At 73.0% G+C, this 46,342-nt stretch carries 48 protein-coding genes and 1 pseudogene (1 of these 49 only partly in view); 24 read left to right on the top strand and 25 right to left on the bottom strand.

What is annotated here, in order from left to right; genetic code table 11:
* Positions 1-148: 148 nt before the first annotated feature.
* Positions 149-724 (bottom strand): Lrp/AsnC family transcriptional regulator, encoded by a 576-nt coding sequence (locus ACIP4Z_RS32930; RefSeq protein ID WP_401314051.1) that lies wholly within the window; start codon positions 722-724, stop codon positions 149-151.
* Positions 725-869: 145 nt separating this feature from the next.
* On the opposite strand from ACIP4Z_RS32930, the gene ACIP4Z_RS32925 reads away from it, so the two are divergent.
* Together ACIP4Z_RS32925 and ACIP4Z_RS32920 are read left to right on the top strand one after the other, a co-directional pair.
* On the top strand, positions 870-2,435 hold the full coding sequence (locus tag ACIP4Z_RS32925; RefSeq protein ID WP_401314049.1) for an FUSC family protein: 1,566 nt from the start codon (positions 870-872) through the stop codon (positions 2,433-2,435).
* Between the two features lie 83 nt (positions 2,436-2,518).
* Complete coding sequence (locus ACIP4Z_RS32920) at positions 2,519-3,565, top strand: beta-propeller fold lactonase family protein (RefSeq protein WP_391050247.1); 1,047 nt, start codon at positions 2,519-2,521, stop codon at positions 3,563-3,565.
* A 117-nt stretch (positions 3,566-3,682) separates the two neighbouring features.
* Here ACIP4Z_RS32920 and ACIP4Z_RS32915 read toward each other — a convergent pair whose 3' ends face one another.
* The 5 genes from ACIP4Z_RS32915 to ACIP4Z_RS32895 form a co-directional block, all read right to left on the bottom strand.
* Positions 3,683-4,570: a hypothetical protein gene (locus tag ACIP4Z_RS32915; protein WP_355343749.1), complete on the bottom strand. Its 888-nt coding sequence runs from the start codon at positions 4,568-4,570 to the stop codon at positions 3,683-3,685.
* Between the two features lie 81 nt (positions 4,571-4,651).
* On the bottom strand, positions 4,652-5,734 hold the full coding sequence (locus ACIP4Z_RS32910) for an N-acetylglucosamine kinase (protein ID WP_401314046.1): 1,083 nt from the start codon (positions 5,732-5,734) through the stop codon (positions 4,652-4,654).
* 3 nt (positions 5,735-5,737) lie between these two features.
* A complete protein-coding gene (locus tag ACIP4Z_RS32905; protein ID WP_401314044.1) occupies positions 5,738-6,574 on the bottom strand; it encodes a phospholipid scramblase-related protein in 837 nt (278 codons plus the stop codon).
* Between the two features lie 25 nt (positions 6,575-6,599).
* Entirely contained in the window at positions 6,600-7,277 is a 678-nt protein-coding gene (locus tag ACIP4Z_RS32900; RefSeq protein ID WP_188280927.1) for a uracil-DNA glycosylase, read from the bottom strand.
* 98 nt (positions 7,278-7,375) lie between these two features.
* Positions 7,376-8,470 carry an NADH:flavin oxidoreductase/NADH oxidase gene (locus ACIP4Z_RS32895; protein WP_401314042.1) on the bottom strand — a complete coding sequence of 365 codons (1,095 nt, stop codon included), beginning with the start codon at positions 8,468-8,470 and terminating at the stop codon, positions 7,376-7,378.
* 138 nt (positions 8,471-8,608) lie between these two features.
* Here ACIP4Z_RS32895 and ACIP4Z_RS32890 point away from each other — a divergent pair, with 138 nt between their 5' ends.
* Positions 8,609-9,028, top strand: a complete 420-nt coding sequence (locus ACIP4Z_RS32890; protein ID WP_401314040.1) for an ArsR/SmtB family transcription factor — start codon at positions 8,609-8,611, stop codon at positions 9,026-9,028.
* A 172-nt stretch (positions 9,029-9,200) separates the two neighbouring features.
* Here ACIP4Z_RS32890 and ACIP4Z_RS32885 read toward each other — a convergent pair whose 3' ends face one another.
* The 6 genes and pseudogenes from ACIP4Z_RS32885 to ACIP4Z_RS32860 all read right to left on the bottom strand — a co-directional run.
* A complete protein-coding gene (locus ACIP4Z_RS32885) occupies positions 9,201-10,574 on the bottom strand; it encodes an FAD-dependent oxidoreductase (protein ID WP_401314038.1) in 1,374 nt (457 codons plus the stop codon).
* Positions 10,575-10,669: 95 nt separating this feature from the next.
* Positions 10,670-11,356 carry a TetR/AcrR family transcriptional regulator gene (locus ACIP4Z_RS32880; protein WP_401314037.1) on the bottom strand — a complete coding sequence of 229 codons (687 nt, stop codon included), beginning with the start codon at positions 11,354-11,356 and terminating at the stop codon, positions 10,670-10,672.
* 227 nt (positions 11,357-11,583) lie between these two features.
* On the bottom strand, positions 11,584-12,288 hold the full coding sequence (locus ACIP4Z_RS32875; RefSeq protein WP_401314035.1) for an HAD family hydrolase: 705 nt from the start codon (positions 12,286-12,288) through the stop codon (positions 11,584-11,586).
* A gap of 23 nt (positions 12,289-12,311) precedes the next feature.
* The gene (locus ACIP4Z_RS32870) at positions 12,312-13,250 is read right to left on the bottom strand and encodes a M56 family metallopeptidase (protein ID WP_355343774.1); all 939 of its coding nucleotides are present in this window, start codon (positions 13,248-13,250) and stop codon (positions 12,312-12,314) included.
* A gap of 81 nt (positions 13,251-13,331) precedes the next feature.
* Positions 13,332-13,943, bottom strand: a complete 612-nt coding sequence (locus ACIP4Z_RS32865) for a DUF5134 domain-containing protein (RefSeq protein ID WP_355343777.1) — start codon at positions 13,941-13,943, stop codon at positions 13,332-13,334.
* 352 nt (positions 13,944-14,295) lie between these two features.
* Positions 14,296-15,180: pseudogene (locus ACIP4Z_RS32860) on the bottom strand (DMT family transporter); the annotation flags it as partial.
* Here ACIP4Z_RS32860 and ACIP4Z_RS32855 point away from each other — a divergent pair.
* Together ACIP4Z_RS32855 and ACIP4Z_RS32850 are read left to right on the top strand one after the other, a co-directional pair.
* A complete protein-coding gene (locus tag ACIP4Z_RS32855) occupies positions 15,179-16,606 on the top strand; it encodes a PLP-dependent aminotransferase family protein (RefSeq protein WP_401314032.1) in 1,428 nt (475 codons plus the stop codon). The pseudogene ACIP4Z_RS32860 and the gene ACIP4Z_RS32855 overlap by 2 nt on opposite strands.
* A 221-nt stretch (positions 16,607-16,827) precedes the next feature.
* Positions 16,828-17,361, top strand: a complete 534-nt coding sequence (locus tag ACIP4Z_RS32850; protein WP_355343786.1) for a GNAT family N-acetyltransferase — start codon at positions 16,828-16,830, stop codon at positions 17,359-17,361.
* A 78-nt stretch (positions 17,362-17,439) separates the two neighbouring features.
* Here the strand turns inward: ACIP4Z_RS32850 and ACIP4Z_RS32845 are convergent, their stop codons facing one another.
* The 4 genes from ACIP4Z_RS32845 to ACIP4Z_RS32830 all read right to left on the bottom strand — a co-directional run bounded on the left by ACIP4Z_RS32845 (position 17,440) and on the right by ACIP4Z_RS32830 (position 20,872).
* Positions 17,440-18,267, bottom strand: coding sequence for an amino acid ABC transporter ATP-binding protein (locus tag ACIP4Z_RS32845; protein ID WP_401314030.1), 828 nt, complete (start codon positions 18,265-18,267; stop codon positions 17,440-17,442).
* Entirely contained in the window at positions 18,264-19,142 is an 879-nt protein-coding gene (locus ACIP4Z_RS32840; protein WP_355343789.1) for an amino acid ABC transporter permease, read from the bottom strand. The genes ACIP4Z_RS32845 and ACIP4Z_RS32840 overlap by 4 nt, the downstream gene beginning before the upstream one ends.
* Complete coding sequence (locus ACIP4Z_RS32835; RefSeq protein ID WP_401314028.1) at positions 19,139-20,059, bottom strand: ABC transporter substrate-binding protein; 921 nt, start codon at positions 20,057-20,059, stop codon at positions 19,139-19,141. Before ACIP4Z_RS32835 ends, ACIP4Z_RS32840 begins: the two co-directional genes overlap by 4 nt.
* Before the next feature lie 141 nt (positions 20,060-20,200).
* Entirely contained in the window at positions 20,201-20,872 is a 672-nt protein-coding gene (locus tag ACIP4Z_RS32830; protein ID WP_355343795.1) for a glycerophosphodiester phosphodiesterase family protein, read from the bottom strand.
* A gap of 234 nt (positions 20,873-21,106) precedes the next feature.
* Here ACIP4Z_RS32830 and ACIP4Z_RS32825 point away from each other — a divergent pair, with 234 nt between their 5' ends.
* The 4 genes from ACIP4Z_RS32825 to ACIP4Z_RS32810 all read left to right on the top strand — a co-directional run bounded on the left by ACIP4Z_RS32825 (position 21,107) and on the right by ACIP4Z_RS32810 (position 25,052).
* Positions 21,107-22,504, top strand: coding sequence for a DUF6421 family protein (locus tag ACIP4Z_RS32825; RefSeq protein WP_355343798.1), 1,398 nt, complete (start codon positions 21,107-21,109; stop codon positions 22,502-22,504).
* Between the two features lie 23 nt (positions 22,505-22,527).
* Entirely contained in the window at positions 22,528-23,286 is a 759-nt protein-coding gene (locus tag ACIP4Z_RS32820) for an SDR family oxidoreductase (protein ID WP_355343801.1), read from the top strand.
* Complete coding sequence (locus ACIP4Z_RS32815) at positions 23,265-24,356, top strand: threonine aldolase family protein (RefSeq protein WP_401314025.1); 1,092 nt, start codon at positions 23,265-23,267, stop codon at positions 24,354-24,356. The genes ACIP4Z_RS32820 and ACIP4Z_RS32815 overlap by 22 nt, the downstream gene beginning before the upstream one ends.
* A 93-nt stretch (positions 24,357-24,449) precedes the next feature.
* On the top strand, positions 24,450-25,052 hold the full coding sequence (locus ACIP4Z_RS32810) for a transglutaminase family protein (protein ID WP_401314023.1): 603 nt from the start codon (positions 24,450-24,452) through the stop codon (positions 25,050-25,052).
* Positions 25,053-25,088: 36 nt separating this feature from the next.
* On the opposite strand, the gene ACIP4Z_RS32805 is transcribed toward ACIP4Z_RS32810, so the two are convergent.
* Positions 25,089-25,835 (bottom strand): lysophospholipid acyltransferase family protein, encoded by a 747-nt coding sequence (locus tag ACIP4Z_RS32805; RefSeq protein WP_355343810.1) that lies wholly within the window; start codon positions 25,833-25,835, stop codon positions 25,089-25,091.
* Between the two features lie 159 nt (positions 25,836-25,994).
* Positions 25,995-26,402, bottom strand: a complete 408-nt coding sequence (locus ACIP4Z_RS32800) for a DUF4395 domain-containing protein (protein ID WP_401314021.1) — start codon at positions 26,400-26,402, stop codon at positions 25,995-25,997.
* Positions 26,403-26,586: 184 nt separating this feature from the next.
* Here ACIP4Z_RS32800 and ACIP4Z_RS32795 point away from each other — a divergent pair, with 184 nt between their 5' ends.
* The 5 genes from ACIP4Z_RS32795 to ACIP4Z_RS32775 all read left to right on the top strand — a co-directional run bounded on the left by ACIP4Z_RS32795 (position 26,587) and on the right by ACIP4Z_RS32775 (position 31,296).
* The gene (locus ACIP4Z_RS32795; RefSeq protein WP_391050214.1) at positions 26,587-27,000 is read left to right on the top strand and encodes a thioredoxin domain-containing protein; all 414 of its coding nucleotides are present in this window, start codon (positions 26,587-26,589) and stop codon (positions 26,998-27,000) included.
* Positions 27,001-27,264: 264 nt separating this feature from the next.
* Positions 27,265-27,804, top strand: a complete 540-nt coding sequence (locus ACIP4Z_RS32790; protein ID WP_401314019.1) for a flavin reductase family protein — start codon at positions 27,265-27,267, stop codon at positions 27,802-27,804.
* A 206-nt stretch (positions 27,805-28,010) separates the two neighbouring features.
* On the top strand, positions 28,011-28,796 hold the full coding sequence (locus tag ACIP4Z_RS32785; protein WP_355343822.1) for an electron transfer flavoprotein subunit beta/FixA family protein: 786 nt from the start codon (positions 28,011-28,013) through the stop codon (positions 28,794-28,796).
* A gap of 99 nt (positions 28,797-28,895) precedes the next feature.
* The gene (locus ACIP4Z_RS32780; RefSeq protein WP_355343825.1) at positions 28,896-29,858 is read left to right on the top strand and encodes an electron transfer flavoprotein subunit alpha/FixB family protein; all 963 of its coding nucleotides are present in this window, start codon (positions 28,896-28,898) and stop codon (positions 29,856-29,858) included.
* Positions 29,859-30,003: 145 nt separating this feature from the next.
* Positions 30,004-31,296, top strand: coding sequence for a DUF6986 family protein (locus tag ACIP4Z_RS32775; protein ID WP_401314017.1), 1,293 nt, complete (start codon positions 30,004-30,006; stop codon positions 31,294-31,296).
* A gap of 91 nt (positions 31,297-31,387) precedes the next feature.
* Here the strand turns inward: ACIP4Z_RS32775 and ACIP4Z_RS32770 are convergent, their stop codons facing one another.
* Positions 31,388-32,377 (bottom strand): LacI family DNA-binding transcriptional regulator, encoded by a 990-nt coding sequence (locus tag ACIP4Z_RS32770; protein ID WP_355343831.1) that lies wholly within the window; start codon positions 32,375-32,377, stop codon positions 31,388-31,390.
* Positions 32,378-32,554: 177 nt separating this feature from the next.
* Between ACIP4Z_RS32770 and ACIP4Z_RS32765 the strand changes: the two genes are divergently transcribed.
* The 5 genes from ACIP4Z_RS32765 to ACIP4Z_RS32745 all read left to right on the top strand — a co-directional run bounded on the left by ACIP4Z_RS32765 (position 32,555) and on the right by ACIP4Z_RS32745 (position 36,208).
* Complete coding sequence (locus tag ACIP4Z_RS32765; RefSeq protein WP_401314014.1) at positions 32,555-33,526, top strand: ROK family protein; 972 nt, start codon at positions 32,555-32,557, stop codon at positions 33,524-33,526.
* A 322-nt stretch (positions 33,527-33,848) separates the two neighbouring features.
* Positions 33,849-34,034: a hypothetical protein gene (locus tag ACIP4Z_RS32760; protein WP_401314012.1), complete on the top strand. Its 186-nt coding sequence runs from the start codon at positions 33,849-33,851 to the stop codon at positions 34,032-34,034.
* Positions 34,035-34,256: 222 nt separating this feature from the next.
* Positions 34,257-34,514 carry a hypothetical protein gene (locus ACIP4Z_RS32755; RefSeq protein ID WP_401314010.1) on the top strand — a complete coding sequence of 86 codons (258 nt, stop codon included), beginning with the start codon at positions 34,257-34,259 and terminating at the stop codon, positions 34,512-34,514.
* Between the two features lie 69 nt (positions 34,515-34,583).
* On the top strand, positions 34,584-34,868 hold the full coding sequence (locus ACIP4Z_RS32750) for a hypothetical protein (protein WP_401314008.1): 285 nt from the start codon (positions 34,584-34,586) through the stop codon (positions 34,866-34,868).
* A gap of 305 nt (positions 34,869-35,173) precedes the next feature.
* A complete protein-coding gene (locus tag ACIP4Z_RS32745) occupies positions 35,174-36,208 on the top strand; it encodes an NUDIX domain-containing protein (RefSeq protein WP_355343837.1) in 1,035 nt (344 codons plus the stop codon).
* Between the two features lie 84 nt (positions 36,209-36,292).
* On the opposite strand, the gene ACIP4Z_RS32740 is transcribed toward ACIP4Z_RS32745, so the two are convergent.
* Entirely contained in the window at positions 36,293-37,666 is a 1,374-nt protein-coding gene (locus ACIP4Z_RS32740; RefSeq protein WP_401314005.1) for a dipeptidase, read from the bottom strand.
* A gap of 159 nt (positions 37,667-37,825) precedes the next feature.
* Here ACIP4Z_RS32740 and ACIP4Z_RS32735 point away from each other — a divergent pair, with 159 nt between their 5' ends.
* Positions 37,826-39,079 (top strand): geranylgeranyl reductase family protein, encoded by a 1,254-nt coding sequence (locus tag ACIP4Z_RS32735; protein WP_355343843.1) that lies wholly within the window; start codon positions 37,826-37,828, stop codon positions 39,077-39,079.
* Between the two features lie 46 nt (positions 39,080-39,125).
* Here the strand turns inward: ACIP4Z_RS32735 and ACIP4Z_RS32730 are convergent, their stop codons facing one another.
* Positions 39,126-39,590: a nitroreductase family deazaflavin-dependent oxidoreductase gene (locus ACIP4Z_RS32730; protein ID WP_401314003.1), complete on the bottom strand. Its 465-nt coding sequence runs from the start codon at positions 39,588-39,590 to the stop codon at positions 39,126-39,128.
* A 150-nt stretch (positions 39,591-39,740) separates the two neighbouring features.
* Between ACIP4Z_RS32730 and ACIP4Z_RS32725 the strand changes: the two genes are divergently transcribed.
* Genes ACIP4Z_RS32725 through ACIP4Z_RS32715 form a run of 3 tightly spaced genes read left to right on the top strand, consistent with a single transcriptional unit; the run spans position 39,741 to position 42,656 of the window.
* A complete protein-coding gene (locus tag ACIP4Z_RS32725) occupies positions 39,741-40,523 on the top strand; it encodes a WHG domain-containing protein (protein ID WP_391050200.1) in 783 nt (260 codons plus the stop codon).
* 58 nt (positions 40,524-40,581) lie between these two features.
* On the top strand, positions 40,582-41,994 hold the full coding sequence (locus ACIP4Z_RS32720) for a sensor histidine kinase (protein ID WP_401314000.1): 1,413 nt from the start codon (positions 40,582-40,584) through the stop codon (positions 41,992-41,994).
* Positions 41,991-42,656, top strand: a complete 666-nt coding sequence (locus tag ACIP4Z_RS32715; RefSeq protein ID WP_391050197.1) for a response regulator — start codon at positions 41,991-41,993, stop codon at positions 42,654-42,656. The genes ACIP4Z_RS32720 and ACIP4Z_RS32715 overlap by 4 nt, the downstream gene beginning before the upstream one ends.
* Here the strand turns inward: ACIP4Z_RS32715 and ACIP4Z_RS32710 are convergent.
* Together ACIP4Z_RS32710 and ACIP4Z_RS32705 are read right to left on the bottom strand one after the other, a co-directional pair.
* Positions 42,617-43,063, bottom strand: coding sequence for a DUF6332 family protein (locus tag ACIP4Z_RS32710; RefSeq protein ID WP_401313998.1), 447 nt, complete (start codon positions 43,061-43,063; stop codon positions 42,617-42,619). The two genes, ACIP4Z_RS32715 and ACIP4Z_RS32710, sit on opposite strands and share 40 nt — an antisense overlap.
* Positions 43,064-43,247: 184 nt before the next feature.
* The gene (locus tag ACIP4Z_RS32705; protein WP_401313996.1) at positions 43,248-44,825 is read right to left on the bottom strand and encodes an MFS transporter; all 1,578 of its coding nucleotides are present in this window, start codon (positions 44,823-44,825) and stop codon (positions 43,248-43,250) included.
* Between the two features lie 87 nt (positions 44,826-44,912).
* Here ACIP4Z_RS32705 and ACIP4Z_RS32700 point away from each other — a divergent pair, with 87 nt between their 5' ends.
* Positions 44,913-45,308: a MarR family transcriptional regulator gene (locus tag ACIP4Z_RS32700; protein WP_355343865.1), complete on the top strand. Its 396-nt coding sequence runs from the start codon at positions 44,913-44,915 to the stop codon at positions 45,306-45,308.
* A gap of 35 nt (positions 45,309-45,343) precedes the next feature.
* Here ACIP4Z_RS32700 and ACIP4Z_RS32695 read toward each other — a convergent pair whose 3' ends face one another.
* A complete protein-coding gene (locus ACIP4Z_RS32695; protein ID WP_401313994.1) occupies positions 45,344-46,114 on the bottom strand; it encodes a maleylpyruvate isomerase family mycothiol-dependent enzyme in 771 nt (256 codons plus the stop codon).
* Positions 46,115-46,176: 62 nt separating this feature from the next.
* Positions 46,177-46,342, bottom strand: the 3' end of a protein-coding gene (locus ACIP4Z_RS32690) for an SCO4225 family membrane protein (RefSeq protein ID WP_401313992.1). The gene runs 248 nt beyond the window's last position; the window shows 166 of its 414 coding nt (coding positions 249-414); the start codon falls outside the window, past its right edge — the gene reads right to left on this strand; the stop codon is at positions 46,177-46,179.

The following is a 46,342-nucleotide window of genomic DNA, read 5'->3' as shown; positions in this document are numbered from 1 at the left end:
CGCCTGCCGCCTGCCGCCTGCCGCCTGCCGCCTGCCGCCTGCCGCCTGCCGCCTGCCGCCTGCCGCCTGCCGCCTGCCGCCTGCCGCCTGCCGCCTGCCGCCTGCGTATCGGGCGCGGTCGCTGGGGGTGTCGCCCGGCGGTGAAGGGCTACCGGGTCGCCCGCTGAGCGCCACCGCCTGATCCGTCGCCCGATCCGGCGCCGGGCCCCGAGGCCCCGGCCGCCCTGCCGCCCGGTCCGCCCTGGCGTCGGGTCGCCGCGCTGCGGCCCACGGCCTCCACCAGCGGCAGCACGCGGTACGGGACCCGCTCGCGCAGGGCGATCTCCGTACGGGTGCGGACCACGCCCGGCAGTTGGATCAGCCGCTGGATGATGTCCTCCAGATGGGCGTTGTCGCGGGCCGCGACCCGGGTGAGCAGATCCCCGCCGCCGGTGATCGAGAGCGCCTCGATGATCTCCGGCACGGCCGCGAGCGCTTCGCCCACGTCGTCCAGGCGCCCCTGCGTCACCTCGATCCGCACGAAGGCCAGCACCGGGTGGCCCAGCGCGGCAGGCGACACGCGTGGTCCCGCCGTGGTGATCACCCCGTCCCGCTCCAGCCGGTCGAGCCGGGCCTGGAGGGTGCCGCGGGCCACGCCGAGTATGCGGGCGTACTCACGGACGCTGGTGCGCGGCTGCTCCAGCAGCAGCCGCAGGATGCGGGTGTCCAGCGCGTCGACGGCCATGGGCCACTGGTCTCCTCATGGTCGATGACAGGGCACTCTCACCGTACCAATGGCACAGCGCCGAGCGACCAGTTTGAGCCACTGCCCGCTCGGGTGCTTTCCTGGTGGTGACGATGGCGTTGCGGTCCTCCGCAACGCCTTTGCCATGTCCGGCGCCGACCGCCGCCGGGCGCCCGTACCGGACAGGGGTGGAACCGCACACGTGAAGAAGTTGTTCGTCGCACCGGATCCGGGCCGCGCGCGGCTGCGCCACGCCTCCCGCGCCGTCCTCGGCATCGCGCTCGCCGTCACCGCGGCGGGCCTGGCCGGATTTCCGCTGCCCGCGATGTGCGGCGGCGGTCTCGCCGCGCTGCTCGCCTTCTTCGTCGTCGCCGACCCCCGCGTCGGCCAGCAGGCGGTCACCACCGCCCTGATGCCCCTGACCGGACTGCCGGTGCTCACGGCCGCGGCCTGGCTGCACCCGTACCCGCTCGCCCGCGACGCCGCCTTCGTCGCCGTCGTCCTCGCCGGGGTCTACGTCCGCCGCTGGGGCGCCCGCGGCCACGCGCTCGGCGTCTTCGGCTTCATGATGTTCTTCATCGCGCAGTTCCTGCACGCCGTCCCGGCCGAACTCCCCGAGCTGTACGCGGCGATCGGCCTCAGCCTCGCCGTCGCCGCCACCGTCCGCTTCGGCCTGTGGTGCTACGAACGCGGCGCCGCTCCCGTACCGGCCATCTCTCTTGTCCAACCGCCCGGTCTGCGCAGGCCGACCACCCGGCAGGCCGTCCAGGCCGCGACCGCCGCGGCCGGAGCCCTCGCGCTCGGCCAGGCACTGTCGGAGGACCGCTGGTACTGGGCGGTCGCCACCTCCTGGTGGATCTTCGTCAACACGGCGTCGCGCGGCGAGACCCTGGTGCGCGGCTTCCGCCGCGTGCTCGGCACCGCGCTCGGCATCGTGGCCGGATTCGCCCTCGCCCTTCCCCTGCACGGCGCCCCCGTACCGTCCGCCGTCCTCGTCGCGGTGTGCGTCTTCGGCATCTTCTACAGCGCGGCCGTCTCCTACTCCTGGATGACCTTCTTCGTCACCGTCATGGCCGGTTCCCTCTACGGGCTGCTCGGCGTCCTGCACCCGGCGCTGCTCCTGCTGCGCCTTGAGGAGACCGGGGCGGGCGCGCTCTGGGCGGCCCTCGCCGTGCTGCTGGTGCTGCCGGTCACCACGCACGCCGCCACCGACGCCTGGATCCAGCGCGCCCTGGAATCCGTACGCGACTTCACCGCGCAGGCCGCCCGGCACCTCGCCGGTGAACCCGGCGCCGACCTGGCAGGACGCGCCGCCGAACTGGACCTGGTACTCGGCCGGGTACGCGCCTGCCTGGCGCCGCTGGTGCACCCGCTGAGCCCCCTGCGGGCCCGCAGAGCGCGGGCCGGTCACGTACTGCGCCTCCTCGACGCCTGCGCCCACCAGGTGCGCGGCCTCGCCGAGGTCGTCGCCCACCCCGAAGCGGGCCACGACGAGCGGCTGTCGGCCGCCTGCCGACGGGTCGAGGACGCCGTGCGCCGCCTGGTCGTACGCGGCGTCGAGGCACCGGAACCGCGGCCGGAAACGCCCCGGGACGGCGCGGGACATCCGCACGCCGAACGCGCGCTCGGCCACCTGCGGGTCCTGGAAACGGCGCTCACCGACCTCGCCGCCCCCCTGCACGCCGACCCCCGGGCGCCGCTCGCCGCCTGACCAGTGGGACCCGGGGGCGACGCGGCCGCCGTCAGGTACTAATCTCAGCCGCCGTACAGACATCAGGCGGAAGAGGTACGGCAGTGGCCGGGCACGTTTACATCGGGTCGTTCACTTCGGCGGGCGGGCGAGGGCTCACCACGGCCGCCGTCGACCCGGACACGGGAGCGCTCACCGCGCTCGGCGACAACGCCGAGGTGCAGAATCCGTCCTTCCTCGCCCTGTCCGACGACGGGCGGACCCTCTACACGGTCGGCGAGACCGAGCCGGAGGGCACCGCCGCCGCGTTCTCGCTCGCGGACCCGGCCGCGCCCCGGCTGCTCGGCGCGCCCGTGCAGGTGCACGGCGGCTGGCCCACCCACCTCGCCGTCCACCGCGGCCACCTGCTCACGGCCAACTACGCGGAGCCCGGCAGCGTCAGCGTCCTGTCCATCGGCGAGGACGGCGCGCTCGGCGGACTGCGCTCACTGCTGGAGCACGAGGGCGACGGCCCCCACCCCGAGCGCCAGACCGGGCCGCACGCCCACGCCGTGCTGACCGACCCCAGCGGACGCTGGGCGGTCAGCGTCGACCTCGGCACCGACTCGGTGCGGGTCTGCGAACTGGACACCGACAGCGGCGAGCTGGAGATCGAGCGCGAGCTGGGACTGCGCTCCGGGATCGGCCCGCGCCACCTCACCTTCCACCCGGCCGGCCACCACGCCTATGTGATGAACGAACTCGACTCCGTCGTCACCGTCTGCCGCTGGGACCCCTCCATCGGCAGCCTGCGCCCGCTCGCCGAGGTCCGCGTGCTCCCCGACGGCACCGAGGGCGAGAACTACCCCTCGGAGCTGGTCGTCTCGCCCGACGGCCGCTTCGCCTGGGCCGCCAACCGCGGCCACAACAGCATCGCGGTGCTCGCCCTGGACGAGACGGGGGAGCGGCTGGAACTGCTCGACACCGTGAGCTGCGGCGGCGACTGGCCGCGCCACCTGACCCTCGACCCGTCGGGCACCCGGCTGTACGCGGCCAACGAGCGCTCCGGCGACGTCACCTGGTTCGACGTCGACCCGGGCACCGGCATCCCCAAGCAGGCCGGTTCGCTGGCGCTGCCCGCCGTGTCCTGCGTGCTCTTCGCCCGGCCCTGACACCGCGGCGGCGGGCTCGCGCGGCCCGCACGACGAGGAAACGGCGCGGGCGGGCGGTCTTGTCGAAGGACCGCCCGCCCGCGCCGTTGTCGTCGCCGTGTCGACGCGCCGCCTCGTTCAGTGCGAGGGCGCGCTCTCCTGCTGCTGCATTGCGATGCCCAGCGCGCCCGCGTAATGCGTGACCACCAGCTTGCCGACCGCCGGGTACGGGCCGAGCGCGTCGGCGCCCGAGCAGCCCGCCTCCGCCGCGGCGGTGTGCAGGAGCTGCGGCGCGATCTCCGGGCCGATCAGGCACGGGGCGAGCGCGAGCCGGCCGGAGCCGGAGGAGCGCAGCTGCTCCGCCGCCCGTGCGATGGAGCCGTCCTCGTCGAGCGCGGCGGCCAGCACCGGCACGGCGAGCCGCGCGGCCAGCAGCAGCCCGGTCACACCCGCGGCCTGCGCCGCCTCCTCGCCGCCGACGGTCGCCAGGATGATCCCGTCGGCCGCGGTCGCCACGGTGAACAGCCGGGCGCGGTCGGCGCGGGCCAGACCCGCCTCGGCGAGCCGGACGTGCAGCGCCTCGGCGAGCAGCGGGTGCGGACCGAGGACGTCGGTCAGCTCCACCTGCGCCTTGGTGTCGGCGATGGCCTGCCGAATCCTGCGCAGCACCGAAGCCTCGGGTCCCGCGAGCAGCGGGACGACGACGGCCGCGGTGTCCTCCCCCGACCGCTCGTCCGCGATGGCGGCCAGGACGCCGCGCAGCGCCGGGAATTCGGTCTCCGCGCCGTCCTCACCGTCGACGAAGCCGATCCGCGGATCGAGTCCCGACAGCTCGGAGCGGGCGATGCTCACGACCTCCTCCGCCAGACTGAGCGCGGCGGCGGTGGGAGTGCCGGGGACGGCCAGAACCAGCACCGGCGCGCCCTCGGGCGCGGCCAGCGCCTCCGGTCGGCGGTGACGTCCCGGCTGGCGCGGGCGCGGCATTCGAACGGGAAGGCCGGAGGCGGGCCCTGTGGCAGTGCTCATGGCGACGCATGCTAACGCCTTGGGGCGCCTGGATGTTCGGCCGGGTCGGAGCCGCGGCAGACCTGTCCTGATCTGTCCGTTTCACCGCTCACGTTCGGTCATTGAACGAGTCTGAGCTGTGCCGGAACGCGCCGCGTCGGCACCGGAACGAACCGGTGCGGTACGCGAACGTGCCGGTGCGGCACGGGAGACGAGCCGCAGCAGCGCGGGGTCGGCCGGAAGCGGCAGCGCGTCCCGGTGCAGCGCCCCCGCGATCAGCAGCGCGCCGTCCAGCGGATCACCGGCCGCCGGTACGAGCCTGGCGTCCGGCAGCATCCGCCCGGCCCGCTCGCGCAGCGGCCCGAGCAGCGGCTCACCCATCTTGAACAGGCCACCGGTCAGCGCCACGTCCACCGCGGCGGCGTCCGGCCGTACGGCAGCCGCCGACTCCAGGATGTGCGTCGCGGCGGCCCGCAGGATGCCGGAGGCCACCGGGTCGCCCCCCGTGGCGCAGGCGGCCACGTCGGGCGCGAACGAGGCCAGTACGGCGGGCCGGTCGGGGCGCGGGTAGAGCTGTGCGGGCATTCCGTCGAGCGGCCCGAAACGGTCCTCCGCGCGGGCCAGCAGCGCCGTGGAGCCGCCCGCCCTGCCGTCGTGCGCGCGCATCGCCGCGTCCAGGCCCGCGCGACCGATCCAGGACCCGCCGCCCGCGTCGCCCAGCAGATGGCCCCAGCCGTCCGCGCGCAGCCAGCCGCGGCCGTCGGCCGCGGTGCCGAGCGCGATCATGCCGGTGCCCGCGGCGACGACGACGCCCGGCCGCAGACCGAGCGCGCCCGCGTACGCGGTCACCGCGTCACCGGCCAGCGCCAGCGACTCCACCCCGAAGGCGGCGGCCAGGGCGTCGGGCAGCACGGCGCGCAGGTCGGTGCCGAGTGTGGCCATACCGGCCGCGCCGACGCATGCGGCGGCCAGCGTGCCGGCCCCGGCCTTGTCCAGCAGGCCGTTCACCAGGGGCACGACCTGGTCGAGCAGGCTCGCGGCGTCGATCCCGCGCTCGCCGGTCACGGCCGGGCGGGCCGAGACGGCGGGCGCGGACACCTCGGTGCCGTCGGCGCGGGCGACGGCCACCCGCACGCCGGAACCGCCGGAGTCGATCCCGAGCACCCAGTCAGCGGAAGCGGGCACGGATCAGCCGAGCCCGCGCGAGTCCTGCTTGAGCGCGGTGTCCACGGTCAGCGCCGAGGCGACGACCATGCTCAGCAGCGGGTCGGCCAGCGGCCGGTGGATCTGGAGGACGTAGTTGTCCGCCGTGGTGAACATGGTCTTGGCCAGGCCCTCCCACGTCTTGGTGATCCGGCCGATCTCCGTCTCCGTGTGGTCCACGATGGCGAAGTTCCACGCCCGCCAGTTCTCGGCCTTGATGGCACCGATCTGCTGGCCGTTGTACATGAACGCGAACTTGATCTTGCCGAAGGCGTTCTGCTGCACGATCTCGCCGAGCGGCTCACCGTTCGAGCGGTGCACCAGCACCTTGGACTTGATGAACTTCGCGGGCCGGGTGAGCACCAACTGCGGCTGCCCGTGCGCGTCCCTGACCTCCAGCTTGTGGGTCAGGAACTGGTCCACGCTGGAGACGAAGCGCAGCACCTTCTTCGCCGTGCTCTGCCCGATCTCGACGACCGAGCCGAGGGTACGGCCCTGCTGGTCGAAGACGCTGTACTCGTTGACCAGCTCGATCAGCTTGGCCTTCTGGTTCACCACCAGGATCGGCTCGGTGAACAGGGTGCCGCCGCCGAACGAGGTCGGCGCTATCCCGGCCTGCTGCTGCACCTGGCGCTGGACCTTGGACGGGTCGGGGGCGCCGCTGACATTCACCTCCCACGCGTTGCCGCCGCCTTGCTGCTGCGGAATCTGGCCGGGGTTCGTGTGCTCCGTCCACTGTTTGCCGTCCCAGTAGCGGAGCAGATTCGGAGTGCCTTGCGGGTCGGCGTACCAGCCCGCCGGAGTATTGGGATGCGTCGTCACCCGGGCAGAGTACCGTCAAGACATGTCAGGGAAGGAGCCAGTCGACCGGCTGCGCACCCTGCCGGACCAGCAGATCATTGGCGCGGCTGAAGGGCCGTGAGCCGAAGAAGCCGCGGTCGGCCGACATGGGGGAGGGGTGCGAGGACTCGATGGCGGGCAACTGCCCGAGCAGCGGCCGCAGATTGCGGGCGTCCCTGCCCCACAGCACGGAGACCAGCGGACGGCCCCGGGCGGCGAGCGCCCTGATCGCCTGCTCGGTGACCTCTTCCCAGCCCTTGCCGCGGTGCGCGGCGGGCCGCCGGGGCGCGGTGGTCAGCGCCCTGTTGAGCAGCAGCACACCCTGCCGGGTCCACGGCGTGAGATCCCCGTTGGACGGCCGCGGCAGCCCCAGGTCGGAGCCCAGTTCGCGGTAGATGTTCTCCAGACTGCCCGGCAGCGGCCGTACGTCCGGCGCGACGGAGAAACTGAGTCCCACCGCGTGACCCGGGGTCGGATACGGGTCCTGCCCGACGATCAGCACCCGCACGTCGTCGAAGGGCTGCTGGAACGCGCGCAGTACGTTCGCACCGGAGGGAAGGTACGTACGCCCCGCGGCGATCTCGGCGCGGAGGAAGTCCCCCATCGCCGCGATCCGGTCCGCCACCGGTTCGAGCGCCTTCGCCCAGCCCGCTTCGACGATCTCGTTCAATGGTCGCGCTGTCACGGTCCGTCACTCTACTGGCTCAACGGCCGTGCCGCGGACGGGGATCGGACCCGCCCGCGCAACGACGGCTCCGGCGGCGGACCGCCGGGCAGGACCGGTCAGATACCGGCCCGGCGGAAGGCCCGCCCGTACTGCTGCGGCACCGCCACCTCGGAGCCCAGCTCACGGGCGGCGTGCAGCGGCCAGTTCGGCGTACGCAGCAGTTCGCGGCCGAGCAGGACGGCGTCGGCCTGGCCGGTGGACAGGATCGTCTCGGCCTGCCGGGGGTGGGTGATCTCGCCGACGGCCGCCACCGGCAGACCGGTCTCGGCCTTCACGCGGGCCGCGAAGGGCACCTGATAGCCGGGGCCGAGCGGAATGCGTACGCCCGCGGCGTTCCCGCCCGTGGACACGTCGAGCAGGTCGACCCCGCGCACGAGCAGTTCCTTGGCGAAGCGGACCGTCTCGTCCGCCGTCCAGCCGCCGTCCTCCAGCCAGTCGGTGGCCGAGATGCGGAAGAACAGCGGCAGTTCCTCCGGCCAGACCTCGCGCACGGCGTCGACCGTCTCCAGCGCGAACCTGATCCGGTTCTCGAAGGCGCCGCCGTAGCCGTCGGTGCGGTGGTTGCTGTGCGGAGAGAGGAATTCGCCGATCAGATAGCCGTGCGCGCCGTGCAGTTCGAGCACCTCGAAGCCCGCCGCGAGCGCGCGCCGGGCCCCGGCCACGAACTGCCCGACGACGTCCCTGATGTCCGCCTCCGACAGCTCGGTCGGCACCTTGGACTCGTCGGAGAACGCCACCGGGCTCGGCGCCACCGGCTGCCAGCCGCGCTCGTCCGCGCCCAGCGGGCCGCCGCCCGCCCACGGCCGGTCCGTGGACGCCTTGCGTCCGGCGTGGCCGATCTGGATGCCGGGCACGGTGCCGTGGTCCTTGAGGAAGCGGGTGATCCGGCTGAAGGCCGCCACCTGGTGGTCGTTCCAGATGCCGAGGTCGGCGGGGCTGATCCGGCCCTCGGGGCTGACCGCGGTCGCCTCGACCAGGATCAGTCCGGCGCCGCCGACCGCCCGCGACGCGTAGTGCGCGAAGTGCCAGTCGCCGGGCGCTCCCTCGTCGGGCCCCTCGGTCGCCGCCGAGTACTGGCACATCGGCGCCATCCAGGCCCGGTTGGGAATGGTCACGGACCGCAGGGTGAAGGGCTCGAACAGCGCGCTCACGGCACTCTCCTCGTCGTCGGACTCCGTCGCGGGGCTCCACCGGTCGGGGCCTGTCGCCGCGCACTGGTGACGGCTTCTACGATAGACGCCGTAGTACGGCAGACGTCAAACTACGACGGGTATCGTAATATGACGTTCATGACACTCCCGATTCCGTCCCACGCGCCACCGGCAGCGGCACCGTTGTCGTCGGCGCCGGCCGCGGGCCCCGACGCCCCGGCCGCCGCCGGGCGCGCGCTGGAGCACCCCGGCACCGGGGAGATCCGGCTCGAAGAGGTGCTGCACGCGCTGTCCGACCCGATGCGGCTGATCGTGGTCCGCAATCTGGCCGCGGCCCACGGTGAAGTGGCCTGCTCCGACGTGCCGTTGCCGGTCAGCAAGTCCACGACCACGCACCACTTCCGGGTGCTGCGCGAGGCGGGCGTCATCAGCCAGATCTACCGCGGCACCTCCAAGATGAACGCGCTGCGCACGGACGACCTCGAAGCGCTCTTCCCCGGTCTGCTCGACCGCGTCCTCGACGCGGCGGCCCGCCAGGCGGCCCGGCTCGACGGCTGACCGTGGGGCGTCGGTCGCCCGGATCCAAAGTCTGTATCCGAGTGCCTGTATCCGAGTGCCTGTATCCGAGTCCCTGTATCCGAGTCCCTGTATCCGAGTCCCTGGATTCGAGTGCCCGGATTTCGAGTGGCTGGATTCGACGCGCCTCGATCCGTCCCGTCCGTGACGGGCCTCAGGCCGGTCCCTCGGCGGGCGGCGACGACGAGTGGCCCGCCGCCGTCAACAGCCCTTCCCAGTCGGGGATCTTGACCGTCCCCCGGTCCAGGGAACGGCCCCACTCCGCCTCCGCCGCCTCGATCGCCAGCCAGCCCCGCCAGGCGACCGGCCGTACGCCCGCGGCCCGCAGCCCGGCCAGCGGATCGGCCGACAGCTCTCGCGTCAGCAGACCCGGCGCGTCGGCGATCAGCGCCGCCGCGGTCTCCTTGGCGCACGGCCGGTTGGTGCCGATCACACCGGTCGGCCCGCGCTTGATCCAGCCCGCCACGTACTCGCCGGGGGAGGGCGTGCCGTCGCGCAGCACGCGGCCCGCGTCGTTCGGCACCACCGCGCCCCGAGGGTCGAAGGGCAGGCCGGGCAGCGGCACCCCCTGGTAGCCGACCGAGCGCAGGACGAGTCCCGCGTCGATCTCCTCGCCGCCGCCTGTATCGGACACACCGCCGCGCCCGTCAGGACCCGTTCGGGTGAAACGGACCGCGCGCACCCGCCCGGCCTCGTCGGCGAGGAACGCGGTGGGGCGTAGGAAGAACCGCACATGGAGTCGGCGCGGCCGTCCCCGCGGCGGCTGTGCGGCCCACGAGCGCAGCACCTCCACATTGCGCCGGGCCGCAGTCGGCAGACCGGAGGGGGCGGCGTACGCCGGGTCGAGCGCCAACTCGTCCTCGCGCACGATCACATCGGTGTCGGCCAGCGCGCCCAGCTCACGCAGCTCCTTGGTGGTGAACTTCGCCTGCGAGGGCCCGCGCCGCCCCACCATGTGGATGTCGGTGACGCGGCTGTCGGCGAGCGCCCGCAGCGCCGCCTCCGGTACGTCGGTGCGCCGCAGTTCGTCCGCGCGCCGGGCCAGCACGCGCGCCACGTCGACCGCGACGTTCCCCACGCCGATGATCACGGCCGAGCGGGCCCGCAGCGCGAAGCCGTCCGGCGGCTCGTCGGGGTGCGCGCTGTACCAGGACACGAAGCGGGTCGCCGAGTAGCTGCCGGGCAACTCCTCGCCGGGCACGCCCAGTCTGCGGTCGGTCGCGGCGCCCACGCAGTAGACCACCGCGTGGTACAGACCGAGCAGCCGCTCCGGCGTCAGCGGCGCGGGCCCCACGCCGACGTTGCCGAGGAAGCGGACCCGCGGATCCTCCAGCACCTTGCGCAGGCTGCCCTGGAGGGACTTGATCTTCTCGTGGTCGGGCGCGACACCGTATCTGACCAGGCCGTACGGGCACGGCAACCGGTCGAGCACGTCAACCGCGACATCCGGCACCGACTCCTGACGGGTGAGCGCGTCCGCGGTGTACACCCCGCTCGGACCCGAACCGACGACTGCGACGCGTAACACGACGGTGCTCCCTTCGGCGGGATGTCACCAGCATGCGCCCTCCGGACGCGTCGCGGCAGAGCGCCGCACCCGGCGCCCGGTCGAGGCGCACGGTTTCAGCCCACCCGTCGCCGGTCCCCGCCGTCCCCGCCGCCCCCGTCCCCGCCCGCGCCGGCCTTCGCGGGGGCCACCGCGCAGTCCTTCGGCGGCACCCCCAGCGTCCACTCCAGCCCGTACCGCTCGAAGAGTTCGGCCCGCAGCCGCGACAGCGGCATCGGAGCGCCCGGCAGCAGCAGCGCCACGGTCGCGCCCATCAGCAGCGCGCGCAGCAGCCGGTACTCCGCCTCCGGACCCTCGGGTCCCGACACGATTCCCGCGCCGTCCACCGCCTGGCTCAGCAGCGCCGCGAGCTTCTGCTGCTCCGGGCACTGGATGAAACCCTCCGCCTGGAGGATCGACGCCATGTGCGTACGCATCAAGGTGGTGTGCGTCTGCGTGAGGCCGAGGATCGCGTCGATGGCCCGCGCCATCCGTTCCTGGCCGTCCTCCGACCGCGGCTCGCGGTCCAGCGCGGCGGCCAGTTCCATGTGCATCAGCCGGTGCACGGCGGACTGCAACAGTTCGCGCTTTCCCGCGAAGTAGTACGAGACCAGGCCGCGTGCCGACCCGGCCCGCTGGGTGATGTCCGCCAGCGTGGTGGCCGCGTAGCCGCGTTCCTCCACCAGCTCCACGGTTGCCTGGAGCAACCGTTCCCGGGAACGCTGACGCATAGCTTCATTGACCGATGCGCTCCGAGGGGACATTATTTACTCCTGCGTTGACTGGCTGCGAGCCAATATACTCAGCGCAACCCGGCGGGCTTCGCCCTGTCCGGGAAACGGGGGATGGTGCCGGGCCCGGCGGCGCGGGGGATCGCCGGGACCGGCGCCGATCCCGAAAGCGCTTGTCATCGAGGCTCGTGTCCTGAAAGCGCTTGCCCCTTCAGCGGCCGGTTCATGAACGCTCGGCGCGTACGGTGCGCGGCGCCGCATCAGCCCAGTCGGTAGCCCAGTCGGTCCAGGACGCCGAGCAGCGCGTCGGGACGTGCCGTCACCGGCAGATGGTCCACCAGGAACACCGGGCAGCCCAGCGCGGCGGCGCCGCCGTCCGCCGCACGGCTGTCGCCCACCATCGCGACGTCCGCGGGCTCCAGCCCGAGCCCGTCGCAGGCGATCCGGAACAGCCGCTCGTCCGGCTTCTGGACGCCGTGCTCGAAGCTCAGCGCGAAGACGTCCACCAACTCGTCCAGCCCGTGCTCCCCGAAGACCGGCCGCAGATCCCATCCGATGTTGCTCACCACCGCCACCGGCACGCCCCGGTCCCGCAGAGCCCGCAGCACGCGCTCGGTGTCGGGGTACGGATTCCACGCGGCGGGCGCCATGTGCCGGTCGTAGAGCGCGTCGTGCACATCCCAGGGGAGCGCGACGGTACGGGACAGGCCGCCGTACGCCGCCCGGTGCTCGGCCGCGCTGGTGTCGCGCCGGGCCCAGACCGCCGCCAATCGCGGCGGAATCCGCTCGGGCGGTCCGCCGCCGGGCAGCGCGCCCGCCCGCTCCAGCGTTCCGGCGTACGCCGCGACCTCGTCGTCGGTGGCCGTGACGCCCTCGGCGGTGAGCGCCGACCGCAGCCAGGACTCGGCCGCTTCGACCCGCATCAGGGTGCCGGAGAAGTCGAACATCACGCCTTTGACGGCCATGGCCCCGCCTCTCCCGCCGCCGCTCAGGTCAGCGCGCCGAGGCCGGGGCCGAAAGCGATCAGCAGCGGGACCGCCGGGACCAGCAGCGCGAAGGCCGTCATCCGCACCCGTTGGCCGAGCGGCAGCCGGGGCGCGGGATCGAGCAGCCGGTGCACGCGGCCGGGCAGCGCGGCGAGCGGCGTGGGGCAGGGGCCGAAGACACCGCGTTCCGCGTTGAGTTCGACCAGCGCGAGGGCGGTGGTGAGGCGGCCGAAGCGGCGCGAGGCGGTGTCGTCGGCCGCCAGTTCCACCAGGTGGTGCACCTGGTCACGGAAGGCGGCGAAGACCGGCACCTGCGGGAAGCCGCCCGCGAGTGCGCCCGAGCAGTGCAGCAGCACGTCGTGCCTGGCGCGTACGTGTCCCTGCTCGTGGGCCAGCACGGCGTCCAGTTGGCGGCCCTTCAGGCGGCGCAGCGCGGCCGTGGTGATGACCAGTTGGGGCTCGGCGCCGGACAGCCACCAGGCGTCGGAGCGGGCGTCCTCCAGGACCACCAGGCGCTCGCCGGGCGTGACGGTCTCGCCGGGCAGCCGGGGCGCGCGCACGCGGAGTTCCGCGCGGCGCTGCTTGCGCCGCGACCGTGTGCCGCGCACCTCGCGGGTGAGCATCGCCGCGGTCCACACACCGCCGAGCGCGAGCAGGACGGCGATAGTCCCGGCCCAGCGGCCGTACTCGGACAGCGCGTAGGCGTCGACCACACCGCTCGGGGCGAACGCGAAGAGATTGCCGCGGACCGCGGCCCAGGCGGCCGAGGCGGAGAGCGCCATGGCCAGCACGCAGCACAGCAGTACGGCGGCGACCACACACTGCCAGACCCACAGGGCCAGCACCGGTTCGCGTTCCGGCCACTTGGCACGGGACAGCAGACGCGGCGCCATCGCCGCCGCAAGTGCGCCGAGAATCAGCAGCACGAACGGGACCGTCATGGTGATCAGCCTAGGAGGCGCGCGGTGCACGGGGGACGGACCACGACCCGATGTGACGCATGACTCACGGCAGCGAGTCCGTCACAGGGTCAGCAGCATCGCGAACATCCCCAGCGCCATCGCCACCCGGCAGGCCGCCGCGACCTCCGGCGCGTGCCGCAGCGGGACACGGTCCCGGCCGCCGCCCGCGCCTCCTTCCGCCTGGCCGGTGGATATCAGCGGGCCGCCGCCCGGCGCGCCGTGCGCCTGCGCCGGGAGCGCGACCAGGGTGGTGCCGCTGCGCAGGACGTAGCCCGCGAAGTAGAGCAGCAGCAGGCCGGTGAGCAGCGGGGTGCCCGCGCCGGTGGCCGCCATGTGCTCGGCGTGGCCGCCGTGCGCCGACGCCGCCCCGCCCATCGCCACGGCCATGTAGACCATCGCGGCCGAGCACACGGAGTGGTGCAGATGGTGGCCGGGCCGCCGGACCAGCAGCAGCGCCCGTACCCCGGCCAGCGCGAAGACCACGCCGAGGACGACGGCGAACAGCGGCGTCCCCCACGGCCGCGGGTCGAGGACGGACATCGGGACGGCCATCACCGCCATGCCCGCCGCCATCACCGCCTCGTCGCGCGCTTCGCGGCGCAGCAGGCACGCGACCGCGGCGACGGTGCTGAGCGCCACGAGCAGCCAGGCCACCAGCGGTGGTCCGTGCATGCCGTCCTCCCCCTCATCCCCACGCCTCTTCGGCGCGCCCCGGTCCGTGCGGTGACCCTCGGCCGGTCCGGTCCGGTCCGGTCCGTTCAGGTCCGGTCCGTGACGACCGGACCGCCGGACGGTTGTTCGGCGGTCCCAGGAGAACTGCCCAGGTCCGAGGGCGCACACCCGAGCGCATCGGGGTAGTCGGGGGAGCGTGTCACCGCGGCGCGCGCCGTCGCGGATCGCCGTGTGCCACGATCTCGTGCGCGTCGCCCGACCGCAACGCCTCCGGGCCGGCGTCCGGCGCCTCGGCCCCGCGCGCCCGCGCCGCGGCCCGCGACCTGCGTACTTCCCGCGCCTGCCGGGCGCCGGAGCGCTGGGTGACGGCCACGCAGACCAGTACGGCGAGCGCCGCGGGCAGTGTGGCACGGCCCAGGTGCTCACCGAGCAGCGCGGCGGACCACACCAACGTCAGCACGGGCTGGGCGAGTTGGAGCTGGCTGGCCCTGGTCACCCCGATCGCCGCCATGCCGCGGTACCAGACCATCAGGCCGAGGAACTGCGACACCACCGAAACCCACACCAGCCCGCCGACCGACTCGCCGGTCAGCCGTACCGGCTCCAGCGACAGCGACACGACCGCGGCGGGCAGCGTGAGCGGCAGCGTACCGACCAGCGCCCAGCCGACCACCTGCCAGCCCGGCAGCACCGACGCCAGCCGCCCGCCCTCCACGTAACCGGCGGCGCAGACCAGCAACGAGGCGAAGAGGAAGCCGTCCCCGGCAGTCGGCGCGCCGCCGCTCTCGCCGAGCGAGAAGGCGGTGACCACCGCCGCGCCCGCGACGGCCGCGATCCAGAACGTACGGGACGGCCGCGCGCCGGTGCGCACGGCCGCGAGCACCGCGGTGCACAGCGGGAGCGCGCCGACGACGACGGCGGCGTGCGAGGTGTCGGTGGTGCGCAGCGCGAGGGTGGTCAGCAGCGGGAAGCCGATGACGACACCGCAGGCGACCACGGCCAGTCCCGCCCAGTGCTCCCGGTCCGGCACCTTCGCCCGGCCCGCCGCGAGGAAGGCCCCGGCGACCGCGGTGGCCAGGACCGCCCGGACCGTCACCGCCGACCAGGCGCCGAATCCGCTCAGCGCCCAGTGGGTGGAAGGGAAGGTGAGCGAAAAGGCGGCCACACCGAGACAGGCGAGCGCGGTGCCCGCGACCGCTACTGAGGTGCGGGGAGTAGCGCTATTCTTATCCTTCATGAATGACGATAGCAGCGCCAGTGCGCTGGCAGAATCCCTCCGAGGAGAGCTGGACCGCTTCTCACCGGGAGCGAAACTGCCGTCGAGCCGGGCCCTGGTCGAGCGGTTCGGGGTCAGTCCGGTGACGGTCTCGCGGGCGCTGGCGACGCTCGCCGCGCAGGGACTGGTCGTCACCCGGCCCGGCGCGGGCACCTACCGGGCCGCCGAGGGCACGGCGACCGCCACCGCCGTCGACACCTCCTGGCAGCAGGTCGCGCTCACCGCGGAGGATCCGGACGTGGCACCGCGCGTGGTCGACGCCTCCGGAGTGCTGGGCTGCCTGGTCGGCCCGCCGCAGGGCGTCATCCCCCTCAACGGCGGCTATCTGCACCCCGGCCTCCAGCCCGAGCGGGCGCTCGGCGCCGCGCTGGCCCGCGCCGCCCGCAGGCCCGGCGCCTGGGAACGGCCGCCGCTGGAAGGGCTCACCGCGCTGCGGAACTGGTTCGGCCGCGAGGCGGGAGTCCCGCCCGCCCAGGTGCTGATCACCTCCGGCGGGCAGGCCGCCCTCACCACGGCCCTGCGCGCGCTGGCCGCGCCGGGCTCCGCCGTACTCGTCGAATCGCCCACCTACCCCGGCGCGCTCTCCGTCGCCCGCGCCGCGGGGCTGCGGCCGGTGCCGGTCCCGCTCGACGCGGACGGCGTCCGGCCCGATCTGCTCGCCGACGCCTTCGAGGCCAGCGGCGCGCGGGTCTTCTTCTGCCAGCCGCTCTTCCAGAATCCGACCGGCGCGGTGCTCGCCGCCGGGCGCCGCCGCCAGGTGCTCGACATCGCGCGGGCGGCGGGCGCCTTCGTGGTCGAGGACGACTTCGCCCGGCGGCTCGGCCACGGCGACCCGCTGCCGCCGCCCCTGGTCGCCGAGGACCCGTACGGCACCGTCGTCCACTTCGCGTCGCTCACCAAGCCGACCTCGCCCAATCTGCGCGTCGGCGCGCTGATCGCCCGCGGCCCGGTGATGGAACGGCTGCGCGCGATCCAGGTGGTCGACAGCTTCTTCGTGCCCAGGCCCCTCCAGGAGGCGACCCTGGAACTCGTCGGCGCGCCCTCCTGGCCGCGCCATCTGCGCGCCGTCACCGCCGCACTGCGCGAGCGGCGCGACGCCATGCTCGCCGCGCTCCGGCACCGCCTGCCGGAACTGGTCCCCGACCCGGTGCCCACCGGCGGCTACCACCTGTGGCTGCGGCTGCCCGACGGCACCGACGAGACCGCGCTGACCGGCGCCGCGCTCCGCGCGGGCGTGGCCGTCGCCCCCGGCCGTCCCTATTTCCCCGCCGAGTCGCCCGCCCCGTACATACGGATCACCTTCGCCTACACCACGGGCGCCGCCGAGATCACCGAAGGCGTCCGGCGCTTCGAGGTGGCGCTGCGCGAGACCGCCCCCGCGCTGTGAGCACCAGCCCTGTCGCGAAGCCCTTCCGTGCGCCGCACGTGTGTCCTTCCGCGCGCCGAGCACGCGCCCTTCCGCGCGCCGCACACGCGCCCTTCCGCGCGCCGCACACGCGCCCTGCCCCACGTCGAACACTCGCCCCGTCGCGCGCCGACGCCGCCCGCCCGCGAAGACCTCGGCAGGACCCGTGAGCGCGGCCCGGACCTGGGGATAGCCTTGCCCGCATGGATATCGCCGCTCCCCGCTTCCGCGCCGCCACCCCCGACGACGTCCCCGTCCTGGTCGGGCTGATCGAGTCCGCCTACCGCGGCGACGCGAGTCGCGCGGGGTGGACGACGGAGGCGGACATCCTTCAGGGGCAGCGGACCGACCCCGAGGGCGTGCTGGCCGTCATCGAAGGCGCCGACAGCAGGCTGACGGTGGTGGAGTCCGGCGACGAGGTGGTGGCCTGCTGCCAGCTCGAACACCGCGGCGACCACGCGTACTTCGGGATGTTCGCCGTACGGCCCGCGCTCCAGGGCGCCGGTCTCGGCAAGGTGATCCTCGCCGAGGCCGAACGGTTCGCCCGCGAGGAGTGGGACGTCGCCGAGCTGCACATGACGGTGATCTCGGTCCGCGAGGACCTGATCGCCTGGTACGTCCGCCGCGGCTACCAGCGCACCGGGCAGACCAGCCCCTTCCCGTACGGCGAGGAGCGCTTCGGGCTGCCGACCAGGGACGACCTGGAGTTCGAGCTGCTCACGAAGAAGCTGGTCTGAGACCCGGACGCCCGCCACCCGATCCACCCGTCCCACCCGGTACCCGGCGCCCCGAACCCGGTCGCCCGGCGCCGGCCGTCACAGCCGTCCCGCCTCCGTGATCCGGCGCAGGAAGTCCCGCGTGCGCTGCTCGGCCGGGGCGCCGAACACCTCGGCGGGAGTGCCGCGCTCCAGGATCACGCCCGCGTCCAGGAAGCAGACCTGATCAGCGACATCGCGGGCGAACGCCATCTCATGGGTGGCGATCACCATCGTCATGCCCTGCTCCTTCAGGTCGCGGACCACCGACAGCACCTCGCCGACGAGCTCCGGGTCGAGCGCCGCGGTCACCTCGTCGAGAAGCAGCAGCCGCGGCCTGGTCGCGACCGCCCGCAGGATCGCCACCCGCTGCTGCTGGCCGCCGCTGAGCCGGTCCGGATACTCCGCGGCCCGGTCGGCGAGCCCCAGCCGGGCCAGCAGCTCCCGCGCCCGCTCCTCCGCCTCGCCCCGCGGCACCCCGTGCACCCGGCGCGGCGCCAGCGTGATGTTGTCCAGCACCGTCATGTGCGGGAACAGGTTGTACGCCTGGAAGACGACGCCGATCCTGCGCCGTACCGCGTCCTGGTCGGCCCGCGGGTCGGTGATGTCCTCGCCGTCCAGGAAGATCGCGCCGTCGTCGATCTCCTCCAGCAGATTCGCGCAGCGCAGCAGCGTGGACTTCCCTGAGCCGGACGCGCCGATCAGCGCCGTGACCGTGTGCGCGGGCACGTCGAGCGCGATGTCCCGCAGAACGACGGAGGAGCCGTACGTCTTGCGGACCGACTCCAGCCGCAGCACGGGCGTGTCCCGGCTCCGGTCCGGATCGGCCAGGTCCCGCGCCCGGGGCGGTACGTCCTTGGCGAGCCGGTCCCCGCCCGTGCCGCTCATACGACGCCTCCCTGCGACTGCCGCCGGTTCATCCTGGCCGTCACCCAGTCGGTGAACCGCGTCATCGGGATGGTCAGCGCGACGAAGATCAGCCCCGCGACCACGTACGGCGTGTAGTTGAAGTCGCGGCTGGCGATGATCTGCGCCGCGTAGACGGCGTCCACGGCGCCCGCGATCGACACCAGACCGGTGTCCTTCTGGAGCGACACCAGGTCGTTGAGCAGCGGCGGCACCACGCGGCGCACGGCCTGCGGCAGCACCACGTACCGCATCGTCTGCGCGCTGCTGAGGCCGAGCGAGCGGGCCGCGGCGCGCTGGCTCGGGTGGACGGTCTCGATCCCGGCCCTGAACACCTCGGCGACATAGGCGGTGTACGTCAGGCAGAGCGCCAGGCCGCCGAGGAGCACGGGGTCGTTGGTGACGCCGCTCAGCCGCAGCGCGGGCACGCCGAAGACCACCGCGAGCAGGCAGATGATCAGCGGCAGCCCGCGGAAGAAGTCCACGTACGCCGTCGCCAGGGCGCGCAGCGGGAAGAACACCGGGCCGCGCAGGGTGCGCACGACCGCCAGCAGCAGCCCCGCGACCAAGACGACGGCGCCGCACACCACCATCAGCCGCAGATTGAGCCAGAGGCCCTGGAGCACGTCCGGCAGCGCGAGCCGCGCGTAGTGCCCGTTGAGGAACGTCTCACGGGTGCGCTGCCAGCCGGGCGAACTGACGATCAGCCCGATCAGCACCCCGGCGGTCGCCAGGGTGCTGACGCTCGCCACCACCAGGGCGCGGCGGCCGCGGGCGCGTCGGTACAGCTCGCGCTCGATCCGCCGCGCGGACGGCTGGTACGTGTCGACCTGCGCGGGGTCGTCCCGCACGGTCATCCGAGCACCGGGGCGCCGACGGCGTCCGACAGCCACCGCTTCTCCAGGGCGGCCAGCGTCCCGTCGCCGTGCAGGGCGGTGACGGCCCGCGAGACGCACGCGGTCAGCTTGCCGCCCTTGTCGAGGACCAGCCCGAACTGCTCGGGCGAGGAGCCCGCCGCCGCGAACTGCCCGACCACCTTGGCGTCGGTGACCTCGGCCCCGGTGATGTAGAAGGCGGTCGGCAGGTCGACCACGATCCCGTCGACCTGGCCGTTCTTGAGCGCGGCCACGGCGAGGTCGTTGCGCTGGTAGACGGCGGGCTGCTTGGCGGGCTTCACCAGGTTGTCGATGACGTCCAGGCTGGTGGTGCCCACCTGGGCGCCGAGCTTGGCGTTCTTCAGGTCCGCGACGCTGTGCGCGTTCGCGATCTTCGAGGTCTTCAGCGCGACGACGGTCTGCCGTACGTCGTAGTAGCCGGGCGAGAAGTCGACGGCCTTCTTGCGCTCGTCGTTGATCGAAACCTGGTTGATGTCGAAATCGAAGTTCTTGGCACCGGGCGCGAACGCCTTGTTGAAGGCGACGGTCTGCCAGACGACCTGGTCCGGCGCGTAACCGAGCTGCTTGGCCACCGCGTACGCGACCGCCGACTCGTACCCCTTGCCGTTGGACGGCTTGTTGTCCGAGAACCACGGGTCGTACGCCGGATTGTCGGTGCCGACGGTGAGCTTGCCGGGGGTACGGGTGGCGAGCGTGCCGGGCGCGCACGACGCCGTGGTGGCGGTGGTGGTGCCGGTCGCACCGGCCGACGCCGCGGAGGACGAGGGACCGGCGTCGGTCGTGTCGTCCTGGGGCGAGCAGCCGGCCAGTGCGAGGGTGAGCAGGGCAGCCGCGGCGAGCGCGGCACGGCGCGGGGACAGCGAGATCGCGGGACGCATGGCGGGACCTTGGCACCGCGCGGGCGCGTCTGTCCACGCGATTCGGCCAGTTGTCCGGATGCCGGACCTTTGTGTCCGGCACATTGCGCGAAGCCGCGGGACCGTGGCGCGCCGGGGTGACGCCGGTACGGGACCGCGGGGCTACGCGATGGCCGGTTCCTCGGGGAGGTCGGTGGCGGCGCCGTCCAGCCGCAGCGCGCGGGCCAGGGCCCACTCCTGCGCGGTGTTGACGGTCCAGGCCATGACGGCGATGCCCGCGGCCTGGCAGCGCTCGACGACGTCCAGGTTCACCTGCCGCAGTTCCAGGCTGACCAGGCGGGCGCCCACCGCCTGGGCGCGGGTGACGATCTCCGGGCCGAGGTCGCTGGCGACCAGCACCGTGCGCACGTCGGGCAGCAGCGTACGGATCTCGGCCAGCGCCTCGTCGTGGAAGGACAGCACACTGACCCGGTCGGTCGCGCCGTGCGCGCTCAGGGTGTCGGCCAGCGCGCGGGCCGCCGCCACGTCCTTGATCTCGGCCTGGATCGGCCGGCCGACCGCTTCGAGGACCTCCTCGAAGACCGGTACGCGCTCGCCGAGCCCGGCGTCCAGGCCGCGGATCTCGTCCAGCGTGAGGTCGCGGACCAGGCCGGCGCCGTCGGTGGTGCGGTCGACGTCGGCGTCGTGCATGACGATCAGCGCGCCGTCCTTGCTGAGGTGCAGATCCAGCTCGATCTGGTCCAGGCCCGCCTTTTCGGCTCGGCGGAAGGAGCGCAGGGTGTTCTCCGGCTCGACGCCCATGACCCCGCGGTGGCCGACGGTGAGGAAGCTCATACCGGCACCCTAGCGAGACCGGGCGACGGCGGGCCGAACACGCCGTGACGACTCGGGACCGCGTGCTCAAGCGGCCCCTATGCGCAAGTTTTAGTGACCCATCCCGGCAGACGACAGGAAGAACAGCGGCCTGTCGACCATCAGGCAGGACAATCTCCACCGGCTCCCCTTGATGGATCAACAAGGTCACGGATACGGTGTCCGGACGACAGTTTCTTTTGTGGAGGAGGGGTCATGGGCGAAGTTCTTTCGGCGAAGGTGGCGGACGGCGGCGGTACGTCCGGCGTGGGCATCGTCGGCCACCCCGCGTGGGCGGTGCTGAAGCAGGCCGTCGAAGCCATCAGGCCCTGGCAGCGCAAGGACGGCTCCATCGACTTCGAGGCCGAGGGCGCGCCCAGCAAGGACGACGCCGAGCGCACCGTGCGCCGGGTGACCGAGTCGGTCGAACAGCTCTCCCCGCTCCTCCCGCACGACGCCGAGTACCACCGCGCCCTGGTCGCCGACCTGCGCCGCTGGTCCGACGACGGCTTCGGCGTCCCGGACTTCCTCGACTCGCTGCTCGCCTTCCAGCCCGCGGCCGACCGCCGCGACGGCCTGCCGCACCTGGTCGTCTTCCCGATGTACACGCAGAACGGCAACCCGGACCGCAACCTGGAGGCCGTCGCCCTGCGCGTCGTCTGGCCCGACTGGCTGGCCGAGCTGGAGCGCAATCGGTACGACAACCCGCTGTTCGTACCGATCACCTTCGAGGACTTCACCCCCGGCTACGACACCAACTCCGCGGTGCTCTTCCCGGAGACCGTCGCCGTCCGCGAGGCCCCCGAGCGCTGGACCTGGGGCGCGATCTTCTGCGACCGCGAGGCCGCCCGCTTCCGCGCGGTGACCGCCGCCGCCGTCGACACCCTCGGCCTGGAACTGCCCGAGGAGGCGGCCCGGCTGATCGCCGACCAGGACCTGGCGCAGCAGACGTACGTCCTGTGGGACATGATCCACGACCGCACGCACAGCCACGGCGACCTGCCGTTCGACCCGTTCATGATCAAGCAGCGCGCGCCGTTCTGGATGTACGGGCTGGAGGAGCTGCGCTGCGACCTGACCACGTTCAGGGAGGCCGTGAAGCTCCAGGCCGAGGGCCACCCGATGGGCCTGGGCGTGCAGTACGCGATCCTCTTCGACCGGCTCTTCCGCTTCCCGGTCACCGGTGAACGCGTCCGCAACTACGACGGACTCGGCGGACAGCTCCTCTTCGCGTACCTGCACAAGCACGACGCCGTACGCTGGACAGACAACACCCTGCACATCGACTGGGAGCGCGCACCGCAGGTCACCAACCAGCTCTGCGCCGAGATCGAGACGCTCTACCGGGACGGCATCGACCGGCCCAAGCTCGTGCACTGGTTCGCCGCCTACGACCTGGTCGCCAGCTACCTCTCCCCGCATCCCGGCTCGGTCTGGGCGAAGGGCCCCGACGCCCTCGACCTGTCCCAGCCCCCGCGCAAACTCGTGGACGACGTGCTGGCGGACGAGTTTCCGCTCAGCATGTTCTACGAGGCCCTTGCGAAGAAGCTGCGGACGGTGATCACCTCGACCAAGGGAATCACCGGCGAGAGCTCACTTCGGGGCGCCGCGTGACCGGTGCGGCCGAGGAGGCGGACATGACGACCGACACGTACACGGGTGGTCTCGACGGAGCGGTGATCGCCGTGGCGGGCGCGGGCGGCCCCGCGGGGCGGGCGGTTTTGCAACGGCTCGCGCGCGAGGGCGGCCATGTGATCGCCGCCGACGCCGACCCCGAGCGGCTGGCCGAGGCCGTCGACGCGGCGCGCTACGACGCGGGCGGCGCCGACATCACCGGCGAGATCGTCGACCTGCTCGACCTGGAGGCGACCCAGGACTGGGCCGGCCGGATCGAGAAGGACCACGGCAGGGTCGACGGCCTGGTCCACCTCGTGGGCGGCTGGCGCGGCTCCGCGTCCTTCCCCGAGACCGACCTCGGCGACTGGGACGTGCTGCACAAGCTGCTGATCCGTACCGTGCAGAACACCTCGCTGGCCTTCCACGACGGCCTCATGCGCAGCCACGGCGGCCGGTACGTGCTGATCAGCGCGTCCGGCGCCACCACGCCGACCGCGGGCAACGCCGCCTACTCCGCGGCCAAGGCCGCGGCCGAGGCGTGGACGCTCGCGCTGGGCGACTCCTTCCGCAAGCTCGGCGGCGCCGACGGACCCACGGCCGCGGCCACTGTGCTGGTGATCAAGGCGTTGGTGCACGATGAGATGCGGGCCACGCGCCCGAACGCCAAATTCGCCGGCTTCACCGACGTGCGCGACCTCGCCGAGGCCATCGCGGACGTCTGGGACCAGAGCCCTACGGAAGTGAACGGGACCCGACAGTGGCTGACGCCCCGACCGTGACAGAACAGCTCGCCAGCGACGCCGTGCGCCGCCACGACCCGCAGGTGCGCGGCTTCGCCAGTGACAACTACGCCGGGGTGCACCCGGAGATCCTCACCGCGCTCGCCCTCGCCAACGGCGGCCATCAGCCCGCCTATGGAGGGGACGAGTACACCGGCCACCTCCAGGAGGTCTTCCGCGGCCACTTCGGCCCGCGCGCGGAGGTCTTCCCGGTCTTCAACGGCACCGGCGCCAACGTGACGGCGCTCCAGGCCGTCACCGAGCGCTGGGGCGCGGTGATCTGCGCCGAGTCCGCGCACATCCACGTGGACGAGTGCGGCGCCCCCGAGCGGGTCGGCGGCCTGAAGCTGCTCACCGTCCCGACCCCGGACGGCAAGCTCACCCCCGAGCTGATCGACCGGCAGGCGTACGGCTTCTCCGACGAGCACCGGGCCCAGCCGCAGGTCGTCTCGATCACCCAGACCACCGAACTGGGCACCTGCTACACGCCCGAGGAGATCAAGGCGATCTGCGACCACGCGCACCAGCTCGGCATGGCCGTGCACCTGGACGGCGCGCGGATCGCCAACGCGGCAGCCGGCCTCGACGTGCCGCTGGCCCGCTTCACCACCGAGGCGGGCGTGGACATCCTCTCCTTCGGCGGCACCAAGAACGGCCTGTTGTTCGGCGAGTGCGTGGTCGTCCTCAGCCCCGAGCGGGTGCGCGCCATCGACTACCTGCGCAAGCTGTCGATGCAGCTCGCCTCCAAGATGCGGTTCGTCTCCGTGCAGTTCGAGGCGCTGCTCTCGGGCGACCTGTGGCTGCGCAGCGCCGCCCACGCCAACGCGATGGCCCGCCGCCTGGAGCAGGCCGTACAGGGCGTGGACGGGGTCACCGTGCTGCGGCCCGTGCAGTCCAACGCCGTCTTCGCGCTGCTGCCGCGCGAGGTCAGCGAGCGGCTGCAGAAGCGTTACCGCTTCTACTTCTGGGACGAGTCGACGGGCGAAGTCCGCTGGATGTGCTCCTTCGACACGACCGAGTCGGACGTGGACGGCTTCGCCGCCGCGCTCGAGGAGGAGATGCGGGCCTAGGGCCTGTCCGGCGGCCCGGAGTCGGCCGCATGAGTATGCGGTTGGCGGTAATTCGATTGATCGAGTGGTCGGCGGTTTCCTAGGCTCCCGCATATGGAGCTGATCCTGGAGACCGCCGACCTCTCGGCGTATACGGCCGCCGACGACGTCATCGACCACGGCCACCCGCGAGTGCGCGACACCGCGGCCGCGCTGCTGGCCCGTACCACCGGACCGCATGACTATGCGCGGGCCGCCTTCGTATTCGTCCGCGACACGATCCCGCACTCCTTCGACTCCGGCGACGACCGCGTCACCTGGCGGGCCTCCGACGTGCTGGAGCAGCGCACCGGCATCTGCTACGCCAAGTCGCACGCGCTGACGGCGCTGCTGCGCGCCGCGTCCATCCCCGCCGGGCTCTGCTACCAGCGGCTCACGGACGACGACGGTACGGACCCAGTGGTCCACGGCCTGATCGCCCTGCTGCTGCCGGGGCGCGGCCACTGGTCACGGCTGGACGCGCGCGGCAACAAACCCGGCGTCGACGCGCGCTTCTCGCTGGACGAGGAACGGCTCGCGTGGGCGGCGCGCCCGGAGATCGGCGAGGCCGACTATCCGCTCGTGCACGCGGCGCCGCCCACGGCCGTACTGGAGGCCCTGCGCGGCGCACGCGACCGGTCGGAACTGGCCAGGACGCTGCCCACCGAACTGCCGTGAGGACGCCGTCGCGTCCCGCGTCCGGAGGGTCCCGCCTCAGCTCGGCTGGGGCTGCTGCTCGCGGTCCCTGGCCGCCGCTTCCTCAGGCGTCGGGGCCGTGCCGCCCAGATGCGCGGGCAGCCACCAGCGGTCGGCGGGGCCCGAGGGCCTGCCCGGATACGTACGCTGCGCGTCGTCCAGCAGCTCCTGCACCCGCAGCCGCAGCCGCCGGGTGAGCGCGCCCGCCTTCTCGTTCTCCTGCGGGCGCATCTGCTCGCCGATCCGCAGCGTGATCGGGAACTTGCTGCGGCCCAGATTGCGCGGGTGCCCCTTCGTCCACAGCCGCTGAGTGCCCCACAGCGCCATCGGCAGCAGTGGCACACCGGCCTCCATCGCCAGCCGGGCCGCACCCGACTTGAACGACTTCAACGTGAACGACTGCGAGATGGTCGCCTCGGGGAAGACTCCGATGATCTCACCGCCGCGCAGGGCGTCCAGGGCGTGCGCGTACGCGTGCATGCCCTCGGAGCGGTCCACCGGAATGTGCTTCATGGCGCGCATCAGCGGACCCGACACCTTGTGCCGGAAAACCGATTCCTTCGCCATGAAGCGCACCAGGCGCTTGGCGGGCAGCGTCGTCAGACCGCAGAAGACGAAGTCGAGATAGCCGATGTGGTTGCTGACGAGCAGGGCGCCGCCTTGGCGGGGGACGTTCTCGGTGCCCCGGATGTCGAATTTGAGCCCCTGCACCTTGAACATGGTGCGGGCACAAGCGATCACCGGTGGGTAGACGAGTTCGGCCATGTCGGGGCACCTGCTCTCTCCGGGGCGGCGCTCCCGGCGGAAGTTACGCGCCCGTAAGTTGTTCGGCCGCTGAGCGATGGTGCCCCGCCGGCGGGCCCCCTGTCATCCCGGGGACCGGTGCCGAGGCGAGATTCTTCTCACGACCTGCGGCGGAACCCATCAGGCTGCTGCCCGTTTCAGCAGCAGATACACCTCGCACCCCAGGCAGTAGGCGAAAGCGGCGTTGAGGAAGGCGGCGGCGAGCGCGCACGCGGTGGCCGCCAGACCCAGCCACTGCGGGCCCATCAGATAGCCGATGACACCGATCACGGAGAAGCCGAAACCCACCGCCTGCGCGAACCGCGGCGGGGCCGCGTCCTCGGTGCCGGGCGGCGGCCCCAGCCTGGGCCGCACCAGGGTGCGGAAAACCCAGCCGTACGGCGAATTCTGCACTCCGGCCACCGCTCCCACGGCGAAGACCGCGGCCTGAACGGCCAGCAGCCAGCCGCTGCCGGTGATCAGCACGACCGCCAGCACCACCGTGGTCAGGGACGCACCGAAGCGGGGCCCTCGTACATCGATCTCCATGACTGAAATAATGGCCGACCAGCGACGGAACGCGACCGCGGGAATCATTGCGTTCGCATGAACGCTGCACGGATCGGAAAGACGCGGGGCGGGAAGCCGCCGGACGTACGACCGTGTATGTGACCGGACGTATGACCGGGCGTATGAGACGTACGAGATGTGTGAGCGGACGAGGAGCACGGCGTTGACGGGACTGGTGGTCTGCCTGGCCGTACTGCTGGCCGCGAGCGCCTACGGGCTGGTGCACCGGCGCAGGGACGGGAGAATCCGGGTGCGGACGAAGGACGGCGACGAGCGGCTGACGGCCGCTGACCTCGGCGGGCCGCTGGGGGAGCGCGCCACCCTGGTGCAGTTCTCCAGCGCCTTCTGCGCGCCCTGCCGGGCCACCCGGCGCGTGCTCGACGAGGTGGCGGGCATGGTGGACGGCGTCCGGCACGTCGAGATCGACGCCGAGGCGCACCTGGAGCTGGTCAGGCGGCTGAGCGTCCTCAAGACCCCGACCGTGTTCGTCCTCGACGCGGACGGCGCGATCGTGCGCAGGGCCGCCGGTCAGCCGCGCAAGGCGGACGTGATCGCCGCGCTGGGCGCGGCTGTCTGACGAGCCGGGCGGGCCGGCCGATCTGAGGGGCTGTCAGCCTCCGGCGGAGCGCGGTGTGACGGAAATTCCATATTCCGGGCGGGTCTTGACGTGACCCCGTCCGAATCGTCACTCTGACGTTATGTCGCACGACCACTTTCTGTACGCGTATCTGTACGCGCGCGCCGATGTCGACTTCGGTCGGCACTCCAGCGCGCGTTGTCCGAGCTGCTGAGCGCCCACGACCCGCACTCCGCCGCTCGACCGCTTCAGAAGGATCTGACCGTGACTGCCATCAGCGATCACCCCGCCGCCTTTGACTCCTCGGCCTTCGACCCCACGCCCGGCCCCGCTCTCGACCCCGCCGTCTTCCGTTCGGTCTTCCGCCGCCACGCGGCCGGAGTCGCCGTGATCACCGCCGCGGGCCCCGATCCCGTCGGCTTCACCGCCACCTCCCTGACCTCGGTGTCCGCCGAGCCGCCGCTGCTCTCCTTCGGCATCAGCCTGGGGTCGTCGAGCTGGCCGACCGTCGCCGAGGCGTCGTTCGTCGGCGTCCACATACTCGGCGAGCACCAGGAAGTGCTGGCCGGCACGTTCGCCCGCAGCGGCGCCGACCGCTTCGGCCCCGCCACCGCCTGGGCGTCCGGCCCGCACGGCGTGCCGCTGCTCGACGAGGTACCGGCCTGGCTGGTGTGCCGCGTCGTGGCGCGCATCCCGGCGGGCGACCACCGGATCGTCATCGCCCAGGCCGTCGCCGGCGACCCCCAGGGTCCCGGCCGCCCGCTCCTCTACCACCAGGGCGGCTTCAACTCACTCGGCCACTGACCGCGGCGGCGTCGGCCACATCACAGTTCAAGGTCCTTGCTAACGGGGAACCAGCTCTGTGTACTGGCGAGTAATATTTCTGTCGGGGCAGTTGCTGCGTCCCGGCGGGGAGCCGCCGCCGCGGACGCCTATGCTGCCATTCCGGGGCGGATTCCGGGGCAGTTGGACGAAGACGTTGCAACGATGCAGTAGGTAGGAGAGCTGGCGTGAGTTTGAGGATCGTAGTCGCAGTGAAGTACGTGCCCGATGCCACGGGCGACCGTCACTTCGCCGAGGACCTGACCACTGACCGCGACGCGGTGGACGGCCTGCTCTCCGAGCTGGACGAGTACGCGGTCGAGCAGGCGCTGCAGATCGCCGACGCGGCGGACGACGCGGAGATCACGGTGCTGACCGTGGGTCCCGAGGACGCGAAGGACGCGTTGCGCAAGGCGCTGTCGATGGGCGCGGACAAGGCGATCCACGTCGAGGACGACGGCCTGCACGGCACGGACATCCTCGGCACGTCGCTGGTGCTCGCCAAGGCCATCGAGCGCGCGGGCTTCGACCTCGTCGTGACCGGCATGGCCTCGACCGACGGCACCGCGGGCGTGGTGCCCGCGCTGCTGGCCGAGCGGCTGGGCGTGCCGCAGGTGACGTTCCTGTCCGAGGTGTCGGTCGAGGACGGCAAGGTGACCGGCCGCCGCGACGGCGACGCGGCCAGCGAGCGGCTGGAGGCGTCGCTTCCGGCGCTGGTCTCGGTGACCGACCAGTCGGGCGAGGCCCGTTACCCCTCGTTCAAGGGGATCATGGCGGCGAAGAAGAAGCCGGTGGAGGCCCTGGACCTGTCGGATCTGGGTCTGGACGCGGCCGAGGTGGGCCTGGCCGGTGCGTGGACGGCGGTCGAGGACGCCACGCAGCGTCCGGCGCGGACGGCGGGCACGATCGTGAAGGACGAGGGCGAGGGCGGCAAGCAGCTCGCGGAGTACCTGGCGAGCCAGAAGTTCATCTGACCGGATGCCGGGCGCCCTCCCGGACGCTGTCCCGGGCCCGCTTCCGGCCGTTCCGGTCCGTATCCGCCCCGTCAAACTTTTTCGTAGGAGTGCATTTCCATGGGTGAAGTCCTCGTCTATGTCGACCACGTGGACGGTGCCGTCCGCAAGCCGACTCTCGAACTGCTGACGCTGGCCCGCCGGATCGGTGAGCCGGTCGCGGTCCACCTCGGCCCCGGCGCCGACGCCGCCGCCTCCGTGCTGGGCGAGCACGGCGCCGTGCGGGTACTGGCCGCCGACGCGCCGGAGTTCGCCGACTACCTCGTCGTACCGAAGGTCGACGCGCTGGAGGCCGCCGCCAAGGCGGTGAGCCCGGTCGCGGTCCTGGTGCCGTCCTCCGCCGAGGGCAAGGAGATCGCCGCGCGGCTCGCGCTGCGCCTGGGCTCGGGCCTGATCACCGACGCGATCGACGTGGAGGCCGGCGCCGACGGCCCGGTGGCCACGCAGTCGGCGTTCGCCGCCGCCTTCACGACCCGCTCCCGGGTCAGCACGGGCGTCCCCGTCATCACGGTGAAGCCGAACTCCGCGCCGGTCGAGGCGGCTTCGGCGGCCGGGACGGTCGAGGCGCTGGAGGTGGCCTTCGGTGAACTGGCCACCGGCACCAAGGTCGTCTCGCGGACCCCGCGGGAGTCGACCGGGCGTCCTGAGCTGACCGAGGCCGCGATCGTGGTCTCCGGCGGTCGCGGTGTCAACGGCGCCGAGAACTTCTCGGTCATCGAGGCGCTGGCGGACTCCCTGGGCGCGGCCGTGGGCGCGTCGCGCGCGGCGGTGGACGCGGGCTGGTACCCGCACACCAACCAGGTCGGCCAGACCGGCAAGTCGGTGTCGCCGCAGCTCTACATCGCCAACGGCATCTCGGGCGCGATCCAGCACCGCGCGGGCATGCAGACGTCCAAGACGATCGTCGCGGTGAACAAGGACGCGGAGGCGCCGATCTTCGACCTCGTCGACTACGGCGTCGTCGGCGACCTCTTCCAGGTCGTCCCCCAGCTCACCGAGGAGATCAAGGCCCGCAAGGGCTGACCGACCCCTCCCCGACGGCCCCCGCACGCCAGCCGCGTGCGGGGGCCGTCGTCCGTCCGGCGCCCAGCTGGTGGGGTGTTGACCTCGGCCTACGGCACGGCTAGCTTCACTTCAACGATTTGTTGAATTTCCGGGAGGGTGGCACATGGCGCAGGGCTCAGCGGGCGCGGCGGCGGCCGGTACGACACTGGCGGACGCGGTACGGGCGGACATCGGCGCCGGTCTGGCCGGCACCGACGCCGAACTGGCCCGCCGTTACCCCGGCGACCCCGGCACCCGGCAGCCCGTGCACACCGTCTACGTACCCGCCGACGCCTTCGGCCCCCGGACCGTACGCGACTGGGGCGACCAGGCGCTGGCCGCACTCGACGCCCACGCCCCGGACGCCGCCGCGCTCGCCGCCGTACTCGGCCTGCCCGCGGGGCCGTCCACCGGGCTGGCCGCCGAGGTCCACGACCGGGTGCGGGCCAAGCTGGAGCGCGAGCCCGTCGAGGACCTGCGGATCGACTTCGAGGACGGCTACGGGCCGCGCCCCGACACCGAGGAGGACGCGGCGGCCGTGGCCGCCGCCCGCACCGTGACGGCCGCCCTCGCGGACGGCAGCGCGCCGCCGTACGTCGGCATCCGGATGAAGTGCATGGAGGCGGCGGTCCGCGACCGGGGCATCCGTACGCTCGACCTCTTCCTGACCGCCCTGCTGGACGGGGGCGGTCTGCCCGACGGGCTGCTGCTGACACTGCCCAAGGTGACCTTCCCCGCGCAGGTCGCGGCGATGGCGCGGCTGTGCGAGGAGTTCGAGCGGGCGGCCGGGCTGCCGCGGGGGCGGATCGCCTTCGAGATCCAGATCGAGACCACCCAGTCCATCCTCGGCCCCGACGGCACGGCGACCGTGCCGCGGCTGATCGACGCCGCCAAGGGCCGCGCCACCGGTCTGCACTACGGCACCTTCGACTACAGCGCCGCGTGCGGGGTCAGCGCCGCCCACCAGTCGATGGACCACCCGGCCGCCGACTACGCCAAGGCGGTCATGCAGGTCGCCGCGGCGGGCACCGGCGTCCGGCTGTCCGACGGCTCCACCAACGTGCTCCCCGTCGGCCCGGCCGCGCAGGTGCACGACGCCTGGCGCCTGCACTACGGCCTGGTCCGCCGCTCACTGGCCCGCGCGTACTACCAGGGCTGGGACATGCACCCCGCCCACCTGCCGACCCGCTACGCCGCCGTCTACGCCTTCTACCGCGAGGGCCTGGACGCCTCCGCCGCCCGCCTCGCCGCCTACGTCGCCAAGGCGGGCGGCGACGTCATGGACGAGCCCGCCACGGTCCGCGCCCTCAGCGGCTACCTGCTGCGCGGCCTCGACTGCGGCGCCATCGACGCCGAGGAGGTCACCGAGCGCACCGGCCTCGGCCGCGCGGAGCTGGACACGCTGGCGGGCCGCTAGGAGCCTGTCCCGCGGATCGCGAACGGCCCCTGACGCGGCGGGCGCATGCCCGCAGGACACGGGCCGATGCCGTTACGGGCCCGGCGGGTGCTCAGTCGGACGGGGGGATCTCGCCGGAGCCGCGGGCGATCAGGCGGGCGGGGAGCTCCAGCCGGGCGGGGGCGGCGTCCGCGCCGCCCTCCAGGCGGCGGAAGAGCAACTGCGCCGCGCTGCGTCCGAGCCCCGGCGAGTCCTGGGCCACGACGCTGACCGGCGGGTCGAGCAGATCGGCGAGTTCGAAGTCGTCGAAGCCGACCAGGGCGACCGGGCGCGGGTGGTGGGACAGCACGCGCACCGCGGTGACGGTGACGCGGTTGTTGCCCGCGAACAGCGCCGTCACCGGCTCGGGACCGGACAGCAGGGACGCCAGGACGGCGCGGACCCGCTCGGGGTTGGTCGGGCCCATCGAATACCACTCGGGCCTGATGGTCAGCCCCGCGTCGGCCATCGCCTCGCGGTAGCCGCGCAGTCGCTCGGCGGCGGTGTGAATGCCCGGCTGGTCACCGATGAAGCCGATCCTGCGGTGTCCGTGCGCGATCAGATGCGCGACACCGTCACGGGTGCCGCCCGCGTTGTCGGTCAGCACCATGTCCGCGTCGATCCGGCCCGCGGGACGGTCGACGAAGACCGTGGCCACCCCGGCCTCGATCTCCGGGACCAGATACCGGTGGTCGTCACCCGCGGGCACCACGATCAGCCCGTCCACCCGGCGGGCGCAGAACGCCAGCACCAACTCCTGCTCACGCCGCGGGTCCTCGGCGCTCGACCCGGTGAACAGCAGCGCGCCGTTGGCCCGCGCCACGTCCTCGACCGCCCTGCTGAGCGGGGCGTAGAACGGGTCGGCGAGGTCTTCGAGCACCAGGCCGACGCTGGCGGTGCGGCGGGTGCGCAGCAGTCGCGCGCTGTCGTTGCGCCGGAAGCCGAGCGCGTCGATCGCCGCCTGGACGCGGGCGACCGTGTCCGGGGTGACGCCGGGCTCCTCGTTCACCACCCGCGACACCGTCTTGAGGCCGACGCCCGCTCGGGCGGCGACATCTTTCATGGTGGGCCGGGGAACTCGTCCAGAACTGTGGGTCACGATCGTAGTATTCCCTGCGGGAAGAGTTGGACAACGTTGTCAGAGTTAGGCGAGACTATCTCTGGTGCCGTTTCCGCGGAACCCCGGGCGATTCGCCAGGACATTCGTCAGGAACGTCAGGAAAGAGGAGATCCCCGAGCGATGCACCCCCAAGGCGCTACCGGTCCACTCGTGGCCGCAATCGACATCGGCGGTACGAAGATCGCCGGGGCGCTCATCGACGCGGAGGGGCGACTGCTGGCGCGGGCGCTGCGGGCGACGCCCGCGGGGGAGGAAGGCGAGACGGTGGTGCGGGCGGTCACCGACGTGATCGCCGAGCTGCGGGCCACCGCCGTGTGGCCCCGCGTCGTCGCCGTCGGCATCGGCAGCGCGGGTCCCGTCGACGCCGCGCACGGCACCGTCAGCCCGGTCAACGTGCCCGGCTGGCGCGAATTCCCGCTCGTCGCGCGGGTGTCCGACGCGGTCGGCGGCCTGCCCGTCGTCCTCACCGGCGACGGGGTCGCCATGACCGCGGCCGAGCACTGGCAGGGAGCCGCCCGCGGTTACGACAACGCGCTGTGCATGGTCGTCTCCACCGGGGTCGGCGGCGGTCTGGTCCTCGGCGGCGCCCTCCTTCCCGGGCCCACCGGCAATGCCGGGCACATCGGTCACATCAGCGTCGACCTCGACGGTGATCTCTGCCCGTGCGGGTCGCGCGGCTGCGTCGAGCGGATCGCCAGCGGGCCGAACATCGCGCGCCGCGCGCTGGACGGGGGCTGGGTGCCGCCCGCCGGTGCCGCGCCCACGGCGGCGGCCGTCGCCGAGGCCGCGCGCGGCGGGGACGCCGTGGCGCTGGCCTCCTTCGACCGGGCCGCGCAGGCGCTCGCGGCCGGGATCGCGGCCACCGCGACGCTCGTCGAGATCCATGTCGCCGTCATCGGCGGGGGTGTCGCGGGGGCCGGGCCGATTCTCTTCGATCCTCTCCGGGGGCACCTCGCGCGGTACGCCACGCTTTCTTTCGCGGCCGGGGTCGATGTCGTGCCCGCCAAGCTCGGGACGGATGCCGGGTTGGTCGGGGCGGCGGCGGCTGCGGCGCAGGCGCTGCGGTTGGACGCCTTTACGACGACGATCTGACCGGGCGGCTCGCCGCCGGGTCCGCGTCCGCGAGGGCGGTTCCTGTGGGGGCGGGGGCCCGCGGCGTGCTCGGCTTTTGTCGGGCCGGTGGCCCGACAATCCGAAGAGGTGACCGCCTCGCGGGGGCCGGCTGCGGTCCGCGGCTGCGCGCTGGCTGGGCGCGCAGTTCCCCGCGCCCCTCAAAAGACCTGGCGTGCCCTCTGGCGATTGGTGACGGCGGCGCACCGTGCCCGCCGAGATCTCGGTGTGCTTTCTTCCGCGAGGTGAGGGCGTCTGGCGGCGGGCCCCGAGACCTTGGCCTCCGCGCGGTGTGCTTCGCGTCATGGACGCCACCGCGTGCCGTGTCTCGTCAGGGGGCGCGCACTCCGGTGCCGCGCAGCCGATGACGGCGCTGATCGCCTTCAGTGCCTTTGAGGGGCTCGGCGCGGGCGGTCTCGCCGTGGGCGCCTTCTGGCTGATCGGCGCGCCGGTGCCCCCCGCAGCGAGCGGGGCCGCTGCCAGGGCATGACCGCCACGGTCATGGCGCTCGGCACCATCGGCGGCCCGCTGCTCGGCGGTTTCGTCACCGGCCACCTCGGCTGACGCTGGGCCTTCTCCGTCAATCTGCCGCTCGGCCTGCTCGCGCTGGTGTGGTGCCAGGTGATGCTGCGGCTGCCCGCTGCCCGCTGCCCGCCACCCGCCACCCGCTACCCGCGGCAAGGCCAGGACCGACTGGCCCGGCATCGTCCTCATGACCTTCGCCCTCTTCTCGGTTGTGCTCGCCGGGGCCTGGGCGGGCAACCGTTACGCCTGGGCCTCCTGGCGGATCGGCGTGCTGGCCCGCGCCGCCGCGCTCGGCCTGGCCGCCTTTGTCGCCTCGCAGCGCCGCGCGGCCGAACCCGTCCTGCCGTTGCGGGTGTTCGACACCCGGAACGTCCGGCTCCCGTCGATGATGATCTTCGCGGTGGGCGCCGCGATGTTCGGTGCCACGCTCGATCCGCCGCTGTAACGGCAGAGCGTCCAGGGCGCGTCGGCCACCAGCTCCGGCCTGTTGCTGCTGCCGATGATGATCCCGGTCGTGGTTCTTTCGCAGGTCGCGGGCAAGGCCATGTCGAAGACCGGCCGTTACAAGGTCTTCCCGATCGTGGGCGCCACGCTGATGACGGCGGGCATGCTGGTCCTTGCCACCATGGACGTGCACACCTCCCGCACGGCGACGCATTGCTCCATGGTGGTGGCCGGTGCGGGGCTCGGCTTGCTGACGCGGATGCCCACGACGATCGCCCAGAACAGCGTCGGGAAGCGGGACATGGGCGCCGCGCCGAGGCCCGCCCGTGCCGCCGCCGTGCCGGATTCCCGCTGAGGGGCGGCGCGTTTCCGAGGACCGGGAGGCGGGAGCGACCCGCGCCTTCCACCGGATCGCGTGCGGCGCCCGGCTCGACGCGGCGGGCGCTGGCCGGTCCGCGGTGAGCACAGGGTGGCGGCCGCGGAGGCGGCGACGCGGCCCGGGCCGCGCTCCGACGGCCCGCACCGCGACGGTCCGGTGTCCGTCACGCTGGCCTCCCCGCGCCGACCGTTGCGGCCGGTACGCGCCGCCGCGGGCCACGGCGCGTTTGCCGCCCACGATGATCCGGGCAATTCGTAGGGGTCTACGGAAAAGGGGGCACCGTGATCATCTGGGTGAACGGGGCGTTCGGCGCGGGGAAGACCAGCGCCGCACTGGAGATGCTGGAGCTGATACCGGAAAGCACCCTGTACGACCCCGAGGTACTCGGCGGCTGTCTGCGCCAACTGCTGCCGGAAAAACGGCTCCAAGAAGTGACCGACTATCAGGACCTGGCCATATGGCGGCGATTGGTGGTCGAGACCGCCGCCGCTCTCCTCAATGAGGTGGGCGGCGTTCTGGTGGCCCCGATGACCCTGCTGCGGCAGGACTACCGCGACGAGATCTTCGGTGGCCTCGCGTCCCGTGGCATCGAGGTCCGGCACGTACTGCTGGAACCAGGAGAAACGATCCTGCGTGAACGCATCGCCACCAGGGACGACCACCCTGACCGCACCGGAACGAACGACCGGGCCCGCCGCTGGGCGCTGGACCGCATCGCCGACTACGAGAACGCCCTGCCGTGGCTCGCCCTGGACGCGCACATCCTGTCCACCGCGGGCCTGACCCCCCGTCAGACCGCGCTGCGGGTCACCGAGGCCGTCGGGCGCGGCGCCGGGGCCTGCGGGATCGTCCAGACCCCCGAACCGACCGCGGAGACCGTGGCGTCCGGCGTCCTGCTCTTCGACGACGCGGACCGCGTCCTGCTGGTCGACCCGACCTACAAACCCGGCTGGGAGTTCCCCGGCGGCGTCGTCGAACGCGGCGAGTCGCCCGCGCGCGCCGGACACCGCGAGGTCGCCGAGGAACTGGGGCTCGAACTCGCCCGCGGCCTCGAACTCCTCGTGGTCGACTGGGAACCGCCACGCCCGCCCGGCTACGGCGGGCTCCGCCTGATCTTCGACGGCGGCCGGGTCGCGGAAGCGGACATCGGCCGCCTGCTGCTGCCCGGCGCCGAACTGCGCGGCTGGCGCTTCGTCACCGAGGACGAGGCCGCGGGACTGCTCCCACCGGCCCGCCTCGACCGGCTGCGCTGGGCGCTGCGCGCCCGCGAACAGGGCCGCCCGCTCAACCTGGAGGCCGGTCACCCGGCCGAATGACCCCGCCCCGCCCGGCCGCCGCTGCCCCCGCCGCCGCCCACCCGGCGTGGACGGCGGTGACGGCGGCCGGGTCCCGCGGGTCGGTCAGGCCGCGCCGCCCGCGGACTTGGAGGCCGCGTAGTGGCCCAGGAACAGCGCCTCCGCCAGCGACAGCCGCTCCAGCTCCCGCGGCGACACGCTCTCGTTGACCGCGTGGATCTGCGCCTCCGGCTCGCTGAGGCCGATCAGCAGGATCTCGGCTCGCGGATACAGGGTCGCCAGGGTGTTGCACAGCGGGATCGAACCGCCCTGCCCGGCCACCGCCAACTCCTCCCCGTACGCCTCCCGCATCGCGTCCGCCATCGCCGTGTACGCCGGGCTCCCGGTGTCCGCGCGGAACGGCTGACCGCTGCCGCGCTGCGTCACCTCCACCTTCGCGCCCCACGGAGCCGCCGCCCGCAGATGCGCGGTCAGCGCCTCGGCCGCCTGCTCGGCCGCGGTGCCCGGCGGGACCCGGACGCTCACCAGCGCGCCCGCGGTGGCCTGTACGGACGGGGTCGCGCCGACGACCGGCGGCGCGTCGATGCCCAGCACCGTCACCGAGGGACGCGCCCAGATCCGGTCCGCGACACTGCCCTTGCCGACCAGTTCCACACCGTCCAGCACCTTGGCGTCGCGCCGGAAGTCCTCCTCCGGGTAGCGCAGCCCCGGCCACTCGCCCGAGGCGTCGAGACCGTCGATCGTGGTCGAACCGTCCGCGTCCCGCAGCGACGCCAGGATCTGGATCAGCGCCCCCAGCGCGTCCGGTGCCGCCCCGCCGAACTGCCCCGAGTGCAGGTTGCCTTCGAGCGTCGAGACCCGCACCTCCGCCAGCACCATGCCGCGCAGCGTCGAGGTCACCGTGGGCAGCCCCACCCGGAAGTTGCCCGCGTCGCCGATCACGATCGCGTCGGCGGCCAGCAGCTCCGGGTGCTCCTCGGCGTAGCGCTCAAGACCGCCGGTGCCCTGCTCCTCGGAACCCTCCACGATCACCTTGATGTTCACCGGAGCGCCGCCGTGCTCGCGCAGCGCCCGCAGCGCGGTGAGGTGCATCAGCACGCCGCCCTTGCAGTCGGCCGCGCCACGCCCGTACCAGCGGCCGTCCCGCTCGGTCAGCTCGAAGGGCGGGGACAGCCACGCCGATTCGTCCAGCGGCGGCTGCACGTCGTAGTGCGCGTACAGCAGCACCGTCGGCGCGCCCTCGGGCCCCGGCAGCCAGCCGTACACCGACTGCGTGCCGTCGGGGGTGTCCAGCAGGGCCACCTCCTGGAAGCCCTCCGCCCGCAGCGCGTCGGCCACCCAGACGGCCGCCTTCTCGCACTCGCTCTTCGGGAACTGTCGTTCATCGGCCACCGACGCGTACGACACCAGCTCCGCCAGCTCCGTCCGGGCACGGGGAAGCAGGGCGGCGACAATATCGGCGAGCGGGGTGCTGGACATAGGTGCTCCTAGCAGGAATCAGGTGGCAACATCGGTCGTTGGTGCACACAACGGGGTCGCTGCCGATGGTGCCACAGCGAGATGTTCCGGACGGGCGCAATAGGATGCGGCTGAACAGGGGCAACACAGCCGGACAGGCCGAGCGGGAGCGAAACAGACGTGAGCGGTGAGCAGGCGGCGCAGGACAGCGGCGCGAACGACGGCGAGGCGCTCGCGGTCTGGGACGTCGTGGTGATCGGCGCGGGCCCCGCGGGGGCCACCGCGGCCCACGCCGCGGCCGTGACGGGCCGTCGGGTCCTCCTCTTGGAGAAGTCCGAACTGCCGAGGTACAAGACCTGCGGCGGCGGCATCATCGGGTCCTCACGGGACGCCCTGCCGCCGGGATTCGAACTGCCCCTGCGCGACCGGGTGCACGCGGTCACCTTCAGTCTCAACGGCAAGCTGACGCGCACCAAGCGCTCCCGGCAGATGCTCTTCGGGCTGATCAACCGGCCCGAATTCGACAACGCCCTCGTGGAGGCCGCCTGCGAGGCGGGCGCCGAGCTGCGCACCGGAGTGACCGTCTCCCGTGTGGAGCAGCACGGTCCCGGTGTCCCCGACCGTCGCACCGTCGCCGTCGTGCTCAACGGCAGCGGCGGCCCGGCGGGCAAGGGCGTCGAGGAGACCGTCTACGCCCGCGCCGTCGTCGGCGCCGACGGCAGTGCGAGCCGGATAGGCGCTCATGTCGGCGTCAAGCTCGACCAGGTCGACCTCGGCCTGGAGGCGGAGATCCCGGTCCCCACGTCCGTCGCGGAGGACTGGGCGGGACGGGTGCTGATCGACTGGGGCCCGCTGCCCGGCAGTTACGGCTGGGTCTTCCCCAAGGGCGACTCCCTCACCGTGGGCGTGATCTCCGCCCGCGGCGACGGCAGCGCCACCAAGCGCTACCTGGACGACTTCATCGCCCGGCTCGGCCTGGCCGGGTTCGAACCCAGCGTCTCCTCCGGCCACCTCACCCGCTGCCGCGCCGACGACTCCCCGCTCTCCCGGGGCCGGGTCCTGGTCTGCGGCGACGCCGCGGGCCTGCTCGAACCCTGGACGCGCGAGGGCATCTCCTACGCGCTGCGCTCCGGCCGTCTGGCGGGGGAGTGGGCCGTGCGCATCGCCGAGTCCCACGACGCGGTGGACGCCAGGCGCCAGGCCCTCAACTACACCTTCGCGGTGAAGGCCGGGCTCGGCGTCGAGATGGGGGTCGGCCGCCGCATGCTGACCCTCTTCGAACGTCGCCCCGGAATGCTGCACGCTGTGCTCACCACATTCCCGCCCGCCTGGCGCGCCTTCGCGGGCATCACCCGCGGAAAGAGCTCGCTCGCCGAACTCGTCCGCACCCACCCGCTCGCCCGCAAGGCGCTGGAGGCCGTCGACCGGGCCTGACATCGGCCCCGGCCCGGCTCCGGGCCCTGTGCCGTACTCCCACGCCTCACTTCCCGTCGGTGGCGTGGACCTGGAATATCGGGTGGTTGGGCGCTATCGCGCGCAGCTCCTCGTCGGTCGAATCCGGGCCCACGCCGTCGAAGAAGGCTCCGACCTCGGCCTTCCAGCGCTTGAGGTAGGCGCGCAGGATGGCGGGCTTGTCGTCGTCGGCCACCTCGGTGGCGGTGAACTCCTCGACCTTCTTGCCGAGGTGCAGTTCGCCGCCGCCGGCCACCCGCATGTTGTAGGTCCACTGGACGTGGCCGCGCGGGGCCACCAGATACCGCCGGCCCTCGAAGGTCAGCAGATTCACCGGGGTCTGCCGCCACTCACCGCTCTTGCGGCCCCGGACGGCCAGTACCCGCGAACCCCAGACGCTCAAGCCGCGCCGGGTCAGCCAGCCGACCGTGCGATTGAGGACGTTGACGGTGAACCAGCCGGGCTTCTTGACGTGTGCGACCTGCTCAGACATGGCGATCTCTCCGATTTCTCGACTGCTGTCGTGACCGCTGTTGTGAGCGGTGCTCTCGCTTGAGAACAGTGTGCCAGCGCCTCGTGAGAAAAAGCAAGAGCACTGCTCTCTTTCTTGGCTGATGCTCTTGAAGGTGGCACACTGACTGCCATGAGCGTGATCAGAGGAGCCAGGGAACGGGCGAGGATCGAAGTCACCGCGGCCATCAAGGAAGAGGCCAGACGCCAGCTCGCCGCCGAGGGAGCGGCGCGGCTCTCGCTGCGCGCGGTCGCACGCGAACTGGGCATGGTCTCATCCGCCCTCTACCGCTACTTCCCGAGCAGGGACGATCTGCTCACCGCTCTCATCATCGACGCCTACGACGCGATCGGCGCGGCGGCGGAGGACGCCCTGGCGAGCGCGGTGGAGCAGGGCGCGGCACCGGCCGACCGATGGGTCGCGATCTGCCGCGCCGCCGGCGAGTGGGCCGTCGCCCATCCGCACGAGTACGCGCTGATCTACGGCTCACCCGTACCCGGCTACACCGCGCCGCTCGACACCATCGGCCCCGCCTCCCGCGCCGCCCTGGCCCTGTTCTCCGTCGTCCGCGACGCCCACCGCGACGGCCTGCTCACGCAGCCGCCCGGCAATCCGCTCGCCGCCCCCGTCCGCGCCGACGCCGCCCGGCTCGCCGCGGAACTGGCCCCCGATCTGCCAGTGCGGACGGTCGCCGCGCTCGTCGCCGCCTGGGCGCAGCTCTTCGGGCTGATCAGCTTCGAGGTCTTCGGGCAGTTCAACCGGGTGGTCGAGGCCCGCCGCGAATTCCTCGAACTGGCAGCCGCGGGACTGGCCCGCCAAGTCGGCCTCGGCGCCCCCGCGAGCGCCTCGGCGGACACCCCTGACGACATACCCGCGGACGCGTCGGCGACGGACGGCGTACTCCCCGCGAAGTAGTCGCGGTGCCCCCGTACAGCGGACGCCGCCTCCCGGACCGCGGTCTAGCGTGGAACGCATGAGCAACGAGGAGCCGACAGGGCCGCCGCGCCACGGAATCCCGTTCGCACGGCCCGTCTGGATCCCCGCACTCGCGCTGGCCTTCGTCCAGGTCGTCGGCACCCGCGTGGCATCGGGCCACCAGACCGGCCGGGTCGACCTGGACTGGCTCGGCTACCTCCTGCTGCTCGCGGGCCCGGCACTCCTGCTCCTCCGCCGCCGCGCACCGGTCGTCGTGGCCGCCGCGACCTGCGGCGCGACGCTGCTCTACATCACGCTCGGCTATCCCTACGGCCCGGTCTTCGCCAGCCTCGTCGTCGCCTTCTTCAGCGCCGTCGCCGCGGGCCACAGAAGGGCCGTGCCGGCCATCGCCCTGGTGTTCCTCGCCGGACACACGCTGATCGGCCAGTGGCTCTACCGCTACCTGCCGCCCTCCGGCGACGGCCGCGCGTCCTGGGCGGCGACCTCCGCGGCCGGTGCCTGGCTGCTCGCGGTGCTGGCCGCCGCCGAGCTGTACCGGGTACGGCGCGAGCAGATCGCCAGGGACCGCCGTGAGCGGGCCGAGGCCGAGCACCGCAAGGCCGACGAGGAGCGCATGCGGATCGCCCGCGAACTGCACGACGTGCTCGCGCACAGCATCTCGGTGATCAATGTGCAGGCGGGCGTGGCCCTCGCGTTGATGGACGAGCGGCCGGAGCAGGCGCGGACGGCGCTGGTCACCATCAAGGCCGCCAGCAAGGAAGCGCTGGGCGAGGTACGGCAGGTGCTCAGCACGCTCCGCGCCCCCGGCGAGGCACCGCGCTCGCCCGCACCGGGCCTCGACCGGCTCCCCGAACTGGTCGAACAGGCGGGCTCCGCGGGCCTGAAGGCCGAGGTCACCGTCGACGGCGCACCGGCCCCGCTGCCGCCCGGCGTCGACCTCGCCGCCTTCCGTATCGTGCAGGAGGCGCTGACGAACATCGTGCGGCACTCCGGCTCCCGCGCCGCCCGTATCCGCCTCGGCTACCGGCCCGGCAGCGTGGAAGTGACGGTCGACGACGACGGACCCGCCGTCGCGGGCGGCGAGAGCGGCGGGGGCAACGGCCTGGTCGGCATGCGCGAGCGGAGCGTCGCGCTGGGCGGCACGCTGGAGGCGGGCCCGCGCCCCGACGGCGGCTTCCGGATCCGCGCGCTGCTGCCGATCGTCGCGCCGGGCGTACCGGCCGGCGGCACCGAGGCCCCAATCGGCCCGACGCCCGGACCCTCCGCCCCGGCCGACCGCCCCGAGGGCCCGACCCCACCGGCCGCCCCGCCGACGCCACGCGCCGTACGATCGGGCACGGCCGAGCCGCTAGCGGGGGACCACCGCGCCGACCGGCCCACCCCCGCCGACGGAGCCGCTGAGGCGACCGAGTTCACCAAGGCCGCCGAGGCCACCGAGGAGCGTTCGTGATCCGCGTGCTGCTGGCCGACGACCAGGTGCTGGTACGCGCCGGATTCCGCGCGCTGCTGGACGCGCAGAGCGACATCGAGGTGGTGGGGGAGGCGGCCGACGGCGAGGAGGCGCTGCGGCTGGTCCGCGACATGACCCCCGACGCCGTGCTGATGGACATCCGCATGCCGCTGACGGACGGTCTCGCCGCCACCCGCCGGATCACCGACGACCCGGCGTTGTCCGAGGTCAAGGTGGTCATCCTCACCACCTTCGAACTCGACGAATACGTCTTCGAGGCGATCCGCGCCGGAGCCTCCGGCTTCCTGGTGAAGGACACCGAACCGGAGGAACTACTGCGCGCGGTAAGGGCGGTGGTGGAGGGCGACGCGCTGCTGTCGCCCGGTGTGACCCGACGGCTGATCGCCGAATTCGCCGCTCGTTCCAAGGAGCCCGCGCAGGCGGTCGGCCTGGACCAACTCACCGAGCGGGAAAGGGAAGTGATGGCGCTGGTCGGCATCGGGCTGTCCAACGACGAGATCGCACGCCGCCTCGTCGTGAGCCCGCTCACCGCCAAGACGCACGTCAGCCGCGCGATGGTGAAACTCGGGGCGCGCGACCGGGCCCAACTGGTCGTGATGGCCTACGAGTCCGGGCTCGTCCGGCCCGGCTGGCTGGGCTGACCCGACGTCACCGACCCACCGCCCGAAGGCGAACGGCCCGCCGCCGTACCCCACTGGGCCCCCGTATCAGGACCGGTTCCGGTGCCCGACTCGGCGCCCGCGCCCCTCTCGGCGCCCGCGTCCGCGCCGACGGGTGCCCCCGGTAACGGAATCCGCTCGTGCAGCGCGTGCCCCCGCTGCTCGAAGCGGCGGAGCGTCAGGGCGACGCGCCCGCAGAAGGCGGCCGCCGCGACGATCACCGCGGCGGTGAACCACCCTTCGCGGGCCGTGCCGTGGGCCTCGTCCGCCATGACCGGGCTCACCACCGCCAGAAATCCGACCGCCGCCAGCACGGCGCCCGACACCATGGCGAAGACCATTTCGACTGTGATGGCGTCGCGTTCCGCTTGCGTACGGCTTCCGCGCATCCCCCGCCCCTCCCGTCGCAATCGCGATGCGGCCAAGTCTGCCATGGCACGACCGGCCCCGCGCGATGCCTTTTCGCGCGGGGCCGGTCGTCAAGTGCCCGGATCACCAAGGGAGTCGGAGGACGCCGGGAGGGACGCGGGATGGGAATCGCACAGTCGGCCGAGCGGTCGGCCGACCGGGTGATCAGTCGCGCACGGCGACCTGTTCCGATTCGTCGGCCGCCTCGGCGGAGCCCGCGGAACCGACAGACCCCGTGGCAGCCGCGGAACCGGCGGCGCCGGTCCGTCCCGCGCCCCCGTTCTCGAAGTCGGCCGAGGACGCGACCAGGATGCCGTAGGACGCCTTCCTGCGGGTGAACAGCCCGGACAGGGTCAGCAGCAGGCCCACCAGACCGATGCCGGTGACGACCCACAGACCGGGCCGGTAACTGTCGAGAATGGCCTGCTTGTTCGCCGGGTGATCGCCGCTGGCTGCGGTGACCACCGCGGTGACCACGGCCAGGAAGATGGCGCCGCCGACCTGGAAGGAGGTGTTGAGCAGCCCGGAGACCATGCCCTGCTCATGGTCCTTGACGCCGTTGGTGGCCTGGATGTTGAGGGAGGGGAAGGCCAGCGCGAAGGCGGCGCCGAGCAGCAGCATCGACGGCAGGATGGCCGCCGCGTAGTTCGGGTCCAGATTGATCCGGAGGAAGAGGATGTAGCCGATGACCAGCGAGGTGAAGCCGACGGCGATCACCCGTGGTGTGCCGAACCGGTCCACGATCGGGCCCATCCGGGTGGACAGGACGGCCACCAGTGAGCCCGCGGGCAGGAAGGCGAGCGCGGTGTGCAGGGCGCTCCAGCCCAGCACGTTCTGCATGTACTGCGTGACGAGGAACTGGAAGGCGACGTACGAGCCGAAGAAGGTGGCGCCGCCGAGGTTGGCCCTGATCTGGCTGGACGAGCGCAGGACGCCGAGCCGGATCAGCGGGGACGAGGAGCGGTGTTCGATGGCGACGAAGGACGCCAGCAGGACGGCGACGGCGGCGAAGGAGACCAGCGTGCGGGCCGAGGCCCAGCCCGCCTCGGACGCCGAGACCACGGTGAACACCAGCAACAGCATCGAGGCCGTGCCGGTGACGGCGCCCGGCAGGTCGTATCCGCGGCCCTTGCCGCTCTCGCGCGGGCTCTTCGGGATGAGCTTCAGACCGGCGGCGAGGGCGATCAGCGCGACCGGCGCGGGCAGCAGCATCGTCCAGCGCCAGCCCGCCTCGGTGAGGAAGCCGGAGAGCACCAGACCCATGGAGAAGCCGGTGGCGCCGCAGCTCGAGTAGATGGTGAGGGCGCGGTTGCGGACCGGGCCCTCGGCGAAGGTCGTGGTGATGATCGACAGTCCGGCGGGCGCGGTGAACGCGGCGCTGAGGCCCTTGATGAAGCGGGTCGCGATCAGCAGTTCACCCGAGTCGACCAGGCCGCCGAGCAGTGAGGCGACGGCGAAGACGCCGAGCGCGATGAGGAAGACGCGGCGCCTGCCGAGCAGGTCGGCCGCGCGGCCGCCGAGCAGCAGCAGGCCGCCGTAGCCGAGGATGTAACCGCTGACGACCCACTGGAGCGAGGACGTGGAGAGGTCGAGGTCGTGGGCGATCGAAGGCAGCGCCACGCCGACCATCGACACATCGAGTGCGTCGAGGAAGAGCGCCGCGCAGAGCACCAGGAGCGTGCCCCACTGCAGGGCACTCCATCGCTCCTCGGTGCGGGGGACGGTAGGAGACGGAGAGGTCATGGAGGCGAGACTTACATGCGCACGCATTCAATGCAAGCGCATTTAATGTCCGTGCATGAAGGGTTCGCTTTCTGCTACCGTGCAGACATGACCGGCGACAAGGGTGAGCGGGCGCTCGTGGACGAGTGGCGGCAGATCCTTGCCGTTCACGCGCGCACGGCATGTGAACTCGACCGTGCGCTGCACCAGTACGGGCTCGGCGCCAGCGACTTCGAGGTGCTGGACCTGCTCGCCTCCGGCGACCCCCAGGACGGCGGCTGCACCTTCCGCGTCCAGGAGCTGGCCGACCGCGTCCACCTCAGCCAGAGCGCGCTGTCCCGGCTCGTCGCCCGGCTGGAGAAGGACGGTCTCGTCGACCGCGGCATCTGTAGCGAGGACCGCCGGGGCGTACGCGTCGGCCTCACCGAGACCGGCCGCGCCCGTTACGAACAGGCCCGCCCCTGCCACCGCGCCGTGCTGGAACGGATGCTCGTCCAGAGCTGACCCCGTTCGTCAATCCGCGGGCCCCGGTCCGTTCGTCAGGTGATCTTCGCCGTCCGACGCCACAGCTCCACCAGCGCGTCGTCACCCGTCACCGACAGCCGCTCGTACGGCCCGCGGTTCCACAGCGCCAGATAGAGGTCGGCCGCCGAGCCGGTGACGGTGCAGTCCGCCTCACCGGGCGCGTCGCGCTCCGCGGTCGGGGCCTCGGACGAGAGCCGCAGCAGCCACTCGCGGGCGCCGCCCGGCACGTCGGTCGCCCGGACCCGCAGCGTGCGCGGCCGGTCGGTGCGGAGCCTGGCCCGCCGCCTGGCCTGGAAGCCGGTCAGCAGCTCGTCCACGCCGTCCGCCGCGAAGCCGGTGGCCACCGGGGACGGGTCGCGGCCGAGCGCCGCCTCCGCGTCGATCCGGTGGATCGTCGTCTCATGGGCCTGGCGCCGCGCCCAGAAGGCCAGCGGCGAGGGCGCCGCCAGGAAGAACCAGCACGTCAGATCAGTGGGGGCGGCGACCAGCGCTTCCGTGAGCCGCCGATGCGTACCCCGGTACCAGTCCACCAGCTCCGGGTCGTCGGGCACCGCCGGGTCCAACGGCTCGCGCTCCATGCGGCCTTCGGCGACGTACCCGGTGGCCCAGCGGTGCACCGCGCCGGTGTGCGCCAGCAGGTCGCGCACCCGCCAGCCGGGACACGGCGGCACGGGCGCGTCGAGACCGGCGCCGCCCGCCGCGTCGGCGAGCAGCGTGCCCTCGTCGCGCAGCGTGTCGATGAACTCGGCTGTCTCCATGCTCCCCGTCCGCTGATCGCTCTCCATGCGCGGATTCTCGCAGGACGGTCACCGTGCGGGCGAGGGAGTAAACGGGGCCGGCGGCCCGCTCAGCGGGTGGGCCGGGCGCCCGTCTCCGCGGCCGTCGAGCCGTCGGCGGAGCGCTCGCCCCTGGTGTCGGCGCGGCGGCGGGCGTACCGGGCCGCGTAGCCGAGCAGTACGGCGTTGAGCGCCGCGGAGACCAGCGCGGCCACGACGGTCAGCGTCCAGCCGGAC

This window comes from Streptomyces sp. NPDC088910, from assembly GCF_044749865.1.
GTDB lineage: Bacteria > Actinomycetota > Actinomycetes > Streptomycetales > Streptomycetaceae > Actinacidiphila.
Note: the sequence above shows the minus strand (reverse complement) of the source record. Positions and strands in the feature narration are given on the sequence as shown.

Excerpts from the sequence above, each read along its gene's own strand:
- ACIP4Z_RS32765 (WP_401314014.1), top strand. The coding sequence starts at position 32,555 with ATGCACCCCCAAGGCGCTACCGGTCCACTCGTGGCCGCAATCGACATC.
- ACIP4Z_RS32695 (WP_401313994.1), bottom strand. The coding sequence starts at position 46,114 with ATGGAGAGCGATCAGCGGACGGGGAGCATGGAGACAGCCGAGTTCATC.
- ACIP4Z_RS32780 (WP_355343825.1), top strand. The coding sequence starts at position 28,896 with ATGGGTGAAGTCCTCGTCTATGTCGACCACGTGGACGGTGCCGTCCGC.
- ACIP4Z_RS32705 (WP_401313996.1), bottom strand. The coding sequence starts at position 44,825 with ATGACCTCTCCGTCTCCTACCGTCCCCCGCACCGAGGAGCGATGGAGT.
- ACIP4Z_RS32800 (WP_401314021.1), bottom strand. The coding sequence starts at position 26,402 with ATGGAGATCGATGTACGAGGGCCCCGCTTCGGTGCGTCCCTGACCACG.
- ACIP4Z_RS32820 (WP_355343801.1), top strand. The coding sequence starts at position 22,528 with ATGACGACCGACACGTACACGGGTGGTCTCGACGGAGCGGTGATCGCC.
- ACIP4Z_RS32855 (WP_401314032.1), top strand. The coding sequence starts at position 15,179 with ATGAATGACGATAGCAGCGCCAGTGCGCTGGCAGAATCCCTCCGAGGA.
- ACIP4Z_RS32850 (WP_355343786.1), top strand. The coding sequence starts at position 16,828 with ATGGATATCGCCGCTCCCCGCTTCCGCGCCGCCACCCCCGACGACGTC.
- ACIP4Z_RS32730 (WP_401314003.1), bottom strand. The coding sequence starts at position 39,590 with ATGTCTGAGCAGGTCGCACACGTCAAGAAGCCCGGCTGGTTCACCGTC.
- ACIP4Z_RS32805 (WP_355343810.1), bottom strand. The coding sequence starts at position 25,835 with ATGGCCGAACTCGTCTACCCACCGGTGATCGCTTGTGCCCGCACCATG.
- ACIP4Z_RS32755 (WP_401314010.1), top strand. The coding sequence starts at position 34,257 with ATGACCTTCGCCCTCTTCTCGGTTGTGCTCGCCGGGGCCTGGGCGGGC.
- ACIP4Z_RS32835 (WP_401314028.1), bottom strand. The coding sequence starts at position 20,059 with ATGCGTCCCGCGATCTCGCTGTCCCCGCGCCGTGCCGCGCTCGCCGCG.
- ACIP4Z_RS32700 (WP_355343865.1), top strand. The coding sequence starts at position 44,913 with ATGACCGGCGACAAGGGTGAGCGGGCGCTCGTGGACGAGTGGCGGCAG.
- ACIP4Z_RS32825 (WP_355343798.1), top strand. The coding sequence starts at position 21,107 with ATGGGCGAAGTTCTTTCGGCGAAGGTGGCGGACGGCGGCGGTACGTCC.
- ACIP4Z_RS32710 (WP_401313998.1), bottom strand. The coding sequence starts at position 43,063 with ATGCGCGGAAGCCGTACGCAAGCGGAACGCGACGCCATCACAGTCGAA.
- ACIP4Z_RS32845 (WP_401314030.1), bottom strand. The coding sequence starts at position 18,267 with ATGAGCGGCACGGGCGGGGACCGGCTCGCCAAGGACGTACCGCCCCGG.
- ACIP4Z_RS32720 (WP_401314000.1), top strand. The coding sequence starts at position 40,582 with ATGAGCAACGAGGAGCCGACAGGGCCGCCGCGCCACGGAATCCCGTTC.
- ACIP4Z_RS32725 (WP_391050200.1), top strand. The coding sequence starts at position 39,741 with ATGAGCGTGATCAGAGGAGCCAGGGAACGGGCGAGGATCGAAGTCACC.
- ACIP4Z_RS32915 (WP_355343749.1), bottom strand. The coding sequence starts at position 4,570 with ATGAGCACTGCCACAGGGCCCGCCTCCGGCCTTCCCGTTCGAATGCCG.
- ACIP4Z_RS32890 (WP_401314040.1), top strand. The coding sequence starts at position 8,609 with ATGACACTCCCGATTCCGTCCCACGCGCCACCGGCAGCGGCACCGTTG.
- ACIP4Z_RS32870 (WP_355343774.1), bottom strand. The coding sequence starts at position 13,250 with ATGACGGTCCCGTTCGTGCTGCTGATTCTCGGCGCACTTGCGGCGGCG.
- ACIP4Z_RS32875 (WP_401314035.1), bottom strand. The coding sequence starts at position 12,288 with ATGGCCGTCAAAGGCGTGATGTTCGACTTCTCCGGCACCCTGATGCGG.
- ACIP4Z_RS32810 (WP_401314023.1), top strand. The coding sequence starts at position 24,450 with ATGGAGCTGATCCTGGAGACCGCCGACCTCTCGGCGTATACGGCCGCC.
- ACIP4Z_RS32740 (WP_401314005.1), bottom strand. The coding sequence starts at position 37,666 with ATGTCCAGCACCCCGCTCGCCGATATTGTCGCCGCCCTGCTTCCCCGT.
- ACIP4Z_RS32930 (WP_401314051.1), bottom strand. The coding sequence starts at position 724 with ATGGCCGTCGACGCGCTGGACACCCGCATCCTGCGGCTGCTGCTGGAG.
- ACIP4Z_RS32925 (WP_401314049.1), top strand. The coding sequence starts at position 870 with ATGTCCGGCGCCGACCGCCGCCGGGCGCCCGTACCGGACAGGGGTGGA.
- ACIP4Z_RS32880 (WP_401314037.1), bottom strand. The coding sequence starts at position 11,356 with ATGTCCCCTCGGAGCGCATCGGTCAATGAAGCTATGCGTCAGCGTTCC.
- ACIP4Z_RS32830 (WP_355343795.1), bottom strand. The coding sequence starts at position 20,872 with ATGAGCTTCCTCACCGTCGGCCACCGCGGGGTCATGGGCGTCGAGCCG.
- ACIP4Z_RS32760 (WP_401314012.1), top strand. The coding sequence starts at position 33,849 with ATGGACGCCACCGCGTGCCGTGTCTCGTCAGGGGGCGCGCACTCCGGT.
- ACIP4Z_RS32775 (WP_401314017.1), top strand. The coding sequence starts at position 30,004 with ATGGCGCAGGGCTCAGCGGGCGCGGCGGCGGCCGGTACGACACTGGCG.
- ACIP4Z_RS32865 (WP_355343777.1), bottom strand. The coding sequence starts at position 13,943 with ATGCACGGACCACCGCTGGTGGCCTGGCTGCTCGTGGCGCTCAGCACC.
- ACIP4Z_RS32840 (WP_355343789.1), bottom strand. The coding sequence starts at position 19,142 with ATGACCGTGCGGGACGACCCCGCGCAGGTCGACACGTACCAGCCGTCC.
- ACIP4Z_RS32770 (WP_355343831.1), bottom strand. The coding sequence starts at position 32,377 with ATGAAAGATGTCGCCGCCCGAGCGGGCGTCGGCCTCAAGACGGTGTCG.